The organism is Nonomuraea sp. B10E15 (assembly GCF_039871615.1).
In the GTDB taxonomy this organism is placed as follows: Bacteria; Actinomycetota; Actinomycetes; order Streptosporangiales; family Streptosporangiaceae; genus Nonomuraea.
The window spans coordinates 1-55,628 of record NZ_JBDPMB010000028.1 but is presented as its reverse complement, the minus strand read 5'-3'; the positions used below and the strand labels follow the sequence as shown (position 1 = coordinate 55,628).

Annotated in this window: 58 protein-coding genes, 1 tRNA gene, 2 pseudogenes and 2 riboswitches (1 of these 63 running past the window's edge); of the genes and pseudogenes, 31 read left to right on the top strand and 30 right to left on the bottom strand. The window is 70.6% G+C overall.

Annotated features, from left to right (window positions below):
* The 8 genes from ABGB14_RS44005 to ABGB14_RS43970 form a co-directional block, all read left to right on the top strand.
* Window positions 1-266, top strand: partial view of a glutamine synthetase family protein gene (locus tag ABGB14_RS44005; protein ID WP_347649839.1) — the final stretch only. 1,105 nt of this gene lie to the left of the window's left edge; 266 of the gene's 1,371 nt are visible here — the last part of the coding sequence; its start codon lies beyond the left edge, outside the window; it ends in the stop codon at window positions 264-266.
* Window positions 267-276: 10 nt separating this feature from the next.
* Window positions 277-1,623, top strand: a complete 1,347-nt coding sequence (locus ABGB14_RS44000) for an aldehyde dehydrogenase family protein (RefSeq protein WP_347649838.1) — start codon at window positions 277-279, stop codon at window positions 1,621-1,623.
* 8 nt (window positions 1,624-1,631) lie between these two features.
* Complete coding sequence (locus tag ABGB14_RS43995) at window positions 1,632-2,396, top strand: 3-oxoacyl-ACP reductase (RefSeq protein WP_347649837.1); 765 nt, start codon at window positions 1,632-1,634, stop codon at window positions 2,394-2,396.
* Between the two features lie 10 nt (window positions 2,397-2,406).
* Window positions 2,407-3,099, top strand: coding sequence for a gamma-glutamyl-gamma-aminobutyrate hydrolase family protein (locus tag ABGB14_RS43990; RefSeq protein ID WP_347649836.1), 693 nt, complete (start codon window positions 2,407-2,409; stop codon window positions 3,097-3,099).
* 53 nt (window positions 3,100-3,152) lie between these two features.
* Window positions 3,153-3,250: riboswitch (glycine riboswitch) on the top strand.
* Window positions 3,251-3,269: 19 nt separating this feature from the next.
* Window positions 3,270-3,369, top strand: a riboswitch (glycine riboswitch).
* A 34-nt stretch (window positions 3,370-3,403) separates the two neighbouring features.
* A complete protein-coding gene (gene gcvT, locus ABGB14_RS43985; protein WP_347649835.1) occupies window positions 3,404-4,489 on the top strand; it encodes a glycine cleavage system aminomethyltransferase GcvT in 1,086 nt (361 codons plus the stop codon).
* Window positions 4,486-4,875, top strand: coding sequence for a glycine cleavage system protein GcvH (gcvH, locus tag ABGB14_RS43980; protein WP_347649834.1), 390 nt, complete (start codon window positions 4,486-4,488; stop codon window positions 4,873-4,875). The genes gcvT and gcvH overlap by 4 nt, the downstream gene beginning before the upstream one ends.
* A 72-nt stretch (window positions 4,876-4,947) precedes the next feature.
* Window positions 4,948-6,324 carry an L-serine ammonia-lyase gene (locus ABGB14_RS43975; RefSeq protein WP_347649833.1) on the top strand — a complete coding sequence of 459 codons (1,377 nt, stop codon included), beginning with the start codon at window positions 4,948-4,950 and terminating at the stop codon, window positions 6,322-6,324.
* Window positions 6,318-6,527: a Txe/YoeB family addiction module toxin gene (locus tag ABGB14_RS43970; protein WP_347649832.1), complete on the top strand. Its 210-nt coding sequence runs from the start codon at window positions 6,318-6,320 to the stop codon at window positions 6,525-6,527. The genes ABGB14_RS43975 and ABGB14_RS43970 overlap by 7 nt, the downstream gene beginning before the upstream one ends.
* Before the next feature lie 98 nt (window positions 6,528-6,625).
* On the opposite strand, the gene ABGB14_RS43965 is transcribed toward ABGB14_RS43970, so the two are convergent.
* Window positions 6,626-6,708 (bottom strand) — tRNA-Leu (locus ABGB14_RS43965).
* Between the two features lie 365 nt (window positions 6,709-7,073).
* Here ABGB14_RS43965 and ABGB14_RS43960 point away from each other — a divergent pair.
* Window positions 7,074-7,697, top strand: a complete 624-nt coding sequence (locus ABGB14_RS43960) for a hypothetical protein (RefSeq protein WP_347649831.1) — start codon at window positions 7,074-7,076, stop codon at window positions 7,695-7,697.
* A gap of 13 nt (window positions 7,698-7,710) precedes the next feature.
* Here ABGB14_RS43960 and ABGB14_RS43955 read toward each other — a convergent pair.
* Both ABGB14_RS43955 and bcp read right to left on the bottom strand, forming a co-directional pair.
* Window positions 7,711-7,857, bottom strand: a pseudogene (locus ABGB14_RS43955) (IS30 family transposase); the annotation flags it as partial.
* 43 nt (window positions 7,858-7,900) lie between these two features.
* On the bottom strand, window positions 7,901-8,374 hold the full coding sequence (gene bcp, locus ABGB14_RS43950) for a thioredoxin-dependent thiol peroxidase (protein WP_347649830.1): 474 nt from the start codon (window positions 8,372-8,374) through the stop codon (window positions 7,901-7,903).
* 150 nt (window positions 8,375-8,524) lie between these two features.
* Between bcp and ABGB14_RS43945 the strand changes: the two genes are divergently transcribed.
* On the top strand, window positions 8,525-8,857 hold the full coding sequence (locus ABGB14_RS43945; RefSeq protein ID WP_347649829.1) for a DUF3618 domain-containing protein: 333 nt from the start codon (window positions 8,525-8,527) through the stop codon (window positions 8,855-8,857).
* Window positions 8,858-8,943: 86 nt separating this feature from the next.
* Here ABGB14_RS43945 and ABGB14_RS43940 read toward each other — a convergent pair whose 3' ends face one another.
* The gene (locus tag ABGB14_RS43940; RefSeq protein WP_347649828.1) at window positions 8,944-10,137 is read right to left on the bottom strand and encodes an amino acid deaminase/aldolase; all 1,194 of its coding nucleotides are present in this window, start codon (window positions 10,135-10,137) and stop codon (window positions 8,944-8,946) included.
* 137 nt (window positions 10,138-10,274) lie between these two features.
* Between ABGB14_RS43940 and ABGB14_RS43935 the strand changes: the two genes are divergently transcribed.
* The 8 genes from ABGB14_RS43935 to ABGB14_RS43900 all read left to right on the top strand — a co-directional run bounded on the left by ABGB14_RS43935 (window position 10,275) and on the right by ABGB14_RS43900 (window position 20,179).
* Window positions 10,275-10,874 (top strand): DUF6286 domain-containing protein, encoded by a 600-nt coding sequence (locus ABGB14_RS43935; RefSeq protein WP_347649827.1) that lies wholly within the window; start codon window positions 10,275-10,277, stop codon window positions 10,872-10,874.
* Window positions 10,874-11,368: a hypothetical protein gene (locus ABGB14_RS43930; protein WP_347649826.1), complete on the top strand. Its 495-nt coding sequence runs from the start codon at window positions 10,874-10,876 to the stop codon at window positions 11,366-11,368. The genes ABGB14_RS43935 and ABGB14_RS43930 overlap by 1 nt, the downstream gene beginning before the upstream one ends.
* Before the next feature lie 247 nt (window positions 11,369-11,615).
* Window positions 11,616-12,785: a histidine kinase gene (locus ABGB14_RS43925; protein WP_347649825.1), complete on the top strand. Its 1,170-nt coding sequence runs from the start codon at window positions 11,616-11,618 to the stop codon at window positions 12,783-12,785.
* 14 nt (window positions 12,786-12,799) lie between these two features.
* Window positions 12,800-13,450 (top strand): response regulator transcription factor, encoded by a 651-nt coding sequence (locus ABGB14_RS43920; RefSeq protein WP_347649824.1) that lies wholly within the window; start codon window positions 12,800-12,802, stop codon window positions 13,448-13,450.
* 115 nt (window positions 13,451-13,565) lie between these two features.
* Window positions 13,566-14,312 carry an ABC transporter ATP-binding protein gene (locus tag ABGB14_RS43915; protein WP_347649823.1) on the top strand — a complete coding sequence of 249 codons (747 nt, stop codon included), beginning with the start codon at window positions 13,566-13,568 and terminating at the stop codon, window positions 14,310-14,312.
* Between the two features lies 1 nt (window position 14,313).
* Window positions 14,314-16,803 carry an FtsX-like permease family protein gene (locus ABGB14_RS43910; RefSeq protein WP_347649822.1) on the top strand — a complete coding sequence of 830 codons (2,490 nt, stop codon included), beginning with the start codon at window positions 14,314-14,316 and terminating at the stop codon, window positions 16,801-16,803.
* Window positions 16,804-17,000: 197 nt separating this feature from the next.
* Window positions 17,001-17,942, top strand: a complete 942-nt coding sequence (locus ABGB14_RS43905; RefSeq protein WP_347649821.1) for an ATP-binding cassette domain-containing protein — start codon at window positions 17,001-17,003, stop codon at window positions 17,940-17,942.
* Complete coding sequence (locus tag ABGB14_RS43900) at window positions 17,939-20,179, top strand: alpha/beta fold hydrolase (protein ID WP_347649820.1); 2,241 nt, start codon at window positions 17,939-17,941, stop codon at window positions 20,177-20,179. The genes ABGB14_RS43905 and ABGB14_RS43900 overlap by 4 nt, the downstream gene beginning before the upstream one ends.
* A 14-nt stretch (window positions 20,180-20,193) precedes the next feature.
* Here the strand turns inward: ABGB14_RS43900 and ABGB14_RS43895 are convergent, their stop codons facing one another.
* The 5 genes from ABGB14_RS43895 to rph form a co-directional block, all read right to left on the bottom strand.
* Complete coding sequence (locus ABGB14_RS43895; protein WP_347649819.1) at window positions 20,194-20,463, bottom strand: hypothetical protein; 270 nt, start codon at window positions 20,461-20,463, stop codon at window positions 20,194-20,196.
* A complete protein-coding gene (locus tag ABGB14_RS43890; protein ID WP_347649818.1) occupies window positions 20,460-21,500 on the bottom strand; it encodes a toxin glutamine deamidase domain-containing protein in 1,041 nt (346 codons plus the stop codon). Before ABGB14_RS43890 ends, ABGB14_RS43895 begins: the two co-directional genes overlap by 4 nt.
* Window positions 21,501-21,584: 84 nt before the next feature.
* The gene (locus ABGB14_RS43885; protein ID WP_347649817.1) at window positions 21,585-23,330 is read right to left on the bottom strand and encodes a molybdopterin-dependent oxidoreductase; all 1,746 of its coding nucleotides are present in this window, start codon (window positions 23,328-23,330) and stop codon (window positions 21,585-21,587) included.
* Between the two features lie 46 nt (window positions 23,331-23,376).
* On the bottom strand, window positions 23,377-23,967 hold the full coding sequence (gene rdgB, locus ABGB14_RS43880; RefSeq protein ID WP_347649816.1) for an RdgB/HAM1 family non-canonical purine NTP pyrophosphatase: 591 nt from the start codon (window positions 23,965-23,967) through the stop codon (window positions 23,377-23,379).
* A complete protein-coding gene (gene rph / locus ABGB14_RS43875; protein WP_132511116.1) occupies window positions 23,964-24,683 on the bottom strand; it encodes a ribonuclease PH in 720 nt (239 codons plus the stop codon). Before rph ends, rdgB begins: the two co-directional genes overlap by 4 nt.
* Window positions 24,684-24,736: 53 nt before the next feature.
* Between rph and ABGB14_RS43870 the strand changes: the two genes are divergently transcribed.
* Window positions 24,737-25,990 carry an MFS transporter gene (locus ABGB14_RS43870; RefSeq protein ID WP_347649815.1) on the top strand — a complete coding sequence of 418 codons (1,254 nt, stop codon included), beginning with the start codon at window positions 24,737-24,739 and terminating at the stop codon, window positions 25,988-25,990.
* Here the strand turns inward: ABGB14_RS43870 and ABGB14_RS43865 are convergent.
* From ABGB14_RS43865 to ABGB14_RS43855, 3 genes are all read right to left on the bottom strand, one after another.
* On the bottom strand, window positions 25,975-26,727 hold the full coding sequence (locus ABGB14_RS43865) for an MBL fold metallo-hydrolase (protein WP_347649814.1): 753 nt from the start codon (window positions 26,725-26,727) through the stop codon (window positions 25,975-25,977). The genes ABGB14_RS43870 and ABGB14_RS43865 overlap by 16 nt on opposite strands.
* Complete coding sequence (murI, locus tag ABGB14_RS43860) at window positions 26,724-27,665, bottom strand: glutamate racemase (protein WP_347649813.1); 942 nt, start codon at window positions 27,663-27,665, stop codon at window positions 26,724-26,726. The genes ABGB14_RS43865 and murI overlap by 4 nt, the downstream gene beginning before the upstream one ends.
* 123 nt (window positions 27,666-27,788) lie before the next feature.
* Window positions 27,789-28,580 carry a thioesterase family protein gene (locus ABGB14_RS43855; RefSeq protein WP_347649812.1) on the bottom strand — a complete coding sequence of 264 codons (792 nt, stop codon included), beginning with the start codon at window positions 28,578-28,580 and terminating at the stop codon, window positions 27,789-27,791.
* Window positions 28,581-28,863: 283 nt separating this feature from the next.
* Between ABGB14_RS43855 and ABGB14_RS43850 the strand changes: the two genes are divergently transcribed.
* Window positions 28,864-30,555, top strand: coding sequence for a DUF3352 domain-containing protein (locus ABGB14_RS43850; protein ID WP_347649811.1), 1,692 nt, complete (start codon window positions 28,864-28,866; stop codon window positions 30,553-30,555).
* 121 nt (window positions 30,556-30,676) lie between these two features.
* On the opposite strand, the gene ABGB14_RS43845 is transcribed toward ABGB14_RS43850, so the two are convergent.
* The 5 genes from ABGB14_RS43845 to clpS all read right to left on the bottom strand — a co-directional run bounded on the left by ABGB14_RS43845 (window position 30,677) and on the right by clpS (window position 33,355).
* Entirely contained in the window at window positions 30,677-31,624 is a 948-nt protein-coding gene (locus tag ABGB14_RS43845) for a cysteine synthase (protein ID WP_347649810.1), read from the bottom strand.
* A gap of 1 nt (window position 31,625) precedes the next feature.
* Window positions 31,626-31,898, bottom strand: a complete 273-nt coding sequence (locus tag ABGB14_RS43840; protein WP_347621821.1) for a MoaD/ThiS family protein — start codon at window positions 31,896-31,898, stop codon at window positions 31,626-31,628.
* Window positions 31,899-32,114: 216 nt separating this feature from the next.
* A complete protein-coding gene (locus ABGB14_RS43835) occupies window positions 32,115-32,516 on the bottom strand; it encodes a M67 family metallopeptidase (protein WP_132594099.1) in 402 nt (133 codons plus the stop codon).
* A gap of 10 nt (window positions 32,517-32,526) precedes the next feature.
* Entirely contained in the window at window positions 32,527-33,051 is a 525-nt protein-coding gene (locus ABGB14_RS43830; protein WP_347649809.1) for a DUF2017 domain-containing protein, read from the bottom strand.
* A 10-nt stretch (window positions 33,052-33,061) separates the two neighbouring features.
* Entirely contained in the window at window positions 33,062-33,355 is a 294-nt protein-coding gene (gene clpS / locus ABGB14_RS43825; protein WP_132330654.1) for an ATP-dependent Clp protease adapter ClpS, read from the bottom strand.
* A 46-nt stretch (window positions 33,356-33,401) separates the two neighbouring features.
* Between clpS and ABGB14_RS43820 the strand changes: the two genes are divergently transcribed.
* Window positions 33,402-34,685, top strand: coding sequence for a nicotinate phosphoribosyltransferase (locus ABGB14_RS43820; RefSeq protein WP_347649808.1), 1,284 nt, complete (start codon window positions 33,402-33,404; stop codon window positions 34,683-34,685).
* A 15-nt stretch (window positions 34,686-34,700) separates the two neighbouring features.
* Entirely contained in the window at window positions 34,701-35,270 is a 570-nt protein-coding gene (locus tag ABGB14_RS43815; protein WP_347649807.1) for an isochorismatase family protein, read from the top strand.
* Between the two features lie 10 nt (window positions 35,271-35,280).
* Here the strand turns inward: ABGB14_RS43815 and ABGB14_RS43810 are convergent, their stop codons facing one another.
* The 4 genes from ABGB14_RS43810 to ABGB14_RS43795 all read right to left on the bottom strand — a co-directional run bounded on the left by ABGB14_RS43810 (window position 35,281) and on the right by ABGB14_RS43795 (window position 36,874).
* Entirely contained in the window at window positions 35,281-35,703 is a 423-nt protein-coding gene (locus ABGB14_RS43810) for a PIN domain-containing protein (RefSeq protein ID WP_347649806.1), read from the bottom strand.
* Complete coding sequence (locus ABGB14_RS43805) at window positions 35,703-35,948, bottom strand: CopG family transcriptional regulator (protein ID WP_347649805.1); 246 nt, start codon at window positions 35,946-35,948, stop codon at window positions 35,703-35,705. Before ABGB14_RS43805 ends, ABGB14_RS43810 begins: the two co-directional genes overlap by 1 nt.
* Window positions 35,949-36,092: 144 nt before the next feature.
* The gene (locus tag ABGB14_RS43800; RefSeq protein WP_347649804.1) at window positions 36,093-36,464 is read right to left on the bottom strand and encodes an STAS domain-containing protein; all 372 of its coding nucleotides are present in this window, start codon (window positions 36,462-36,464) and stop codon (window positions 36,093-36,095) included.
* A gap of 185 nt (window positions 36,465-36,649) precedes the next feature.
* Complete coding sequence (locus tag ABGB14_RS43795; protein WP_347649803.1) at window positions 36,650-36,874, bottom strand: hypothetical protein; 225 nt, start codon at window positions 36,872-36,874, stop codon at window positions 36,650-36,652.
* 388 nt (window positions 36,875-37,262) lie between these two features.
* Here ABGB14_RS43795 and ABGB14_RS43790 point away from each other — a divergent pair, with 388 nt between their 5' ends.
* The 3 genes from ABGB14_RS43790 (at window position 37,263) to ABGB14_RS43780 (ending at window position 40,091) form a co-directional block, all read left to right on the top strand.
* Complete coding sequence (locus ABGB14_RS43790) at window positions 37,263-38,360, top strand: helix-turn-helix domain-containing protein (RefSeq protein WP_347649802.1); 1,098 nt, start codon at window positions 37,263-37,265, stop codon at window positions 38,358-38,360.
* Window positions 38,350-39,495 carry a hypothetical protein gene (locus ABGB14_RS43785; protein ID WP_347649801.1) on the top strand — a complete coding sequence of 382 codons (1,146 nt, stop codon included), beginning with the start codon at window positions 38,350-38,352 and terminating at the stop codon, window positions 39,493-39,495. Before ABGB14_RS43790 ends, ABGB14_RS43785 begins: the two co-directional genes overlap by 11 nt.
* Window positions 39,496-39,587: 92 nt before the next feature.
* Complete coding sequence (locus ABGB14_RS43780) at window positions 39,588-40,091, top strand: GNAT family N-acetyltransferase (protein WP_347649800.1); 504 nt, start codon at window positions 39,588-39,590, stop codon at window positions 40,089-40,091.
* A 70-nt stretch (window positions 40,092-40,161) separates the two neighbouring features.
* Here ABGB14_RS43780 and ABGB14_RS43775 read toward each other — a convergent pair whose 3' ends face one another.
* The 6 genes from ABGB14_RS43775 to ABGB14_RS43750 form a co-directional block, all read right to left on the bottom strand.
* Complete coding sequence (locus tag ABGB14_RS43775; protein ID WP_347649799.1) at window positions 40,162-41,913, bottom strand: DEAD/DEAH box helicase; 1,752 nt, start codon at window positions 41,911-41,913, stop codon at window positions 40,162-40,164.
* A 134-nt stretch (window positions 41,914-42,047) separates the two neighbouring features.
* Window positions 42,048-43,217, bottom strand: a complete 1,170-nt coding sequence (locus tag ABGB14_RS43770) for a hypothetical protein (protein WP_347649798.1) — start codon at window positions 43,215-43,217, stop codon at window positions 42,048-42,050.
* An 83-nt stretch (window positions 43,218-43,300) separates the two neighbouring features.
* Window positions 43,301-44,686, bottom strand: a complete 1,386-nt coding sequence (locus tag ABGB14_RS43765; RefSeq protein WP_347649797.1) for an MFS transporter — start codon at window positions 44,684-44,686, stop codon at window positions 43,301-43,303.
* 28 nt (window positions 44,687-44,714) lie between these two features.
* The gene (locus ABGB14_RS43760; protein WP_347649796.1) at window positions 44,715-45,587 is read right to left on the bottom strand and encodes a zinc metalloprotease; all 873 of its coding nucleotides are present in this window, start codon (window positions 45,585-45,587) and stop codon (window positions 44,715-44,717) included.
* A 76-nt stretch (window positions 45,588-45,663) separates the two neighbouring features.
* Entirely contained in the window at window positions 45,664-45,924 is a 261-nt protein-coding gene (locus ABGB14_RS43755; RefSeq protein ID WP_132509798.1) for a DUF3039 domain-containing protein, read from the bottom strand.
* 119 nt (window positions 45,925-46,043) lie between these two features.
* Window positions 46,044-47,651 (bottom strand): DHA2 family efflux MFS transporter permease subunit, encoded by a 1,608-nt coding sequence (locus ABGB14_RS43750; RefSeq protein ID WP_347649795.1) that lies wholly within the window; start codon window positions 47,649-47,651, stop codon window positions 46,044-46,046.
* Window positions 47,652-47,808: 157 nt separating this feature from the next.
* Here ABGB14_RS43750 and ABGB14_RS43745 point away from each other — a divergent pair, with 157 nt between their 5' ends.
* Window positions 47,809-48,417 (top strand): TetR family transcriptional regulator, encoded by a 609-nt coding sequence (locus ABGB14_RS43745; protein ID WP_347649794.1) that lies wholly within the window; start codon window positions 47,809-47,811, stop codon window positions 48,415-48,417.
* Window positions 48,418-48,439: 22 nt separating this feature from the next.
* On the opposite strand, the gene ABGB14_RS43740 is transcribed toward ABGB14_RS43745, so the two are convergent.
* Entirely contained in the window at window positions 48,440-49,018 is a 579-nt protein-coding gene (locus ABGB14_RS43740; RefSeq protein ID WP_132331907.1) for a YqgE/AlgH family protein, read from the bottom strand.
* 112 nt (window positions 49,019-49,130) lie between these two features.
* Between ABGB14_RS43740 and ABGB14_RS43735 the strand changes: the two genes are divergently transcribed.
* Window positions 49,131-49,637: a hypothetical protein gene (locus ABGB14_RS43735; protein ID WP_347649793.1), complete on the top strand. Its 507-nt coding sequence runs from the start codon at window positions 49,131-49,133 to the stop codon at window positions 49,635-49,637.
* A gap of 16 nt (window positions 49,638-49,653) precedes the next feature.
* On the opposite strand, the gene ABGB14_RS43730 is transcribed toward ABGB14_RS43735, so the two are convergent.
* Entirely contained in the window at window positions 49,654-50,271 is a 618-nt protein-coding gene (locus ABGB14_RS43730; protein ID WP_347649792.1) for a TetR/AcrR family transcriptional regulator, read from the bottom strand.
* A 500-nt stretch (window positions 50,272-50,771) separates the two neighbouring features.
* Between ABGB14_RS43730 and ABGB14_RS43725 the strand changes: the two genes are divergently transcribed.
* The 4 genes from ABGB14_RS43725 (at window position 50,772) to ABGB14_RS43710 (ending at window position 55,333) form a co-directional block, all read left to right on the top strand.
* Window positions 50,772-51,521 (top strand): IclR family transcriptional regulator, encoded by a 750-nt coding sequence (locus ABGB14_RS43725; RefSeq protein ID WP_347649791.1) that lies wholly within the window; start codon window positions 50,772-50,774, stop codon window positions 51,519-51,521.
* Window positions 51,522-51,601: 80 nt separating this feature from the next.
* Entirely contained in the window at window positions 51,602-53,095 is a 1,494-nt protein-coding gene (gene glpK / locus ABGB14_RS43720; RefSeq protein ID WP_347649790.1) for a glycerol kinase GlpK, read from the top strand.
* Window positions 53,092-54,642, top strand: coding sequence for a glycerol-3-phosphate dehydrogenase/oxidase (locus tag ABGB14_RS43715; protein ID WP_347649789.1), 1,551 nt, complete (start codon window positions 53,092-53,094; stop codon window positions 54,640-54,642). The genes glpK and ABGB14_RS43715 overlap by 4 nt, the downstream gene beginning before the upstream one ends.
* A 154-nt stretch (window positions 54,643-54,796) precedes the next feature.
* A complete protein-coding gene (locus ABGB14_RS43710; RefSeq protein ID WP_347649788.1) occupies window positions 54,797-55,333 on the top strand; it encodes a hypothetical protein in 537 nt (178 codons plus the stop codon).
* A 122-nt stretch (window positions 55,334-55,455) separates the two neighbouring features.
* On the opposite strand, the pseudogene ABGB14_RS43705 reads toward ABGB14_RS43710, so the two are convergent.
* A pseudogene (locus tag ABGB14_RS43705) lies at window positions 55,456-55,628 on the bottom strand (NAD-dependent malic enzyme); the annotation flags it as partial.

Sequence of the window (55,628 nt, the reverse complement as noted above, 5' to 3'; positions counted from 1 at the left end):
GAATGGTGGCGGCCGGGCTGCACGGCATCGACAACGAGCTGCCGCTGGAGGACGCGTTCGAGGGCAACGCCTACGACTCGGGCGCGGAGACCGTTCCGCACACGCTGCGGGACGCGCTCCCCCTGTTCGAGGGGTCGAAGCTGGCCCGCGAGGCGTTCGGCGAGGAGGTCGTCGAGCATTACGCGAACAACGCGCGCGTGGAGCTGGCGGCGTTCGACGCGGCGGTGACGGACTGGGAGATGTTCCGTGGTTTCGAGCGAATGTGACGGGTGACCGATGAAGATCGTCAATCCGGCGACGGAGGCCGTCGTCGCCGACGTCGAACTGGCCGACGCGGCCGAGGTCGACCGGGCGGTGGAGCGCGCCGGGAAGGCGTACGCCGCCTGGCGGCAGGTGGCGCCCGGCGATCGGGCACGGCTGCTGAGGAGGTTCGCCGACCTGGTGGGCGAGCACGGCGAGGAGCTGGCGCGGCTGGAGATGGCCAACGCCGGGCACCCGATCGGCAACTCCCGCTGGGAGGCCGGCGCCGTACGCGACGTGCTGCACTTCTACGCCGGGGCGCCCGAGCGCGACCACGGCAGGCAGATCCCGGTGCCCGGCGGCGTGGACGTCACCTTCCAGGAGCCGCTGGGCGTGGTGGGCGTCATCGTGCCGTGGAACTTCCCGATGCTGATCATGTCGTGGGGGGTGGCCCCGGCGCTGGCGGCCGGCAACACGGTGATCGTCAAGCCGGCCGAGTGGACTCCCCTGACCGCGCTGAGGCTGGCGGAGCTGGCCCTGGCCGCGGGCCTGCCCGAGGGGGTGCTCCAGGTGCTGCCCGGGGCGGGGGAGGTCGCGGGCGCCCGGCTGGTGGAGCACCCCGGCGTGGCCAAGATCGTGTTCACCGGCTCGACCGAGGTGGGCAAGGAGATCGCGGCCAAGGCGGCGGCCCAGGTCAAGCGGGTCACGCTGGAGCTAGGCGGCAAGTCCGCAAATATCATCTTCGCGGATGCCGAACTCGACAGAGCGGCACAAGCCGCCCCCTACGCGGTCTTCGACAACGCGGGACAGGACTGCTGCGCCAGGTCCCGGCTGCTCGTCCAGTCAAGCGTGTACGACGCCTTCATGGAGCGCCTCTCCGAGGCCGTGCGCGGCGTCGTCGTCGGCGACCCCCGCGACGAGAGCACCGAGATGGGCCCGCTGATCAGCGCCGAGCACCTCGACCGCGTGCGCGGCTTCGTCCAGGACGGCGCCCCCTACCTCCAGGGGTCGTGCCCCGAGGGCAAGGGCTACTGGTTCCCGCCGACCGTGCTCACCCCGGACGTCACCGACCGTGCGTTCACCGAGGAGATCTTCGGGCCGGTCGTGTCGGTGGCGCCCTTCGAGGACGAGGCGGACGCCGTACGCATCGCCAACGACACCCCGTACGGGCTGAGCGGCTCCATCTGGACCCGCGACGTCGGGCGCGCGCTCCGCGTGTCCAGAGCGGTCGAGGCGGGCGCCCTGTCGGTGAACTCCAACGCGTCGGTCCGCTACTGGACCCCGTTCGGCGGCTTCAAGCAGTCAGGGCTGGGCCGGGAACTCGGCCCCGACGCCCTGGCGGCGTTCACGGAGACCAAGAACGTCTTCATCTCCTGGGAGTGAGGCAGCACGTGAAGAGATTGCAGGATCGGGTGGCTGTGATCACCGGCGCGGGCGGCGGCATCGGGCTGGCCACCGCGCGCAGGTTCGCCGACGAGGGCGCCAAGGTGGTCTGCGCCGACCTCGACGAGGAGGCGGGCGTCAAGGCCGCGAACGAGGTCGGCGGCCTCTTCGTACGCGTCGACGTGGCCGACGAGGACGACGTCGCCCGGATGTTCCGTACGGCGTTCGACACCTACGGCAGCGTGGACATCGCCTTCAACAACGCCGGCATCTCGCCGCCCGACGACGACTCGATCCTGGAGACCGGCATCGACGCGTGGCGCCGCGTCCAGGACGTGAACCTGACCAGCGTCTACCTGTGCTGCAAGCACGCCATCCCGTACATGCGGCGGCAGGGCAGGGGCTCGATCATCAACACCGCGTCGTTCGTGGCCGTCATGGGCTCGGCGACCTCGCAGATCTCCTACACGGCGTCCAAGGGCGGGGTGCTGGCGATGTCGCGCGAGCTGGGCGTGCAGTTCGCGCGCGAGGGCATCCGGGTGAACGCGCTGTGCCCGGGCCCGGTGAACACGCCGCTGCTGCAGGAGTTGTTCGCGAAGGACCCCGAGCGGGCGCAGCGGCGCCTGGTGCACGTCCCGGTCGGGCGCTTCGCCGAGGCGTCGGAGATCGCGGCGGCGGTCGCGTTCCTGGCCAGCGACGACGCGTCGTTCATCACGGGCAGCGAGTTCCTGGTGGACGGCGGCATCTCCGGCGCCTACGTCACGCCGCTCTAGGGGGGTCATCGTGCGACGTCCCGTCATCGGGGTCACGTGTTACGTGGAGCCGGCGACGTTCACGGTCTGGCAGGACATGCCGGTCGCGCTCCTGCCGTACATGTACGTCGAGCAGGTCGTCCGGGCCGGCGGCCAGCCGGTCGTGCTCCCGCCCGCGGGGGACGCCGCGCAGGTGGTGAGCCGCCTGGACGGGCTCGTCCTGGCCGGTGGCGGCGACATCGATCCGGCGAGGTACGGCGAGACGCCGGCGGAGCGTACCGGCTACATCCGCGAATTCCGCGACCAGGCCGAGTTCGCCGTGCTGGCCGCCGCCCTCGACGCCGGGCTGCCCTTCCTCGGCATCTGCCGGGGCCTCCAGGTGCTCAACGTCGCTCTCGGCGGCAGCCTCCACCAGCACCTGCCCGACGTGGTCGGCCACACGGGTCACTCCCCCGCGCCCGGACGGTTCGGTCACCTGCCCATCACCCCCGTCCCCGGCACCCGCCTGGCCAAGGCGCTGGGCACGGCGCCCGTGACGGTGCCGCACTATCACCACCAGGCCGTCGACCGGCTCGCCCCCGGCCTCACCGTGACCGCGACCGCCGCCGACGGCACCGTCGAAGGGGTGGAGCTGGACTCGGGGCCGTTCACCGTGGCGGCGCAGTGGCACCCGGAGGCGGCCGAGGACCACGCCCTCTTCGAGGCCCTGGTGGCCGCCTGCTGACCGGCGAACGCGACAAGACCCCCAAATCACTACTAGGCTGGCGGGACACACCAGCAAACCGTGCGGGAGAGCACCCTGACAGCCGGTCAGGGTCCCTGAAGGAGCAAGCCCTCCCCGCGAACCTCTCAAGGCAAAGGACCGCACGGCTGACCGGGAGCATGTCTCCTCGGAAGGTGACCTCTGGAAAGCAGGCCCGCAGGGTCTCGCCGAAGGTGAAAGTCCGGCAAAACTCGGGCGAAGCTCTCAGGCATCGATGACAGAGGGGGAGGATGCTGGCATCCAATCCTGTCCTGAGGTGCGATAAATGTCCCGACCTACTCCGCTACGAGACGTGCACGAAAGCCTCGGCGCGACGCTGACCGACTTCGCGGGCTGGCTCATGCCACTCCGGTACGGGAGCGAGTCCGCGGAGCACAGGGCCGTCCGCGAGGCCGCCGGGCTGTTCGACCTCTCGCACATGGGCGAGATCTTCGTGACCGGGCCGCAGGCCGCCGCCGCCCTGGACTACGCGCTGGTCGGCAACATGTCGGCCGTGACGCCCGGACGAGCCAGGTACACCATGATCGTCAACGAGCGGGGCGGGGTGCTGGACGACCTCATCGTCTACCGGCTCGGGGACGAGGAGTTCATGGTCGTCGCGAACGCCTCGAACTACGAGAAGGTCGCCGACGAGCTGGAGAACCGCTCCAAGGCGTACGACGCCGTGGTCGACGACCGTTCGCAGCAGTACGCCCTGATCGCCGTCCAGGGACCCCGCTCCCAGGAGATCCTCGCCACGCTCACCGACGCCGACCTGGCCGGGCTCAAGTACTACGCGGGCCTGCCCGGGCTCGTCGACGGGCGGCAGGCGCTCATCGCGCGCACCGGCTACACCGGCGAGGACGGGTTCGAGCTGTTCGTGGCCGGCCAGGACGCGGTGCCGCTCTGGAACGCGCTCGTGACCGCGGGCGAGCCGTACGGGCTCAAGCCCGCCGGACTGTCCAGCCGCGACACGCTCAGGCTCGAGGCCGGCATGCCCCTGTACGGCAACGAGCTGAGCGCCGAGCTGACCCCGTTCGACGCGGGGCTGGGCAGGGTGGTGAAATTCGACAAGCCGGGCGACTTCGTCGGCAGGTCGGCGCTCGAGGCGGTCAAGGACGACCCGCCGCGGCGCCGTCTCGTCGGTCTGGTCGCCCGGGGCCGCCGGGTGCCGCGCCACGGCTACCCGGTCACCAAGGACGGCGCCGTCGTCGGCGAGGTCACCAGCGGTGCGCCCTCCCAGACCCTGGGCAAGCCCATCGCGCTGGCCTACGTGGACACCGGCGCCGACTCAGGCCTGGCTGTGGACATCCGGGGCAGCCATGAACCCATGGACCTGGCCGAGCTGCCCTTTTACAGGAGGAACAAGTGAGCAACATCCCTGACGACCTGAGCTACACCAAGGAACACGAGTGGGTTTCCGGGGTCGAGGACGGCCTCACCGTGACCGTCGGCATCACGGCCTACGCCGCCGACGCCCTTGGTGACGTCGTCTTCGTGCAGCTCCCCGAGGTCGGTTCGGTCACCGAGCCGGGCGACTCCGTCGGCGAGGTCGAGTCGACCAAGTCGGTCAGCGAGATCTACACGCCCGTCGGCGGCGAGATCGTCGAGGTCAACCAGGCCATCGTGGACGATCCGAGCCTGGCCAACAGCGACCCGTACGGCGAGGGCTGGATGTTCCGGGTGCGCATGGAGGGCGACCCGGAGGACCTGCTCTCCGCCGAGGAGTACGCCGCGCTCACCTCGGGCGAGTCCTGACCCTGCCAGGCCTCATCGGCTGACGCCGGGGCCCGCGTCCGGGCCCCGGCACTCATGAAGGGCGCATCATCAATGGCGATCAGCGTCTTCGACCTGTTCAAGATCGGCATCGGGCCGTCGAGCTCCCACACGGGAGGCCCGATGGCCGCGGCCCACAAGTTCGCCCGCGGCCTGCATGAGGACGGCCTGCTGCCGCGCGTGGCCCGGGTGGAGGCCATCCTGTACGGCTCGCTCGGCCTGACCGGGAAGGGCCACGGCAGCGACAAGGCGGTCCTGCTGGGCCTGTCCGGCGAGAAGCCGGAACTGGTCGACGTCGACACCGTCGAAGGGCGTCTGGCCGAGATGCGCGAGTCGGGCAGCGTCCGGCTGTACGGCACGCGCGAGATCCCCTTCGTCGTCGGCCGGGACCTCGTCTTCGAGCGCAAGATCTCGCTGCCCGAGCACCCCAACGGCATGCGCTTCACCGCCTACGACGCGGCGGGCGAGCAGCTCAGGGAGAAGATCTACTTCTCGGTCGGCGGCGGCTTCGTCGTGGACGAGAAGGCCACCGGCGCCGACCGCATCAAGCCGGACGACACCGTCCTGCCCTACCCCTTCACCACCGGGGAAGAGCTGCTCAAACACTGCACGAACACCGGCCTGTCGATGTCCGCGCTCATGCTGGAGAACGAGAAGGCGTTCGGGCGCACCGAGGAGGAGGTCCGCGCGGGCCTGCTGCGCCTCTGGCAGGTCATGTCGGAGTGCGTGCGCCGGGGCATCTCGAAGGAGGGCGTCCTGCCCGGCGGGCTCAAGGTCAAGCGCCGCGCCAACCAGTTGCACCGCCGCCTGCAGTCCGAGCCGGCCGAGAAGGACCCGCTGCAGGCCATGGACTGGGTGACGTTGTTCGCGCTGGCGGTCAACGAGGAGAACGCGGCCGGCGGCCGCATCGTCACCGCCCCCACCAACGGGGCCGCCGGCATCATCCCGGCGGTCCTGACGTACTACACCCGTTTCGTCCCCCACGCGGACGAGGACGGCGTGATCCGCTTCCTGCTCACGGCCGGCGCGATCGGCGTGCTGTTCAAGGAGAACGCCTCGATCTCGGGCGCCGAGGTGGGCTGCCAGGGCGAGGTCGGCTCCGCCTGCTCCATGGCCTCCGCGGGCCTCACGGAGGTGCTCGGAGGCACCCCGGAGCAGGTCGAGAACGCCGCCGAGATCGGCATCGAGCACAACCTGGGGCTGACCTGCGACCCGATCGGCGGGCTGGTGCAGATCCCGTGCATCGAGCGGAACGCGGTCGCCTCCAACAAGGCCATCACGGCGGCCAGGATCGCCCTGCGCGGCGACGGCCGCCACTTCGTGGCCCTGGACAAGGCGATCAAGACGATGCGCGACACCGGCCGCGACATGCTGGACAAGTACAAGGAGACCTCACGCGGCGGCCTGGCCGTCAACGTGATCGAGTGCTGACCACCATCGAGTGGTACCGTAATCGACTCGAGCTCATCGAGGACATTCTGCGCGACCCGTACGAGGGCATCGGCAAACCTGAGCCGCTCAAGCACGCGCTGGCAGGCGCATGGTCGCGACGTATCACGGATGAGCATCGCCTGGTGTATCTCGCCGACAGCGACGAGATCGTCATCTTGCAGGCCCGCTACCACTACGACTAGAGGGCACGTGGATGCCGATTGCCGCGTTGGTCGAGAAATGCCTGGCCAATTCGGATAAATAGCATAGTGGCAGGAAGAGCCCGATGGGCGCTCGGTTGTGCGGGCGGGGGGATTCGAACCCCCACGGTGTCTCCACCAACAAGACCTAAACCTGCCGCGTATGCCATTTCGCCACGCCCGCGTAGTCCCCGCCGAAAGCGGGCTTGAGACAGTTTAGCGCTCTGGGTGAGGACGAGGCGCATCTGTGATGAGGCCGGCCTGAGAAGAAGAGGAGGGCCCAGGAGAAAGGGACGCAGAGGAGCGCCCAGGGAAGGGCCCCGGGGGCGGATTCGAGGGGTCGTCGCAACACAGTGGTCGCTTACTGGTGTGCAGGAGGATAGCGGACGCCTGCCTGGGGATCCCGCCAGGCGTCCGCACGGGCAGGAACAGGTCCATCTGATCACCGCCGGGGTCGTTTCGGCTTGCCTCGACCTCGCTGCGCCTCCGGGCACTCTGAAGTCATGAGATCCCGTAATCGCGGATGATGGTGACATGCCGCATATTTCCATGATCAAGCAGGCCGAGAGGCGTCATATCGCCATCTATGGGGTCTTGATGGCGGTGACCGCCGTTGCGGCGGCTGCGCTGGTCGTCCCTAACATCCTTGTGGGGGGAGACACGGTGACCGACCCGCAATGGGCAGGACAGTATGTAGCGGAGTGGCGTCGCCGGGCCGTCTTGGCCTATACCTCCGGCAGCGCGGTCGGACATGTGTGCGCGCTGCTTGCCGGGCTGCTGGTCGCACGGTGGAGCATGCACAGGGAGCGTCGGGCCGGCCTGGTCACGGCACTGCTTGCCGGTTCAGGGCTGGGAGCGGCTGAATTGGCGGTGGCGTCATGGACGGCAACGCCTTTCCTACGCGACCTGTCGGGATTCCCCGGGACGGGGGATCCGCTGGAGGACTGGGTCATCGACCCGAGCCTCCAAAACCACGTCCCCGTCTTGGTCGCTATGGCGTCGGTCTTTGTCGTGTTCCTGGTAGCTGCTGGTGCCGGGTTCTGGATGGCTCACCGGGGAATGCTGCTCAGATCGGCCTTGGTGACGGCATTCGTGCTCGTCGTGCCTGTGGCCCTTTTCTTCGTGACTGTTTTTTCGCTGGTCCCGCTCCCCCAGATCGGACATGTCCTGTGATCAAACATGGGGACAGCAGTGCGGCCAAACGTTCGGCCGGGGTGTCCCAGGCGAGCGTCTTCCGTGGGCTGGCATTCAATTCCGCGGCCACGGCCTCTAGTTGACCGCGGGTGTGGACCGACAGGTCTGTGCTCTTGGGGAAGTACTGGCGCAGCAGGCCGAGAGAAGGGCGCGGGCCCTTTCCGCAGGGCCCGCGAGCGGGCTCAGGCCAGGCCCAGCTTCTTCTTCAACGAGGCCACGTGCCCCGTCGCCTTCACGTTGTAAAGCGCCTGCTCTACCTTCCCGTCGCCGTCGATGACGAACGTCGAGCGGATGACCCCCACGATCTCCTTGCCATACAACTTCTTGGGGCCATAGGCGGCGTACGCCTTGTGCACGACGAGGTCGGGATCGGAGAGCAGCGGGAAGGTCAGCGCGTCACGCTCGACGAACTTGGCGAGCTTTTCCGGTTTGTCCTTCGACACGCCGAGGACCACGAAACCTTCGGCGGTCAACTGGCTGAGGTTGTCACGGAAATCGCAGGCCTGCTTGGTGCAGCCGGGCGTCATCGCGGCGGGGTAGAAATAGAGGATCACCCGCTTGCCGCGGTGGTCGCCGAGGGAAACGGTGGTTCCGTCGGCGGCGGGTAGCACGAACTCGGGCGCGGCGTCGCCGGGCGCGAGCTTGGTCTCTGTCATGGGGCCCTCCTCGGTTCTTCCCGCAAACCTACCGGCCTGGCCACCGTGCCGTACGGCCCGCCGACCTGACAGACTGATCACGACCACTACGGCCGCAGCCCGCACGGCACACGAAGCGGGGGCGGCCACGCACGGTCGAAAGGAGAAGCCATGGCTGACACCGATCCCGACGAGCTGGAGCGGCGGATCGCGCGGACGCGCGCCGAGTTGGCGCAGACGGTCGACGCCATTGCCGACCGGGTGAGCCCCAAGCGGGTCGCCGAACGCACGGTGACCGACGTCAAGAGCAGGGCGGGGCACTTCGTGGCGTCCGTGGGCGACGCGCTCGGGGTGGCGCCGCGGCCGGCCGGCTACACCGACGATGGCGAGCGGGCGTGGGACGATGAGCGGCCCGACCTGGGTCCCGTCCTCATCGGGGTCGGGGCGGTGCTGGTCGTGGGGGCGGCCCTCGTGTTCTGGCGCCGCCGCCGGCGGCGCGCCTGACGCTCCCGTGCACCGGCCGGGCACGCCGGGCGTGCCCGGCACTCCGCAGGCCGCCCGGGCTCGCCCGGCGCGCGTGGCGCCGGAGGTCAGAGGAAGGTCTTGCCCTCGCCTCTGTACGTCGGCACCGATCCGTCCAGGGTGTCGCCGTCGACGAGGTGGAGCGTGTCGAACCGCTCGCACAGCTCGCCCGCCTTGGCGTGCCTGAACCACACCCGGTCGCCGATCCGCAGGTCCTCGGCGGCCTGGCCGAGCAGCGGCGTCTGCACCTCCCCCGCGCCTTCGTCCGGGGAGAAGCGCAGCCCCGCCGGCAGGTAGGGCTGCGGCAGGCGGCTCCCGCCCGCCGCCCCCGAGGCCGGATAGCCGCCCCCGAGCACGGTGGCGATGTCCGGAGCCGGGCGGCGTACGACCGGCAGGGCGAACAGGGCCGCCGGATGGCCGGTGAAGCCGCGGTAGAAGTCGAACAACCTCGGGTGGAAGAGCCCGGATCCCGCCGTCACCTCCGTGACGGCCTTCTCGCGTACGGTGCGCTCGATGGAGCCGGTGCCGCCGCCGTTGACGAATTCGAGGTCGGCGACCCGGCGGACGGCGTTCACGACGCGGCCGCGCCTGACGATGAGCTCCCGGGCGGAGCACGCCTGCATGACTCTGATGGCGCGGGTGAGCAGGGCGTTGCCCGGAGCGTCGTCGCCGACTCCGGCGATCTGGGCCTCGTAGGCCAGCAGCCCGGCCAGGCGGAGCCCGGGGCGTTCGGCGATGGCGGCGGCCAGGTCGGCGGCATGCTCGGGCTCGCGGATCGGGGAGCGCAGGGCTCCCGCCCGGAATCTCCCGCCCAGGGCGACGTAGCCGGCGTCGATGTCGAGGCAGATCCGGAGCTCGGCCCGGGGACGCACCCCTTCCACGGCGGCCTCGATGAAGTCGAGGTGCGCGAGCGAGTCGACGGTCACGGTGATGCGCCCGGCCGCGACCGCGTCCCCGGCCAGTTCGGCGAGCGCGTGCCGGTCGGCCGTCGGGTAGGCGACGAGGACGTCCGCGCACCCGTGCCGGGCCAGCCACAGCGCCTCGGGCAGGGTGAAGGCCATGACGCCCTGGAAGCCGTCCATGGCCAGGACGCGTTCGAGCAGCGGCCGGCTGCGTACCGATTTGCTCGCCACCCGGATCGGCTTGCCCGCCGCCCGGCGGACGAGATCGGCCGCGTTGGCCCGCATGGCCGCCAGGTCGAGGATCGCGAACGGGGGCTCGAGCGCCGCGGTGGCACGATCATAGCGCTGGCGGGCATCCATACCAGCAGCGTAACGACATATCAGGCAAATGAATATGAGCGGCTTTCATATTAGTCCTCGTCCCCGTAATGATCGGGCAAATCGGCGGCGAGGGCGCGGTTCAGGCCATGCGGCTCCCCTGTACCTCTGTCCTTGTGATGACCACGCTTCAGCAGATACTGCCCGGCGCCGCCGCCACCCCGCGGCTCACCGGACTGCGCAGGGCGAACAGGGCACTCAGGCCGGCCAGGACCCTCCCAGGGGCCGTCGTGGCGATCGCACTGACCGCGGGGCTGGGCCTGACCACGGCGGAGCTGGTGTCGGGACTGCTCGGCGCGCCGCTCGGCTGGGTGCCGGTGAACGAGGTGGTGGAGCTGGCGGGCAGGACCGCGTGGCCGAAGGTGTCCACCGCCGCCCTGGTCGTGGGCGGCGCCGGCGTGCTGATGGTGCTGCTGGCCGTCGTGCCGGGCACCTCCAGGCTGGTCGCGGTGGAGACGTCCGACCCGCTGATCGTCATCGGCATCACCCGCCCGGGCCTGCGCCGTACGCTCGCCGCCGCGGCCCAGCAGGTGGCGGGCGTGGACAAGGCCCGGGTGCGCCTGCGCAGGCGCACCATCGAGGTCACCGTCGTGACCGACGCCGAGAGCACCGGGGCGATGCTCAGGCAGGTCGGCACCGCGGTGGGCGACCGGCTCGCGGGTGTGGGCACGCTCGGCACCGGCGAGGTCGTGGTCCGGCTGCGCAGGAAGGCACTGTGATGCGGCAGTACGCCGGCAACCGGGTCGGGCTGGCCGTCGTCGGCACCGCGCTGGCCGGGCTGGGCGCGTACGCGTGGTTGCGCGGCGAGGGCCGCCTGTCCGAGCTGCCGCCCAAGGGGAAGGTCCTGCCGGCGCAGCTCCACCGGACGCTGGCCGAGGAGCCGTGGAGCATGTGGCTGCTGGCCTTCGCCCTGCTGCTCCTGTCGCTGGTCTCGCTGCGCTGGCTGCTGCTCTGCCTGGGCTGGGGCCGTCGCGGCACGCCCAACGGCACGGGCACCGCCATGTTGTTCGTCGGGCTGAAGAACGTGGAGAACCTGGGCAAGACCAAGGTGCGGGTCGGCGATGACGGCCTGCGGATCAGCGTGACCTGCCCGTCGGAGGCGGACATGGGCGCGGTGGTGGGCAAGCTCGACCAGGACATCGTGGGGCGCATCCGACGCGAGATCCGCGACGACGAGATGTGCACGGTGGTCCGCCTGCACGTGCGCCGTTAGGCTCCGGAGCGCCGGGGGCTACTGGGTCGCGCGGCGTTTCTTCGTCACCGCGCGACCCGGGCGTCTTGATCATGATCCGCCATCACGATCTCCCTTTACTCACCCACAAGGGGCGCTCCCGATGAGCAAGAATGCCCGATCGCCTGTAAGCCCGGCGTAAGGGAACGGTCACGTCAGACCTGGGTCGTACGCACACTTCACCCTCCAGGCTGACCAAGACCCCACTATAGATACATATCTTGAGGATGTGTTCGGAAGCGTACAGGCGTGGTCGAGGCGCCACGAGAAGCTGGCCGCCGTCCTGCGGGTGGCGCCGCTCGGCGCGCTGTGCCTGATCACGGCGGTGCTGTACGCGGGACGTGAGGCGCCGGGCGGTGGCGTCAACCCCGGCGTGATCTCGTACGTGGGCTTCTCCGCGGCGCTGGTCGTGCCGCTGGTGTGGCGCGACCGGCCACGCCTGTCCTTCGCGGTCATCGCGCTGGCCAGCTTCTTCCAGTGGGTGGCCGACGTCGACCCGATGCCCGCCAACATGGCGGTGCTGATCGCCCTCTGGGGCGTGGCCTACCGGTGCTCGTTCCGCTGGGCGCTGGCGGCGCTCCTCGTGTCGGAGGTCGGGGTGCTGCTGGTCCTGGTCAACTGGCTGGTGCCCACCTTCGGCATGTTCTTCAGCGGCTCGATCCTCGTGGTGACGATCTGGCTGACCGGCCTGTACGCCAGGACGCGCAGGCACTATCTCGAAGGGCTGGAGGAGCGCGCCGAGCGGGCCGAGCGCGAGCGGGACCAGCAGGCCAGGATGGCGGCCGCCGCCGAGCGCGCCAGGATCGCCAGGGAACTGCACGACGTCGTGGCGCACAACGTCAGCGTGATGGTGGTGCAGGCCGACGGGGCGGGCTACGCCCTCGACCACGATCCCGAGCAGGCCCGCCTGGCCGTCACGACCATTTCCAGGACCGGCAGGGCCGCCCTCGCCGAGATGCGCAAGCTGGTCGGGGTCCTGCGCGAGAACGAGAGCGCGGCGACCGACTACACCCCGCAGCCCGGCCTGGACGGGTTGGAGAAGATGGTGCGCGAATCGGCCGTGCCCGCCCGGCTGCGCATCGGCGGGAGCCCCGCCGACCTGCCCGAGGGCCGGCAACTCGCGGTCTACCGCATCGTGCAGGAGGCGCTGACCAACGCGCTCAAACACGGCGGACCCGGCGTGCGGGCGGACGTGGAGATCGACTTCACCGGCCCTGACCTGATCATACGCGTGACCGACGACGGCCGGGGCGCGGCGGCGCCCACGAGCCATGACGGGCACGGCCTGATCGGCATGCGCGAGCGCGTCGGCATGTACGGCGGCGCGGTCTCGGCCGGCCCGCTGCAGGGCGGCGGCTTCGAGGTGCTGGCCCGGTTGCCCATGGCGGAAGCGGCGTAGGAGGAGGCGGCCGGGTGATACGCGTGATGCTCGTCGACGACCAGGAGTTGCTGCGGGCCGGGTTCAGGATGGTGCTGGGGGCGCAGCCCGACATCGAGGTCGTGGCGGAGGCCGGCGACGGCGTCACCGCGCTGGAGGTCCTCGAGTCCACCGAGGTCGACGTCGTGCTCATGGACGTGCGCATGCCCCGCATGGACGGCGTCGAGGCCACCCGGCTGATCGAAGGGGCGAAGGTGCTGATCCTCACCACGTTCGACCTCGACGAGTACGCGTTCGCGGCGATCAAGGCGGGCGCGGCCGGGTTCCTGCTGAAGGATGTGCCGCCGGCCGACCTGGTCAACGCCATCAGGCTCGTGCACGCGGGCGACGCCGCGGTGTCGCCGCGCACCTTGCGCCGGATGCTGGACACGTTCGCCGCCCAGCTCCCCGGCCAGGCGCCGGCGGCGGCGGACGACCTGACGCCGCGCGAGCGCGAGGTGCTGCTCATGGTGGCGCGCGGCCTGTCCAACGGGGAGATCGCGGCCGGGCTGGAGGTCGCGGAGGCGACGGTGAAGACGCACCTGGGCCGGGTGCTGGCCAAGCTGGGCCTGCGGGATCGGGCGCAGGTGGTGGTGTACGCGTACGAGGCCGGGCTGGTGGTGCCCTCCCATCGGCCGAAAGGCTGACCGGGGTCATCCGGGGGCGCACCTGAAGTCCCTCCTCAGGGCCCATGGATCCCGGAATCTCCGCCCCTAGCGTTGGTCGCGTTGAAGCCCGCGCCCCCAGGGAGAAGGAGTGAAGGTGACGCTCACCGAACGCCGAGCCGCGACCGCTGTCGTGGCCACGGAGCTGACCAAGGTGTACGGCCAGGGCGACGCCCGGGTGCACGCCCTGCGCGAGGTGAGCGTGGCCTTCGCCACCGGGGCGTTCACCGCCATCATGGGCCCGTCGGGCTCGGGCAAGTCCACGCTGATGCACTGCCTGGCCGGTCTCGACACGGCCACGTCGGGCACCGTGCACCTCGGCGACGTGGAGCTGACCGGGCTGTCGGACCGGCAGCTCACCCTGCTGCGCCGCGAGCGGATCGGGTTCGTCTTCCAGGCGTTCAACCTGCTGCCGACGCTGACCGCGGAGCAGAACATCCGCCTGCCCCTGGAGATCGCCGCCCGCCAGGCCGATGAGGCGCTGTTCGACCGGGTCATCGAGACCGTCGGGCTGACGGACCGGCTCTCGCACCGGCCGACCGAGCTGTCCGGCGGCCAGCAGCAGCGCGTGGCCGTGGCCAGGGCGCTCATCAGCAAGCCGCAGGTGATCTTCGCCGACGAGCCGACGGGGAACCTGGACTCCCGCGGCGGCGCCGAGATCCTGTCGTTCCTGCGCACGTCGGTGCGCGAGCTGGGCCAGACCATCGTCATGGTCACGCACGACCCGGTCGCGGCGTCGTACGCCGACCGCGTGGTGTTCCTGCGCGACGGCGAGCTGGTCACCGAGATCGCCGCGCCGACGCCGCAGACCGTGCTGGACACGCTCGTGAAACTGGAGGCGTGAGGTGCTGAGGACGGCTCTGGCCGGGCTGCGCGCCCACACGCTCCGGCTGCTGCTCACGTCGCTGGCGATCATGCTGGGCGTGGGGTTCATCGCGGGCACGTTCGTGCTGAACGACACCGTCGAGGCGGGATTCGCCCAGCGGGTCACCGCCAACGCGGGCAAGGTGGACGTCGCCGTCCTGCCCGAGGGCCCCGGCTCCGTGCTGCCCGAGCGCGTGCTGGAGCGGATCCGCGCCCTCGACGGCGTGACGGAGGCGCAGGGCCTGGTCCGCGGTGCCGCGCCGCTGCTCGGCAAGGACGGCAAGACCGTCGGCGACCTCCCCACCACGGCGATCTCGATCGTCACCGGCCCGCTGGACCGCGCCGACATCGTCGCCGGCACCGGGCCCGGCACCGACGACCGGGCCGCCGTGCTCGACGAGAACACCGCCAGGGCCCAGGGCTTCCGGCTCGGCGAGACCATCACCGTGCTCGACGCCGGGAAGGCAGAGCACCGGTTCAGGCTCGTGGGCCTCCTCGACACCGGCCTCGACCAGGACCTCTCCTTCACCGGCGCGGTCGGCTTCACCACGGCCACCGCGCAGCGCATGACGGGTGCCAGGGGCTACCGCGAGATCGACGTCGCGGGCTCGGCCCCCGGGCTGAAGCAGGCCGTCACGGCGGCCGCCGGCGGCGCGTACACCGTCAAGACCGGCGACGAGCTGGCCGCCGACCTGGCCAGGGCGGCCGGGGTCGAGACACGGATGTTCGCGCTGGGCCTGCTGCTGTTCGGGGCCGTGGCCATGATGGTGGCGGCCCTGGTCATCTACAACACGTTCACCATCCTCGTCGCCCAGCGCACCAGGGAGATGGCGCTGCTGCGGTGCATCGGCGCCACGCGGGGGCAGGTGTTCGGCTCGATCCTGCTGGAGTCGGCCGTCGTGGGCGCGCTCGCCTCCGCGCTGGGGCTGCTGCTCGGATACGGTCTGGCCGCGCTCACGCTGACGGTGCTGGCCGCGGTCGACGCCCCGCTGCCCACCGACGCAGCCGTCACGCTCTCACCGGTCACCACGGCGGCAGGGCTGGCCGTCGGCCTCGCGGTCACGGTGTGCGCGGCCCTGCTGCCCGCCAGGTCCGCGACCCGTGTCCCGCCGGTCGCGGCGCTGCGCAGCCAGGCCGAGGAGCAGACGTTCCGTGCGGGCCTGCTGCGCGGGCTCTTCGCCGCCTTCTTCCTGGTGGCCGGGCTCGGCACCACCGCCGTCGGCGTGTTCGTGCTCGAACCCGGCCGGGAGATCTCGCTGCTCGTCGTGATGGCCGGGGGCACGCTGACGTTCCTGGCGGTGCTGATCTTCGGCCCGGTGCTGGTCAGGCCGCTGAGCGCGCTGGTCGGCTGGATCCCCGGCAGGCTGTTCGGGGTGCCGGGCCGCCTGGCCGTCGGCAACTCGGGACGCAACCCGAAGCGGGCCGCGACCACCACGGTCGCCCTGACGATCGGGGTGACGCTCATGACGCTGATCTCGGTGGTCACCGCGTCCACCAGGCTGACAATGACGGCCAAGCTCGACGAGCAGTTCCCCATCGACTACGTGCTGATGGACCAATCCCGCGACTCCGTCGTCCCGAGGACCGTCGCCGAGAGCCTGCGGGACGCGCCGGAGCTGGCCTCCGTGGTGCAGATCCGCCAGGCCGAAGCCACGATCGGCGGCCGGCACGTGATCACCGGCACGTTCCGCGGACCCGTCGAGCCCTACGTCACCGCCGGTTCCATGGCGGGTTTCGGCGCGGGCCGGGTGGCGCTGCGGGACAGCGAGGCCGAGGGCCTGGGCGTGCGGGTCGGCGACTCGGTGCGGCTCAGGACCGCGCGGGCCGGGACGGTGCCGCTGGAGGTGGTCGCGCTGCTCGACGGGAACCAGTCGGCGCTGCCGCCGGTCACCGTGGCGGAGACCGCCTTCGACACCTACTTCGGGGCGGTGCCCGACGCGCGGGTGATGATCCGCATCGGTGACGGCGTGCCTCCCGACCGCGCGCGCGAGGTCGTCGACGCGGCCGCGGCTCCCTATCCGAGCGTGAAGGTGTCGAGCTCGACGGAGGTACGCGGCCAGTTCGACGAGACGCTGGACATGCTTCTCATGATCATCACCGGGCTGCTGGGACTGGCGATCCTGATCTCGCTGCTGGGCATCGCCAACACGCTCTCGCTGTCGGTGCACGAGCGCACCAGGGAGTCGGCGCTGCTGCGGGCGCTGGGCCTGACCCGGCGGCAACTGCGCGGGATGTTGTCGGTCGAGGCGCTGGTGCTCGGGCTGATCGGGGCGCTGGTGGGCGTCGTGCTCGGAGGCGCCTTCGGGTGGGCCGCGATCATGGCCATGCTGGACGGCGCCGTCTTCTCGGTGCCGGTCGCGCAGATCGTGCTGTTCGTGGTGCTCTCCGGCGTGGCCGCGGTGCTGGCGGCGGTCCTGCCGGCCCGCCGGGCCGCCCGGGCGTCGATCACCGGTTCCCTCGCCACCGGCTGACCCGGAGCCTTCGAGGCTCGGGCGGAACGCTGGTCACGTGCTCAGGGCAGTGGGGCTGGGTCCACCTCCCGGGGTGGCGATTTTCCACCCCGGGAGGTGGACCGGCACCCATGGAGGCAGGCCCTCGTGACCGCGAGGCTGGACAGGCCCGATCAGAGCGAGCTGATCGTGCCCGGCCAGGCGAAGGAGAGCGGGACGTGATCGAAGTGAGGGGACTGAGCATGCGGTACGGCCGCACGCTCGCCGTGGACGACCTGACCTGCACGGTGAAACCGGGGCTGGTGACCGGGTTCCTGGGACCGAACGGAGCCGGCAAGTCCACGACCATGCGGGCCGTACTCGGGCTGGAGGTCCCCTCCTCGGGTGAGGCGCTGGTGGACGGGCGACCGTACGCGTCGCTGCGCCGGCCCATGCGCACGATGGGGGCGCTGCTGAACGCCGGGGCGGTGCACGGCGGCCGCTCGGCCCGCGACCATATCGGCTGCCTCGCGCGCAGCAACGGCATCGGCCGCGCCCGTGTGACCGCCGTCCTCGACCAGGCCGGCCTGACCGACGTCGCAGGCAAGAGGATCGGCGGCTTCTCCCTCGGCATGAAGCAGCGACTGGGCATCGCGGCGGCGCTGCTCGGGGACCCGGCGGTGCTGATGTTCGACGAGCCGCTGAACGGACTGGACCCCGAGGGCATCCGCTGGCTGCGCGGCCTGCTGCGTTCGCTGGCGGACGAGGGCCGTACCGTGCTGCTGTCCAGCCATCTGATGAACGAGATGGCATTCACCGCCGACCACGTCATCGTCATCGGACGGGGCCGGCTGATCGCTGACACCGGCATGAACGCCCTGGCCGGGCATTTCGAGGGCGACGTGCTGGTCCGCACGCGTCACCCGGAGCAGCTCACCGCCATCATGCGCGGGCACGGGGCGACGGTGGTGGCCGAGGACGACGGCGCCCGGGCCGTTGCTCTGTCCGTCCATGGGCTGGACGCGGCCGAGATCGGCGCGCTGGCGCTGTCCGCGGGGATCGCGCTGGTGGAGCTGTCTCCGCGCGCCGCGTCCCTGGAGGAGGCGTTCATGCGGCTCACGGAGGACAGCACCGCGTTCAGAAGCGAGAGCGGGAGCACTCAGAAGGAGGCCGTGCGGTGATCGACGTGATCGCTTCCGAGTGGATGAAGCTCCGCACGCTCCGCTCGAACGTCTACGTGCTGGCCTGCTCGGTGGCGGCCGTCCTGGCCTGCGCCGGGATCGCGTTCATGATCGGCCGCGGGTTCGACGGCCAGACGCTGGACGAGAAGATGGCCTTCCCCGGCAACGGGGACGGCATCGGCAACGGGATCGCGGTCGCCTACTTCGTGTTCGCCGTGCTGGGCGCGCTGGCGATCACCTCGGAACACAGCACCGGAATGATCCAGACGAGCCTGGTGGCCGTGCCACGCAGGCGGGTGCTCCTGCTGGCCAAGATTCCCGGCCTGGCCGCGGTCGCGCTGGTGGCCGGCCAGGTTCTGGCGTTCGTCATGCACGCGGCCTCCATGGCGGCGCTCGGCGACCGGGCCGGGCAGCTGCTCCGCGAAGGGGTGACGCTGGGCACGCCGCTGTCAGATCCGGGCGTGCTCGCCTCGGTGATCGTCGCCGGGCTGTCGATGGCCGCGGTCGCCCTGATCGGGCTCGGCGTCGGGGCCGCCGTCCGCTCCACCCCCGGCGCTCTGGTCGTGCTGGCCGTGATCATCGTGGTGCTGCCGGTGGTGGCCAAGACGCTGCCCATGCCGCTGCGCGCGCAGGCCGGCTCCTTCATGATCGAGAACCTGCCGCTCCAGATCGCGGGGGTCGGCGGCGGCATCCTGCCCCCCGCCGCGGCGGCGGGGCTGCTGGTGGCGTACGTGCTCGCCGCGCTGACGGCGGGCGCCACGATGATCACGATGGCCCGGCGCCGGATCAAGGTGCTGGCGATCGGCGCTGCCGCAGCCGTCCTGGTCTCGGCTGTGCCTGCCGCCGCGGCGAGCTCGCCGGACCCCGCATCGACGATGGCCTGGGCGGACTGCGCGGACAGGACCCTCGTCAAGGAGATGCGCTGCGCCTCGATCAAGGTGCCCGTGAACTGGGCCGAGCCGTCCGGGCGGAAGATCGACCTGACCGTCGGGCTGCTGCCGGCCACCGGCGCCCAACGCAGGATGGGCACGGTGTTCGCGATCCCCGGCGGGCCGGGCGGCTCGGGCGTTGAGGATCTGAGCAGGAACGCGGGCAGCTTCGCCGAACTGCGCGATCGTTTCGACGTGGTCAGCGTCGAGCCCCGCAACACCGTCGACAAGGGCGTGCTGTCGTTCGACTGCCTGTTCTCCGGCCCGTGGATCACCTGGCCCGACACCCGCGCCGAGTACGCCGAGCTGGGCAGGCGCAACCGGGCGGCGGCGCAGCGATGCCGCGGCGCCGACCCCGAGTTCTTCGACCACATGGATTCCGCCTCCGTTGCGCGGGACATGGAGGCGATCCGCGTCGCTCTGGGAGAGGAGAAGCTGAGCTTCATCGCCAACTCCTACGGCGGCAGACCCGGAATCGAATACTCCCGGCTGTTCCCCGGCCGGGTGCGCGCGATGGTGTTCGACGGCGCGGTCAACCCGTACGAGCACCGTGCGCAGAGCAGGCTCTCCCATGAGGAGTCCTTCGCCCGCTTCGCCGCCTGGTGCGCGGCGAACACCACCTGCGCGCTGCACGGCCAGGACGTCGGCGAGGTCTGGAGGGCGCTGGTGGCGCGGGCCGACCGTGTCCCGGTGCCGGTCAAAGGCGAATCGCCGGCGGCCGCCTACAGCGGGTTCGACATCAAGGAGGCCGCCGCCCCCAGCATCATCTCGCCAGGTCAGGAGCCCGACCTCCCCCGATGGACGGAGCTTGCGGAGGCGATCGAGCGGGCCGTCGACGGTGACGCCTCAGGGTTCGCCGACTACGTCCGGCAGGCCAGGAAAAGCCCGAAGGTGCCCTCGTCCACCGGGATGAACATGACCCACTGCCTCGACGGCATCGTCTTCCGCGACTACGAGGAGTACCGGCAGAGGCGCCGCGAAGGTGAGCGCCTGCTGCCCAACATCGCCGGGACCGAGCTCTGGCACCCGCTCGGCTGTGTCGGCTGGCCGACCCCCGTGACCAATCCGCCCGGGCCGCTGCCCGCCGAGGAACTGCCGCCCTACCTGGGTGTCGGCTCCTGGACGGACTACGGCAGGAGCGCGGACATCGTACGGCGGGTACCGGGCTCGGCGGCGGTCCAGTACCAGGGACACGGCCACGGCCTCTACAACGCCGGGAACTCCTGCATCATCGGCCACGTCAACCGCTACCTGATCAGCCTGCGCCTTCCCGCGCGGGGCACCGTGTGCCCCAAGACCGTCACCTGACGGCCGCCCGGGTCTCAGCGGGGTCTGCGGCCGGGCCACAACTCGGCCACCGTCTCCGGGTCGAGGAGCGGCCGGGCCACCACCTCGCCCGTGGCCCGGTCGATCACGATGCACCCGCCTCCCACGGCGTCCGGCAGCCTGGCCGGGTCGTCGGGGTCGAGATCCCGCACCCAGGCGACGTAACCCGCGTCGAACGCGTACACCCCCACCGGCACCGCCTCATCGAGCGGGAGCACCCCGTTGAAATACTCCTCCGCCAGCGACCTGGCCTGGTCCAGGTTCATCGCGGCCGCCCCTGCCGGTCGAGCATCAGGCAGAACACCCCGGTCACCGTCGTGTACGGCGGCTCGACGGACATGTGCCCCCGCTGCGCGTCGATCCAGATCACCTCGCCGTCGGCGTTGACCGCGTTCCAGGCGTGGGAGCCGCCGCCGGGCCAGCGCACCACGATGACGGCGCTCGCGCCGTGCCCGGCGTCGAGCAGCCGCCGCGCGATCAGCGGGTAGGCGTGCCGCCCCTGCCCCGCGTACTGCAGGCGATGGCCCGCCCACCGCTCGATCCTGGCCGTGCTTCCCCGCTCGCCGGTCAGCACCGGCCGGCCGATCCTGTCGTACTCGGGCAGCCGGGGCGCGGCGGTCGCGGGCTCGCCGTGCCAGGTGGACAGCACGGCGAGCGCGCAGTCGGCGGCGTTGGAGGCCCGGAACGGGTCGTCGGCGGGCCCGCCGCCGTTGATCAGCCGCACCCAGGTGCCGCGCGGGTCGGGAAAGCGGGCGCCGGGCTGCAGCGACTCGGCGAGGTCCCGCTCGACCTGCGGGTCCGGCCTGGCCAGCCCGCCCGGCACGCCGTACGGCCGGCAGTCGGCGAGCCTGGGCGGCCGCCGCGGCAGATCGAACCAGTCGAGCTCCACCGGCTCCAGGGGCTCAGCGGATGCGTCGAGGTCCCCGGGCTCCCCGAACTCTCCGAGCTCCCCGAGGACCTCGGGCTTCCCCGACTCTCCGAGCTCTCCGAGCTCCCCGGACTCCCTGGACTGCGCGGGCTGCACGGGCTGCACGGGCTCGTCGAGTTGCGCGGGCTCCCCCGGATCCGTGGTGGTGGGGCCTGGTGGTTCGTGCTCCGAGGTGGCCGGGTACGCGGGGGCGGAGCCGCCGTCAGGGGGCGCTGCACCGGCCTCGGCGGCCCGCTCGTAGTCGAGCCACCGCACCCCTTCGGCCACCACAGGGTCGTAACGCCCCTCTGGAAGGACCCACCGGACACTCGGCTTGCGCTCGCGGAACACGGCCTGCCTCCTGTCATGCTCGACGACCGATCGTAGAGGCGTCACCACGGCAGGGAGGTGCAGTCAGGCAGATTGACCGCCAGAGTTCCCCCTCTCCACCTGGGCAAACAGCGCAAACCCCGACAAGGATCAGACGACGTTCACCGTGATCGTGTGCCAGCCCGTCGCGCCGTCCGGCGCCACCGGGGCGAAGTCGTCGGTCTGGATGTAGCCGGACGCGTCCGTCGCGCGCACCTCGATGCGGTGCTCGCCCGGCCTGGCGTCCCAGTCGATCGACCACTGCCGCCAGGTGTCCGGCCCGGGCACCTCGGCCAGCTTCGCCTGCCTCCACTGCCCGCCGTCGAACCGCACCTCCACGGCGTCCACCCCCGTGTGCTGCGCCCACGCCACCCCGGCGACCGTGTTCCGCCCCGGCTTCAGCGTGTCCGCGGCCTTGGGCACGTCGATGCGCGACTGCGTCTTGATCGGGCCCTTGGCCGCCCATCCGCGGGGCGTCCAGTACGCCTCGTCCCTGTCGAACCGGGTCACCTTGATGTCCACGACCCACTTGGTGGCCGAGACGTACCCGTACAGGCCCGGCACCACCTGGCGCACCGGGAAACCGTGGTCGACGGGGAGCACCTCGCCGTTCATCGCGACCGCGAAGAGCGCGTCGCGCCCGTCCATCACCACGTCCACCGGGGTGCCGCAGGTGAAGCCGTCCGCGGAGGTGGACAGGAGCATGTCGGCGCCGGACCGGAGCCCGGCCTGGCGCAGCACCTCGGCCATGCGCACGCCCAGCCACCGGGCGTTGCCGGCCAGCGGGCCGCCGACCTCGTTGGAGACGCAGGTGAGCGTGACGTCCGCCTCGGTGAGCGGCATCCTCAGCAGGTCCGCGTAGGTGATCTCGACGGGCCGGTCGACCATGCCGTGGATGCGCAGCGTCCAGTCGCCAGGATCGACCTGGGGGACGACGAGCGCGGTGTCGACCCGGTAGAAGTCCTTGTTGGGCGTGATGAACGGCGACAGCCCGCCGATGCGCAGGTCCGCGCCGGCCGGGATCGGCCTGGCCGGGGTCGCGGGCCCGGGCAGCGCCACCCCCGCCCGCGCGGTGTCGACCATCTGCCGCCCTCCGAGGGTCTGCCCGAGCAGGTAGGCGGCCCCGGCGGCCACCGCGCCGCCCGCCGCGCCGGCCAGCAACCGGCGGCGGTCGAACGCCGGCGGCTCCCCTGCGACCCACATGACGGCGGGCCGCTCCACGGCACCCCCGCCACCGCTCGCGGAGCCGCTCGCGGATCCGCTCGACGGACCGCTTCCGGCGCCACCCGACGGGCCGGTCGACGTGCCGCTCGACGTGCCACTCGACGGGCCGGCTTCGCCTCCGGCCGGGGCGCCGACCTTCGCGGGTTGCAGGGGCGGTCGCGCGTCGATCCCGTGGAAGGGGTCGCCGTCGCCGGTCGCCCGGCGTACGAGCCAGGCCAGAGCACAGCCGCCCGCGCCCACGCCGGCCAGGGTCGGAAGCACGTCCAGCACCCCCGCCTCCGGCCGGGTCAGCACCGCCAGCAGCCCCACCGCACCGAACACGGCCAGCCCCGCGAAGCCGTAGGAGAGCCGGCGCAGGGCCAGCATCCCGATGAGCGGCGCGACCCCGAAGAGCACCACCACCAGCACGCCGCCGACGAGAACGGCCTTGTCGCTCTCGCCGAACGTCCTGATCGCGAATTCCTTGACCGGCGCCGGCGTCAGATCGACCGTCGCATCGCCCACGGCGAGCACGGGAGACGTCTCAGGACCGACGAACGCGGCCACGAGCTGCGCGATCCCGAGAGCCACGCCCCCGGCGACCAGCCCCAGCAAGGCCCTGGCCCAGGCGGGCACCACCGATTTCCTCTGCACGTCTCGACGGTACGCCGCCCCGTGCCCGGCGGTTCTTACACGGTGGTTACGAGCCGAGCAGCTCGCGCACGATCGGGGTCAGCGCGCGGAAGGCCCGGCCCCGGTGGCTGATCGCGTCCTTCTCGCCGGGCGACATCTCAGCGGTCGTGCGGTCCTCACCGTCGGGCACCAGGATCGGGTCGTAGCCGAACCCGTTGCTGCCGCGCGGCGTGGTGACGAGCCGCCCCGGCAGGACGCCCTCGACCACCCGCGACTCCCCCGACGGCAGAGCCAGCGCGGCGGCGCAGGCGAAGTGGGCGGTCAGCCGGTCGGCGGGCACGTCGGACAGCTGGGCCAGCAGCAGGTCGAGGTTGGCCCGGTCGTCGCCGTGCCGGCCCGACCAACGAGCGGAGAACACGCCCGGCATGCCGTTGAGCACGTCGACGCAGAGCCCCGAGTCGTCGGCGACCGCGGGCAACCCGGAGCCCTGGGCGACGGCATGCGCCTTGAGCAGGGCGTTCTCCTCGAAGGTGACGCCGGTCTCGGCGACCTCGCCGATCTGGGGGAACGCCTCCAGCCCGACGATCTCGAAACCGGCCAGGATGCGGCGCAGCTCCGCGATCTTGCCGGCGTTGCGGGTGGCCAGCACGATCTTCATGACTCCAGCGCCTCCTGCTGGATGAGCGTGAGCTCCTCGCAGCCCGCCACGGCCAGGTCGAGCAGCTGGTCGAGCGCCGCGCGGTCGAACGGCGCGCCCTCGGCCGTTCCCTGCACCTCGACGAAGCTGCCCTCGCCGGTCATCACGACGTTCATGTCGGTCTCGGCGGCGACGTCTTCGGTGTAGCAGAGGTCGAGCATCGGCACCGAGCCGACCACGCCGACGGAGACGGCCGCGACGGAGCCGATCAGCGGGTCGCCCGGGCACATCTTGCGCCCGCGCATCCACGCCACCGCGTCGGCCAGCGCGACGTAGGCACCGGTGATGGCGGCGGTGCGGGTGCCGCCGTCGGCCTGCAGCACGTCACAGTCGAGCAGAATGGAGTTTTCCCCCAACGCTTTGTAATCGACGCACGCGCGTAGCGAACGGCCGATCAACCGCGATATCTCGTGGGTCCTGCCACCGATTTTTCCCCGAACTGATTCACGATCGTTACGAGTATTGGTCGCACGGGGCAACATGGCATATTCGGCCGTAACCCACCCCTGCCCGCTGCCGCGGCGCCAGCGGGGCACGCTGTCCTGGACGGAGGCCGCGCACAACACCCTGGTGCCGCCGAATTCGACGAGCACAGATCCTTCGGCATGGGTGAGCCATTGCCTCGTGATGGTTATGGGACGTAGCTGGTCAGGGTTGCGGCCATCCTGTCGCGACATGCAGATCACCCTATCTCCGCGACACGACGCTCTTGACCAAGAGTGTCCGACACATGGATCCTTACGCAATGACAACGGGGGTGTTGCGAAACCCTGACTTCCTACGGTTCCTCGGTTCTCACGTCGCCAACGAACTCGGCGCGAATATCTCGCGGGTGGCGCTACCGCTGGTTGCCGTGCTGGCATTACACGCCGGCCCCACCGAGGTCGGTGTGCTGTCGGCGTTGCAGACAACGGCGTTCCTTCTGATCGGCCTGCCCGCGGGGGTGTGGGTCGACCGGATGCGCAGGCGCCGCGTGCTCATGGCCTCCGATCTGGCCAGGTTCCTGCTGCTGGGCAGCATTCCGGTCGCGGCCGAGCTGGGGTTCCTGACGATCGAGATGATGTTCCTGGTGGCGCTGCTGGTCGGCGCGGCCCAGGTCTTCAACGACGTGGCCGACCGCACGTACCTGCCCGATCTGATCAGCACCGCGCAGCTCGGCGACGCCAACTCCAAGCTGGAGGTCGTGCGCTCCAGCGGGTCGCTGTCGGGCCCGGCCCTCGGCGGCGCGCTCGTGCAGTTGCTGGGGGCGTCCCGCACGCTGGTCGCCACCGCGCTCGGCGCGCTCGCCTCGGTGCTCCTCCTGAGCCGGATCAAGGCGCCGGACAGGCCGCCCGCCGTCACCGAGCCCACGCCGCTGATGCGCGGCATCCGCGAGGGCCTCGCGTACGTCTGGGACGACCGGCTGATGCGCACGTTCGTGATCACGTCGGCGGCCATGAACCTCTTCGTGAGCGCGGTCCTCGGACAGTCGGTGTTGTTCCTGGCCGACGAGGTCATGCTCGCGCCCGGCCTCATCGGCGTGCTGCTCATGTCGGGCGGCATCGGCGGCCTGATGGGCGGCCTCAGCGGCGGCTGGCTGTCCAGGAGGTACGGCACCGCGCGGATGACCTGGCTGGCCGTCACCATCGGCTCGCCCTTCGGCCTGCTGTTGCCGATGACGCAGCCCGACTGGCGGGCGGTGTTCTTCGCGATCACGTCCATCGGCCTGTCGTGGAGCTCGGTCCTGCTGAACGTCGGCCAGGTCACCTACCGGCAGACCGTGACCCCCGAGCACGTCCTCGGCCGGGTCAACGCGTCGGTGCGGTTCATGACCTGGGGCATGATGCCGCTGGGCGCGCTGCTCGGCGGCCTCGTGGCCCAGCAGATCGGCGTGCGGCAGGCCCTGTGGGTGTTCATGGGGGGCAGGCTGCTGGCGTTCCTGCCGTTGCTGTTCTCGCCGCTGCCGCGCATGCGCGACTTCGGCGAGGTTCAGGCCAGGTCGTAGACGGCGCCGCTGCGGGCCAGCTCGAGCGGGCCGCCGTAGCCGCCTTCGGAGGCCTCCCTCAGCACGGTCGCCTGGTCGTTCCACGGGACGAGGTGGGTGAGCACGAGCCGGCCGACATCGGCCTTGGCGGCGTGCTCGGCCGCCTGCCGGCCGGTCAGGTGCAGGCCGGGCGGCAGCCCCGGCCGCTCGACGAACGACGCCTCGCACAGCAGCAGGTCGGCGCCAGCGGCCAGCTTCACCAGCTCGCCCGACTCGCCGGTGTCGCCGGAGTAGGCCACGGATCTGCCCCCACCGCTCACCCGGAAGCCGTACGCCTCGACCGGGTGGTTGACCAGGCCCGCGGTCAGGGTGAACGGCCCGATCTCGAACGTTCCAGGCTCCAGCGGCACGAAGTCGAAGGCTGTCTCGAGGCCGGGCTCGTCCGGCATGCCGTACGCGGCCGCCAGCCGGCGCGGCGCGTCCGCGGGCGCGTAGATCGGCACGATGGGGTACGGCGCGGCCGGCCCGTACGTGCGGACCACGTGGTAGCCGCAGACGTCGAGACAGTGGTCGGCGTGCAGATGGGTCAGGCAGATGGCGTCCACGTCGTACAGGCCGATGTGGCGCTGGAGCGCGCCGAGCGAGCCGCTGCCGAAGTCGAGCAACATCCTGAACCCGTCCGCCTCGATCAGGTAGCAGGACGCGGGACTGTCGGGGCCGGGATAGCTTCCCGAGCAGCCGACGATGGTCACCTTCATGTGGGCTCCTTCCCAGTACGACGCTCCGCGTCGCGGCTCGGCCCCTCGATCCCGGCGTCTTCCCTGGGCACGCCGGCGGCTGCGCTCCGGCCGCTGCGAATGCCGGCCACGGATGCGGCCGAGTGGCCGTTCGAGGTGGTACCCCCCAGCGGTGCGACTTCGACCGCGTCGATCTCCGGCCCCAGGAAGCGCTGCCCGAGCCGGGCGAAGAGCAGGGAGTCGCCGGTGGCGCGGAAGCGGTGCCGGGGGGTGGCCTCGCCTCCCGCCGCCAGGCCGCGGTCGTGTAGGATCCGGTAGACGTCCTTGGCCGTCTCCTCGGCGCTGGAGACCAGCGTGACCCCGTCGCCGGCGACGTAGGAGATCGCACCGGTGAGCAGCGGGTAGTGGGTGCAGCCGAGAATGAGGGTGTCGCACCCCGCGGCCCTGATGGGCTCCAGGTAGTCGCGCACGACCTCGATGAGCTCGTCGCTCATCGTCTCCCCTCGCTCGACGTACTCCACCAGGCGCGGGGCGGCCACGCCGGTGAGCTGCACGTCGGGGGCCGCGGTGAAGGCGTCGTGATAGGCCATCGAGTCGATGGTGGCCCTCGTGGCGATCACGCCGACCCTGCCGGTGCGGGTGGCGCGCACGGCCCTCCTGGTGGCCGGCTGGATCACCTCGACGACCGGGACGTCGTAGCGCTCGCGTGCGTCGCGCAGCACGGCGGCGCTGGCGCTGTTGCACGCGATGACGAGCATCTTGACGTCGTGCTCGACGAGGTGGTCCATGACCTCCAGGGCGTAGGCGCGGACCTCCGCGATGCTCTTCGGCCCGTACGGCTGGCGGGCCGTGTCGGCCACGTACGTGATCGACTCGTAGGGCAGCTGGTCGATGATCGCGCGGGCGACCGTCAGGCCGCCGACCCCGCTGTCGAAGATCCCAATACTCGCGTCCGGCACGCCTTCGAGGGTAGGCGACCTGCCCGATCAACTCTGCGTAAGAATGCTCACAGTCGCGCGCCGCGCTCGCTCATGTGGGAAACATGGTCGTGATGTGGTGGCGCCTTGGTCGCGGCCACACGCTCATCCCCTGCCGACGCGGGCCAGCTGGCGCGACTGGGCCACGAGCCGGCCGGTCGAGTCGCGCACCTCCGCCTCCTCGTCGAACCAGCCGTCGGAGACGAGCCGGCCGCCGCAGAGCACGGTGAGCCAGCCTGGCGCGGGCAGGGCGCGCAGGTGCAGGGTGAGGTCCACGGTGGGCGCCCAGCCGCGCGCGCCCGCGGAGAACACCACGGGCGGCAGCGCGTCCACGGCCAGGGCCAGCACGTACGGGTCGGGGTCCTGCGGCTCGGCCATCCTGAAGTAGGCCCGCGACTCGGGCCTGCCGCTGGGCTCGCCCTTCAGCCAGGCGACCGTGGGCGGGTCGAAGAGCACCTCCATCTGGGCGTTCAGCATCATGCCCGACTCAGGCTTGGGGTCGGGGAGCGCGACGCAGTCGTCGATGCTCGGCATGGCGCAGGCCGGTTCGCCGGCGTAGACGGGCTCGGCGCCGTGCAGGGTGGCCGTCGTGATCGAACTCGCGATCTGCGCGACGCCGTCCTGCACGAGCGTGGCCCTGGCGAATGCAGCCGTCCTGCCCGCTTTGAGCGGCTCTATCTTGACCTGGGCAGGACCGGGGACCGGCGCCTTGAGGAACTGCGCGCTCGTGGTCACGGGGTGGTCGAACGGCGAGGCCTCCACGGCCGCACGCATGATCACGGCCAGCAGGTAGCCGCCGTTGAGCGGGCCGCCGATCCCGTATCCGGGGTCGAGGCACACGTCGTAGGTGTTGTCGTCGACCCTGATCGCCTGCGTCGCCTCGTCGAACTTCGTCATCCGCACCCACCTCGTATGGAACTTAGTTCTAGTGCTTCCACACTCTAGCGGCGTGACGGGGAGACTTACCGCTACGGAAGGGGTTCAACCGGGCACGAAGTCGTACTTCAGCGCATTGCAAGCGGCGGTCTACCAACATCAGCTACCTTCGCTGTGGTCATTAGTCCACTTTGTGAGTTGAGTGATGTCTGTGAATAATCCCCCCTCTGGCCAGGACCCTGACCGGACCACGGCATACAACTGGAACCAGGGGCAGCAGCCGGTGAACCCCCCGACGATGCCGATGTCATCGGGTGAGCCGTACCCACCGCAGCAGCCTTACGGCCAGCAGGCCCAGGGGGGCTATGGCCAGCAGCAGCCCCAGCAGGGATGGCAGCAGCAGGGGTACGGGCAGCAGCCGCAGCAACCCCAGCAGCAGTGGCAGCAGGGCGGCTGGCAACAGCAGCAACCCCAGCAGGAGCAGGGCTGGCAGCAGCAGAACCAGCACGCGCAGGGCGGCTGGCAGCAGCAGGGCCCCGAAGGCTTCGGTCCCGCCGAGCCGGCCAAGAAGGGCCCCAAGGCCTGGATCATCGCCGTCGCCGCCGCGCTCGCGGTGGTGCTGCTCGGCGGCGGCGCCGTGTGGGCCGTGGGCGCCATCGGCGGTGGCGGCACCCAGCCGCACGAGGTGCTGCCCGCCAACAGCATCGCCTACGCCAGGCTCGACCTCGACCCGGCGGCCAACCAGAAGGTGGCGCTGTTCGAGCTGGCCAGGAAGTTCACCGTCACCAAGGACACCTTCTCCGGCGAGGACCCGCGCAAGGCGCTGTTCGACACGATCACCAAGGACGGCGACTCCAAGGTCGACTTCGCCAAGGACGTCGACCCGTGGCTGGGCAGCAGGATCGGCTTCGCCGCCGTCCCGTCCGGCAATGACGAGCCCGACCTCGCCGTGGCCGTCCAGATCACGGACGAGGAGCTGGCGAAGGCCGGCATCGCCAAGCTGATGGAGGGCGACGAGTACGGCATCGCCTTCCGCGAGGACTACGCGATCATCACCGAAAAGCCGGAACTCGCCGCCAAGTACGCGCAGGCCGAAGGCAGCCTGGGCGACAACGCCGACTTCAACGACGACCTGGCCGCGCTCGGCGAGCAGGGCGTGTTGTCGTTCTGGACCCACATCGGCGGCCTCGCCGAGGCGACCGAGAAGAACATGACCCCCGAGCAGAAGGCGAGCCTCGAGCAGGTCAAGAACGCCAGGTTCGCCGGCGCGCTCCGCTTCGACAGCGCCTACGTCGAGCTGGCGGGCGTCGTCAACGGCGCCAAGGGCATGGCCCCCGAGGGCGAGCTGGCCCCGGCCAACCTGGGCGTCCTGCCCGCGAGCACGGCCGGCGCCCTGTCGATCTCCGGCCTCGACCAGGTCTTCACCAAGAACTGGGCCAACATCGAAAAGCAGGCCCTAGCCCTCGGCGCCACCCAGGCCCAGCAGATGCTCGCCCAGGCCAAGACCCGCCTGGGGCTGGACCTGCCGGGCGACCTCGCGACGCTCGTCGGCAAGAACTTCACGTTCGCGGTCGACAGCGAGGGCCTGAGCAACAACCAGTTCAAGGCCGGCGCGCGCATCGCCACCGACCCGGCCAAGGCACAGGCCATCCTGGACAAGGTCCAGCGGGCGATGGCCACCGGCGCGCAGGGCGCTCCGCAGCTCGCCAAGGTCGCCGGCGACGGCGTCTTCACCGTGGCGACGACGGACGACTACGCCAAGAAGCTGGCCGAGACGGGCACGCTGGCCGACTCGGAGACGTTCCAGACGGCGGTCGCCAACCCGGAAGAGGCCAACATGGCGCTCTTCGTCGACCTCGACAAGATCGAGAGCCTGTACCTGAACTCCATGCAGGGCGACGACAAGGCCAACGCGCAGGTGCTCAAGGCCGTCGGCATGAGCACGTCGATGACCGACAGCTCGGCGACGTTCTCGCTGCGGGTGCTGTTCAACTAGACACCGGGACAAGGAAGCCAGACACGCGACGAGGGCGGCCGGTCAGCGAACCGGCCGCCCTCGTGCTTTCCGCAAACACTGGCGCAGCCTCCTGGGCTGTGCCGTCACAGCCCACCGGCGCTCAGGCCCAGAGCTGGCCCTCGAGGCGGTCCTCCGCCTCCTCGAGCGTGCCTTCGTACGCGCCCGTGGACAGGTATTTCCAGCCGCCGTCGGCCACCACGAAGACGATGTCGGCGCGCTCGCCCGCCTTGACCGCCTTCCTGGCCACGCCCAGCGCCGCGTGCAGCGCCGCACCGGTCGAGACCCCGGCGAAGATGCCTTCGGAGGCCAGCAGCTCGCGGGTGCGCCGCAGCGCGTCGGCCGAGCCGACCGAGAAGCGCGTGGTCAGCACGGACTCGTCGTAGAGCTCGGGGATGAAGCCCTCGTCCACGTTGCGCAGCCCGTAGACCAGCTCGCCGTAACGCGGCTCGGCGGCGACGATCTGCACGTCGGGCACCTGCTCGCGCAGGAACCGCCCGACCCCCATCAGCGTGCCCGTCGTGCCGAGCCCGGCCACGAAGTGCGTGACGGTGGGCAGGTCCGCCAGGATCTCCGGGCCCGTGGACTCGTAGTGGGAGCGCCAGTTGGCGGGGTTGCCGTACTGGTAGAGCATCACCCACGACGGGTTCTTCGCGGCGAGTTCCTTGGCCACGCGCACGGCCTCGTTGGAGCCGCCCGCGGCGGGTGAGGAGATGATCTCGGCGCCCCACATGCGCAGCAGCTGGCGGCGCTCCTCCGAGGTGTTCTCCGGCATCACGCAGATCAGGTTGTAGCCCTTGAGCTTGGCCGACATGGCCAGCGAGATGCCGGTGTTGCCGCTGGTGGGCTCGAGAATCGTGCAGCCGGGCGTGAGCCGCCCGTCCTTCTCGGCCTCCTGGATCATCCAGAGCGCCGGACGGTCCTTGATCGACCCGGTCGGATTGCGGTCTTCGAGCTTGGCCCAGATCCGCACGTCGGAGGCGGGTGACAACCTGGGCAGCCCCACCAGAGGCGTGCGGCCGACCGAGTCGATCAACGAGTCGAAACGCATGTCACCCACCGGCGACGGCGGGAAGCACGGTCACCGTGTCGCCGTCGGACAGCGGCGTGCCCAGGCCGCCCAGGAAACGTACGTCCTCGTCGTTGAGGTAGACGTTGACGAAACGGCGCAGCGCGCCCTGGTCGACCAGGCGGTCCTTGATGCCGGGGTGGCGCGACTCGAGATTGCTGATCAGCTCGTCGAGCGTGGCGCCCTCGGCGTCGACGGCCTTGGCGCCGTCGGTGTAGTTGCGCAGGATGGTCGGAATGCGAACCTCGATGGCCATCGCGGTCAGTCTCCTCAGGTCAGTCGTCGTCCCATCGGCAGCAACGCCGACGGCAGGATGCGGATTCCGGGGAAGTTCCACCAGGAGATCGGCTCGCCGGACCGCCGTGCCCGTCAGGGCCGTGACGGCAGCCCGCGCAGCGGATCGCTCACGGACAGTCGTAGACGACGACAGCCGCGGTGTGCGCGAAGAGGAAGCTCTGCACCTGCCGGACCATCATGGGATGAACCTTACCTCTTCCTCGGTGATGACGCCTTCGAGGATGCGGTAGGAGCGGAACTCCACCTCGGTGTCGTCCTTGGTGGAGACCAGGACGTAGTGGGCGTTCGGCTCGGAGGCGTAGGACACGTCGGTGCGCGACGGGTAGGCCTCGGTGGCGGTGTGGGAGTGGTAGATCACGACGGGCTCCTCGTCGCGCTCGTCCATCTCCTTCCAGACCCTGAACTGCTCCATCGAGTCGAAGCGGTAGAAGGTCGGCGAACGCTCGGCGTTCTCCATCGGGATGAACCGCTCGGGCACGCCGCCCCGGCCCGCGATGACACCACACGCCTCGTCGGGATGATCGGCGCGAGCATGCGCGACGATCTTGTCCGCGAGTTCCTGCGAGATCGACAGCATGCCCCGGAAGTTACCAGAGGGCCCGGACCAGGCTGTCCTGCAGGTAGGTCAGCCAGTCGTAGGTGACGTAGGCCGGGTAGCGGGGGTCGTCTTCCGACATCATCGCGATCTCGTCGTGCACCTCCTCGGTCACGTCGAGCTTGACGCCGAGCGTCAGGCGCACGTCGTTGAGCGAGCGCAACCACGCCTGGGCCTGCTCGGCCGTGAGCTCGGCGTGGCCGGGCTCGGCGGTGTCGAAGACGGTCTGCGCGTCCGCCCGCTTGCCGTCGCGCAGCGTCGCCTCGGTGTAGCGGCGGAACTCGGCGGAGTCCTTCTCGTCCTCGTACGCCGACGGGAACAACCTGGCCAGCACCGGATCGGACGGCACCGCCGTGTCACCGATGCCGAGCGCCCGCTCCAGCGGGTCGTCGCTCGTCCGCCCCGGAGAGACGATGCCGAGCATCATCGACACGAGCGAGCGCAGCAGCGAGACCTCCGCGGCCTCGAAGACCGCGATCACGCCGCCGTTCCTGCCCGGCTTGAACCCCGAACTCACCCGTGCCGCCTCACTTGACCGAATCCGGCTGGACCGTCGCCCACAGGCCGTAGGAGTGGAGAATCTGCACATCGCGTTCCATCTCTTCACGCGTGCCACTGGACACGACGGCCTTGCCCTTGTGGTGGACGTCCAGCATGAGTTTCTCGGCCTTCTCCCTGGTATAGCCGAAGACCGTTTGGAAGACATAGGTCACGTAGGACATGAGGTTGACCGGGTCGTTCCAGACGATGGTCACCCAAGGCAGATCGGGTCGGACGTCCGATGACGGACGCTCAACGGCGATTGGAGCGGTGCTACCCACATCCCCGAGTCTGCCCTATCTGAGCCGTAGTCTTCGACTCGTGACAATGACCATGAGCACTGCGTTGCTCACAGATCACTATGAGCTGACGATGCTGCAGGCGGCCCTGCGAAGCGGCGCGGCGCACCGGCGCGCCGTCTTCGAGGTGTTCGCGCGACACCTGCCGGGCGGGCGGCGTTACGGGGTTGTCGCCGGGACGGGACGTGTCCTGGACGAGCTTGAACGCTTCCGCTTCGGTGACGAAGAACTCACCTACCTGCGCGAGCACCGGGTCGTCGATGAATCCACCCTGGCGTTTCTCGCCGATTACCGGTTTTCGGGGAACATCTACGGCTATCGCGAGGGCGAACTCTACTTCCCCGCCTCCCCCATCATGATCGTGGAGGGCACCTTCGCCGAGGCCGTGCTCCTCGAGACGATCGCGCTGTCCATCCTCAACCACGACTGCGCCATCGCCTCCGCCGCCTCCCGCATGGTCAACGCCGCGGGCAAGCGCCCCCTCATCGAGATGGGCTCGCGCCGCACGCACGAAAGCGCCGCCGTGGCCTCCGCGCGAGCCGCGTACATCGCCGGGTTCGCCTCGACCTCCAACCTGATGGCCGGCCGCGTTCACGGGGTCCCCACGGCCGGCACGGCGGCGCACGCGTTCACCCTGCTGCACGACTCGGAGCGTGACGCGTTCGAGGCCCAGATCGCCTCACTCGGGCAGGAGACGACGCTGCTGGTGGACACGTACGACGTGGCCGAGGCCGTCCGCACGGCCGTCGAGCTGGCCGGGCCCAAGCTCGGAGCGGTCCGCATCGACTCCGGCGACCTGGCGGCGGCCGCGCAGGAGGTGCGCGAGCAGCTGGACGCGCTCGGGGCGTTCAACACCCGCATCCTTGTCACCTCCGACCTCGACGAGTACGCCATCGCCGCCCTGGCCGCCGCCCCGGTGGACGGCTACGGCGTCGGCACCTCCCTCGTGACCGGGTCGGGCGTGCCCACGGCGGCTCTGGTGTACAAGCTGGTGGCGCGGGAGACGGCAACGGGCAGGCTGGAGGCCGTGGCCAAGCGCTCGGTGGGCAAGCCGTCGCGCGGGGGCCGCAAGGAGGCGTACCGGCTCTTCGACGGGACGGGCCACTGCGACACCGAGCTGATCACGACCGGCGGGCTCGCCCCCGAAGGCGGCATCCCCCTGCTGCACGAGCTGGTACGCGACGGCGAGGTCGTCGGCGGGGAGCCCCTGTCCGCCGCCCGCGATCGTCACGCCAGGGCCATCACCACCCTCCCCCTGGACGCCCTCCACCTCGGCAGGGGCTATGCGGCGATCCCCACCGAATTCGCCTGACGTATCGTGGCCCGTATGGGCAGCGCGCTGATCATCGTCGACGTGCAGAACGACTTCTGCGAGGGCGGCAGCCTGGCCGTCACCGGCGGCTCGCAGGTGGCGGGGGCGATCACCCGTCACGTGGCCGACCACCCCTACGACCATGTGGTGGCCACCCGCGACCACCACATCTCGCCCGGCGACCACTTCTCCGACACCCCCGACTACGCCTCCACCTGGCCCGCCCACTGCGTCGCCGGCACGCCCGGCGCCGACTTCCACCAGGCCCTCGACCTGTCGGAAGTGGACGAGGTGTTCAGCAAGGGCGCCTACGACGCGGCGTACAGCGGGTTCGAGGGCACCTCACGCGACGGGGTGCCGCTGAAGGAGTGGCTCCAGGAACGCGGGGTGCGCGAGGTCGACGTGGCGGGCATCGCCACCGACCACTGCGTGCGCGCCACCGCCCTCGACGCGCTCCGCCACGGGCTGGAGGTGCGGGTGCTGCTCGACCTCACGGCGGGCGTGGCACCGGCGACCACGGAGGCGGCGCTGGCGGAGCTGAAGGCCGCCGGCGCCACCCTGCGCGGGACGCCCGTACTGGGCTGACCTGGGCCGGTCAGTTGGCGTCGGCGGGGAGCACCGTGAAGGCGTCGCCCCAGAGCGGCTTCATCGCCCGGAAGTGCCGCTGATCTAGCGTCAGCACCCTGGTTGTGGCATGCCGTCCGGCCACGAGCGCGACCGAGGCGTCCGTCAGTCCGATGGACATGCCTCGATAGCGTTCGACGATGTGCACCGCCCGCCTGACGTCAGCGGCCGTCATGGAGACCATCTCGTAGCTCCCGTCACTGACGTCGTGCAGGAACTGGAGCTCCCTGCGCTCTCCGGCGAGCTTGAGGAGCATGTAGTCCACTTCGGCGAGCACGTAGGGCGAAAGCAGCAGCGGCCCCGGATCGGACAGCAGCACCTGGCGTGCCTCCTCGTGGTGCGGTTGCTCGGGACCGATCGCGGCGAGCAGGCCGCTCGTGTCGAGGACCAGCATCAGTCGAGCCCGTCCTTCCCGAACCCCTCGGCCAGGATCTCGTCGACGCGTTCCGCCGTGAGGTTCTCCCCGCTCAGCGGGAACAGCGGGAGTTTGGGACGGGGTCGTTCGCCGACGATCTCCTCGGCGAGAGCGCGTGTGACCGCCTCGCGAATGTAGTCCCCTTCGGACATCTCGTGCGCGCGGGCCGCCTCGGCGACCCGGCTCAGGACGTCCTCGGGCAGGTACAGGCTCACTTCAGGCACCTCTCCACGGTAACCCGGCACCCCTGCGGCACCGGCGATCACGAAGAGTACTCACATGGCGACGCTACGGTCATGTGTAGGTCAACGCCCGCCGGAGGCAACCTCATACGGCGAGGGAGAGATCTTCACCCGCGCGACAGATTTTCAGACCCGGGTCAGCCGCAGGGCGTCGTCGGTGTGGTCGAAGACCTCGAAGGCGTGCCGGAGACCGGTGATCGACAACACCCGCTCCATCACCCCCTGCACCCCTCCGAGCAGCAGCCTGGTCTCCCTGGCCTCGCAGCGCTGCAGGACCTCGACGAGCTCGTTCATGCCCATCGAGTCGCAGAACCAGACCGCGCTCAGATCCATGACCAGGAACGGCTTCGGGGGCAGCTCCCACACGCGCTGCAGGTGCTCTCTCAGCACCGGCAGCCCGTTGACGTCGAGCTCGCCTTCGAGTCTGATGATGACGGCGTTGCGAGAGAGGCCGGAAGTGACGATCAGCGTCGACCTGCCGGTGGCCTCAGACGACATGGGCGGAGCCCTTCTGCATATCCCAAGACAGCCAATCGTGGTTGTTGCCGCTTGAGTCGAGCTTCTAACAGGAGGTCACTGCTCTGTGTCCAAACACACAGAGTCACTCAGCGTGACCGCGCCCGCGGCGGCGCGGTCGGCACGCGCGCAGCGCAGGGGGCGGTGCGCCGCGCGCGGTGACCGCCTCAGGTCGCTCCGAAGGTGATCAGGTAGGCGAGGGCGAGGACGGAGAGGACCACGAGCAGGGCGCTCGTGCCGCTGACCACCATGATCAGGCGCGTACGCTTGAGCAGCCCGCGGATCGCGGCCAGCGTCAGCGTGATCATGGTTGCCAGCATGAAGAGGGACATGGTCCGGGAGTCGGATGACATGGGCGTGGCCACCGAGAGGTGGAGGACTAGTGTGGTCATGAAGGTTTCCCTGGTGCGGAGACGCGCTCTGACAAGAAATCCGGGATCGCGGGCCACCCTTCGCTGTCGTCTCAGGGGTGCCTGCGCTCGTTTTCCGCGCGGGATGCCGCTCTGGCCTGGTACGGCTCATGGGACTCGGGTCGCGATACCACCTCCACCTCTATTCAGTAAACTTCAGCTTTCATTAACTGAATCTCTATGTGCAGAGATTTACCCACTCTCAACCCACACATTCCCCCTTGGCAGCCACGGAGCTGTGGCTAGACTGGTGCTTCCTGTGCGATCCGTTCGCGCACGTAGCCCGGTTGTGCTGCCCTAGCTGCGACTTCTTCACCGACTTCGCCACTGGGGCTTATATTCACTGAAGTTCACTTGAATGAGGCTTGGCATGAGCGGTGACGAACCCGCGCGGACCGCGCTGGCGCGCCGGCTGCGTGAGCTCCGCGACAGCCGATGGCCCGGGCTGCGGGTCACCCAGGCACAGTTGCGCGACGCGTTCGGGGTCAGCGTTCCACTGATCTCGTCGTGGGAGTCGACCCACCTGATCAAGATCCCGCCCGTGCACCGCCTCGAGAAGTACGCCGCGTTCTTCGCCACCCGGCGATCGCTGGCCAACGGGCACGCCCGCGTGCTCCCCCTGTCGGACATGACGGCCGAGGAGCTGGCGGAGCACCGCGCCCTGCTCGACGAGCTCACCCGGCTGCGCAAGAACGCGCTGCGCTTCCAGGGGGCCGAGAGCTCCGACCCGGAGCCGGACGCCCTCCATGACGGACCGTGGCACTTCGCCGACGGCGAACCGATCACGATCATCTGCTCGCAGATCCCCCACGACGAGCGGGAGAAGATCACCTACGCGGACCCGTCGAGCCCCGACTACATCGAGCTCTACAAATACTCCGATCTTGACTCCCTGTTCGAGCTGTGGGGCCATGTCAGAGCCGCCAACCCGCACAGCCTCGTGACGCTGCGCGCGACGGAGGACCTTCGCGCCGACGACCTCACCACCCACGTGGTGCTCCTCGGCGGCGTCGACTACAACGAGGTCACCGCGTACATGCTCTCGCGGATCGAGCTCCCGGTGCGGCAGGTGCCCGACTGGGAGGGCGAGAGGGGGCCGTACTTCGAGGTCGACGAGGGCGGCGAAACGCACAGGCACTACACCGTCACCAGCGGCTCAGGCGATGGCGTGCGGCTCACAGAGGATGTCGGCTTCTTCTACCGCGGCGTCAACCCGGACAACACCAGCCACACCTTGACCATCTGCAACGGCATGCACTCGCGAGGCGTCTACGGCGTGGTGCGCGCGCTCACGGACGCGCGCTTTCGCGACCGGAACACCGCCTACCTGCGTGACCGGTTCCGCGACGCGGAGGCGTACAGCCTCCTCACGAGGGTCAGGGTGCAGGGCCGCGTCGCCGTCACACCCGACTGGACGGTCGCCTCGTACCGGCTACACGAATGGCCGGGTCCCCTCCATGGAGCATGAGAGAGCACAAGCCGGCACGGAGCATCATCACGGCTCCCACAGGCACCTGGTCGACCTGTACCACGAGCACGCGGGGTCCGGGACCGTCGACGCGATCGTCGTACCGACGATCCGGCATCCCAGCTGGCTCGGCCACGCGATCCGCCTGGCCGTCGCACTGGACTGCCCGCTGGTGACCCTGCACAGCCGCAGGTGGAGCCGCCCGGACGAGGCGGCGGCGCTCCTGCTGCCGACCGGCGTGGACCACATCGTGATCGACGTCGACGACACGGCCCGGCTCAACCTGCCGGACTTCGCGACCTCCGCGCTGGTGAAGGGCACGCCGTTTCACCGCGCGACCGATCTCAGCGCCAAACGCAACACCGGGCTGCTCCTCTCCCGCCTGATGGGCTGGCAGCGCGTCGTCTTCCTGGACGACGACATCGTGGTCGGAGGGCACAAGGAGGTCGCGGCGGCGGCGGCCCTGCTCGACGACTATGACGCCGTGGGCATGCACATCGGCGGTTACCCGGACAACTCCGTGGTGTGCCACGCGCATCGGCTCACCGGCGGCGACCAGGACTCGTTCGTGGGCGGCGGCGCCCTCGCCGTCGAGACCACCCGCAGGCCGTCGTTCTTCCCGAACATCTACAACGAGGACTGGTTCTACCTGCTGGGCGAGACGTCGCTGCGCCGGCTCGCGGTGACGGGCATGGTGACCCAGCGCCCGTACAACCCGTTCGACCGGCCCGTCCGCGCCCGTGACCAGGAGCTCGGCGACGTGCTGGCGGAGGGCGTCTACTGGCTCCTCGACGGCGACGGGGCCAGCTGGGAGGCCGCGACCCGGCCGGCGCACTGGACGAGTTTCCTGGCCAGGCGCAGGGCGTTCGTCGAGGACGTGCTGCGCCGCGTCAGGCTGCGGCCCGGCTCCACCGACCGCACCGCCATGGAGGAGTCGCTGCTGGCCGCGCTCGGCCGGCTCAAGCTGATCACCCCGGACTTCTGCGTCTCCTACCTGCGGGCATGGAAGGCGGACCGCCATCGCTGGGCCGGCCACCTGGCCGGGATCCCGCAGCTCGAATCAGACGTGGCGGACGCCATGAAGTGGGTGGTCCGGCCGGGGGCCAAGCCGCTGCGCTGGTGGGCGTCCCGGTAAACGCCTGTTGATTCAGGGGAGCGGCATCCGGGAATCTGTGGTCCGTGGGGGCCTCCGAAATTCGCAAAGCCATCCATACTGACCTTCCTGCCATGGTCCGGTCCCTCGGCCAGGAGGCCTATTTCGCCGACCGGCTGGGCAGGCAGGACACCGGCCACGGACTCCTGCTCGTCGCCTGGGACGGCCAGGAGGCGGTGGGCGACGTGTACGTCTGGCTGGCCCCGGCGGAGGAGCCCGAGTTACGCACCCATCTACCGGGCGTGGCCCTGCTCACCCACCTGGAGGTCGTGCCCTGGCGGCGCAAGCAGGGCATCGGGACGGAGCTGCTGTGGGCGGCCGAGGACCGGCTCTCCGCCCTGGGCCACGACCGGATCGCCCTGGGCGTGGGGCTGGACAACGGGGACGCGCAGCGGCTCTACCTGCGTCTCGGATACGCCGAATGGCCGTACGGGCAGGTCGCCACGACAGAGGTCGTCTACCACCCGGACGGCCGGCGCGAGCTCCGGCCTGAGCGGTGCCGCATCATGGTCAGGCGCCTCGCCGCGTCGGACGAGCCGCCCGCCAGAGGTGGCGGGCGAAGCCCTCCCGTCAGGTGAAGACACCATCTCCACCACGACGGGAGCCGTCCCATCGGGCCGGCACGTCACCGGTCTCTGGCAGGTGCGCCTAGCGCCGCTGGGTGGCCCAGCGGCGGATGGTGGCGATGCGCTCCTGGATCTGCTCGGCGGTCGCCTGGGCGATCGGCGGGCCGCCGCAGGCGCGGCGCAGCTCGGAGTGGATGACCCCGTGCGGCTGGCCCGTGCGGTGGTTCCATGCGCCGACCAGGCCGTTGAGCTCGCGCCGCAGCTCGGCGATCTGCTCGTGCGGCGCCAGCGTCTGCCGCGGCTCGTCGGCCGGCTGCTTGCGCTTGGCGGCCTGCTGGTCGGACTGGCGCTTGCGCAGGAGCGTGGCCACCTGGTCGGGCTCGAGCAGGCCGGGCAGGCCGATGAAGTCTTCTTCCTCGGCCGAGCCGAGCTCGGCCCCCGTGCCGAACTCGCCCCCGTCGAACAACACCCGGTCGAACGTGGCCGACGTCTGCATCGTCTCGAACGGCAGCTCGTCGCCCAGGACGTCGGGGTTGTCCTTCTCGCGGTTGGCCTGTTCGAGGAGGGTGTCGTCGAGGCCGTCCTCCGGCGGCCGCTTGTTGAGGACGTGGTCGCGCTCGACCTCCATCTCGTTGGCCAGGCCCATGAGCGTGGGCACCGAGGGGAGGAAGACGGACGCGGTCTCGCCGCGCTTGCGGGCGCGGACGAACCGGCCCACGGCCTGCGCGAAGAAGAGCGGGGTCGAGGTCGAGGTGGCGTAGACGCCCACGCACAGGCGAGGGATGTCGACGCCCTCGGACACCATGCGCACGGCCACCAGCCAGCGGTCCTGGGACGCGGCGAACTGCTTGATCTTCTTCGACGCGCCGGGGTCGTCGGAGAGGACCACGGTGGCGCCCTCGCCGCTGATGTTGCGCAGGTGGCGGGCGTAGGCGCGGGCGGTCTCGTGATCGGTGGCGATGACCAGGCCGCCGGCGTCGGGGACGCCCCTGCGCACCTCGGTGAGACGGCGGTCGGCGGCCTGCATGACCTGGCGGATCCAGTCGCCCTTCGGATCGAGCGCGGCCCGCCACGCCTGGGAGAGCTGGTCCTTGGTGAGCGGGGTGCCCAGGGTCGCGGCGATCTCGTCGCCGGCCCGCGTGCGCCACTTCATCTCGCCGGAGTAGGCCAGGAAGATGACCGGGCGCACGACCCCGTCGTCGAGGGCGGGGCCGTAGCCGTAGGAGTAGTCGGCGACGCTGCGCTTGAGGCCCTCAGCGTCCTCCTCGTAGGCGACGAACGGGATGGGGTTGTCGTCGGACCTGAACGGGGTGCCGGTGAGCTGGAGCCGCCGTGCGGCGGGCTCGAACGCCTCGCGCACGCCGTCGCCCCATGACTTGGCGTCGCCCGCGTGGTGGATCTCGTCGAAGATCACCAGGGTCTTGCGCGCCTCGGTGCGCGCCCTGTGCAGCGCCGGGTGCATGGCGACCTGCGCGTAGGTCACCGCCACCCCGGTGTAGTCGCGCGACGTGGCGCCCTGGCTGTTCTTGAACTCGGGGTCGATGTTGATGCCCACCCGCCCGGCCGCGTCGGCCCACTGGCGCTTGAGGTGCTCGGTGGGCGTCACGACGGTGACCGCTCTGATCACCCCGTTGGCGAGCAGTTCGCTGGCGATGCGCAGGGCGTAGGTCGTCTTGCCCGCGCCCGGGGTCGCCACGGTGAGGAAGTCGCGCGGGTCTCGCCTGAAGTAGAGGTCGAACGCCTCCTGCTGCCACGCGCGCAGCTTGGGGGCGGTGCCCCATGCGGCTCGGTCGGGATAGGAAGGCGAAAGGTGGGACGCGGCGAAGGTGCTCACCGCATCACCTCTGGGGTTGGTGTGCTTCGCTTTCTCACAGTGACCCTAGAGTAATCGGGCCCACCGACAAGACGTGCCGTGAGCCGAGGATTCTGGCCAAGGTGATCCTCACGTGTTAGGGGGCGGGCGGGCTCTCATCCCGGCCGCAGGCTCGTCATGACCGTGTCGAGTTCCTGCCTGCGCTCGGTGCCGGCGGGCTGGAGCAGCCCGACGAGCAGGACGGCCCTGGCGCCGCGAGTGAGGAGCATCACTCGCAGGAAGGCCGGCCGGTTGACCACGTCCCGATATTCCGCCCGCAGTGCCCGGGTGTGGCCACCCGGAACCTGCCTGTCCTCGACGACGGTCACGCGGTCCCCTTTGAGCAGGAGCCTGGAGTAGAGCGCCGCCGCCTCCTTGGCGGCCTTCCCCGCGTCCTTCACCGACGGCATCGGTCTGGCCATGACGAGTGCTCCGGCGTCGTCCCTGATGACCGAGGTGAACCCGGTCACGGGCGGCACCGGCCCCTCGCGCCACCCCTGCGGCAGCGCCGCCGACACCCCCGCCCGCGAGTCGCTCAGCCGGCCCGTCTCCGCCGGCGGGGCGGTGAACCGCAGCACCACGACGGCCACCACCACGATCAGCCCCGCCCCGGCAGGCAACGCCACCAGCGCTCCCGCCCACCGGCGCCACCTCCTGCCGCCCACCCGCCCGCGCGCGCCGGGATCGGCCGGAGAGCCGTAGAGGCGGGCCGACGGCGGCAGGGGCTCGCCGGCCGGCGACGTGCCGCTCCCACGGCCGCGTCCGCCGCCGAACCCGTTGTCCTGCCCGTTGTCCGCGCCGTTCCGAAGGCCGGGGTACGTGGCCCGGCGGATCCGCGGGTTCCACGGCTCCTCGTCCTCCGGGTCAGGGCCGAGGTCCAGCGGATGGGACCGTTCCCGCCGTCTCCGCGACGGCCCGTCATCACGCTCTGGGAGGTCCCCCCAGCCCGTCTCGTACGGGACCTCGGGAGAAGCCCCCCAGCCGGTGTCGCCAGGCTCGGACGCAGACCCCCAGCCCGCCTCCTGAGCAGGATCGGGCACGGACCTCTCGTTCCGCTCCGGCGCGGGATCCGCGGGCGCGGGAGAGCGCCTGGCATCGGCGGCGGTGTCCCTGACGCTCGCGAAGGGGTTCTTGCCCCGCCGCGGCCTCCCGTCGCGGTGCGCGCCCCACACGGGCTTGCCGTCCTCAGGAGAGGTGCGGCCCTCGGGAGGGGTGCCGTCCTCGGGAGGGGTACGGCGGTGCCGGGCGCCCGTCTGCGGGGGCCAGACACGGCGATCACCCTCCATGACACCTCCTTGTCCCGCTGTCCTATCACTCCTCGCGACGAGGATCAGGCGATCCGTTGTCGTTGTGACAGGAGAGGCGGAATTCAGCGGGTGCGGCCGGCGAGCACGGTGCCGCTCAGCGCGATGGTGGCCATGAGGATCGAGATGACGACGAACCCGGTGGCGATCTCGGAGGAGGAGTGCCCGATCAGGTTGACCAGCGCGCCGCCGACGCCGATGGACAGCGCCGAGCCCAGCATGTCCGTCACCGACAGCGACGCCGAGTTGGCTCCCTGCTCGTTGACCGGCGACTGCTTCAGCGCCGTGATGCTGACCGTGGTCATGCCGAACCCCATCCCGAAGCCGGCGATGATCCACGCGGGCACGGCGATCCATCCGCTCACCCCGGGCAGGACGGCCAGCAGGCAGAGCAGGACCGCGACGGCGATGCATCCCATGCCCAGCCGGATCCGCAGGTGCGCCTGCCCTTCTTTCCTGCTCTGCAGGTAGGAGCCGGCGGACCAGCCGAGCGCCCCGGTGGTCAGCGCGACGCCCGCGCTCGACAGGTCGAAGCCCTTCACCTCCTGCAACACCAGCGGGATGAAGGAGTTGACGCCGAAGAAGGCGGCCGAGAAGAAGCCGCGCATCATCACCGTGGTGGGCAGCCCGCGCCCGAACCGCAGCGCCCGTGGAGGCAGCAGCCGGAACAGCCCGTACGACAGGGACGCCAGCCCCGCCACCGTCTCCAGGGCCCCCGTGACGGGATGCAGGTGCAGCCGGTCGACGCCGTGCAGCAGCACCCCCGCGCCGGCGGCCGCGGCGGTGGCGGCCAGCGTCATGGCCACCGGCCTCGACCTCGGCCCGCCCGACGGAGCCTCGCCCGGCGATGAGGGCTGCCGCAGCGCCGGGACGAGCATCACCAGCGCGGGCACCACCAGCGGGATGATCCCGAAGAAGACGAAGCGCCAGCCCCAGTTCTCCGCCACGAATCCGGCCACGGCCGGGCCCACCATGGCGGGCACCACCCAGGCCGCGGAGAGGGCCGCGAACGCCTTGGGCCGCGACTCCACCGGATAGACCCGGGCGATCATCACGTACAGCGCCACGATGGTGGTTCCCGCCCCCAGCCCCTGCACGGCCCGCGCCACGAGGAACATCACCGCCGACGTCGCGACCCCGGCCAGTGCCATCCCGATGACGAACAGCACCACTCCCGTCACGAACGGGACGGGGTAGCCGCGTCGGTCGGACCAGAGGCCGGCCACCACGTTGGCGAACAGGCTGGCGATCAGGAAGGCCGAGAAGCTGATCCCGTAGAGGTTGAGCGCGTCGAGCTCCTCGGCGATGGCGGGCATGGCGACGCCGACCGACATGCCTTCGAAAGCGACCAGCGTGACCACGAGGAGGATGCCGAGGGTCGCGGTACGGTAGCGCGAACCGAAGATTCGCGGCGGCTGGTATGGAGTGTCGAGTGCCTTCGGTGCTGTCACCAGCACATCGTAGTCAGCGCCGCATCGCTCACGGCGTCGCCTGCCGGTACGCCGCCCACATCTCGTGCATCCGCTTGGCCTGTCCTTGGGTGAACTCCGACATGCACCGGTCGTGGGCGTAGTCCATGAAGTTGTGCACGGGGTCAAGGCCCGCCTTCGCGCAGGAGTCGGCGCGCTCGGGGCAGCCCTTCGTCGGTTTGGCCTGGGCGGGGGTGTCGTCGATGCCGTCGCCGGGCTCCTTGCAGCCGTTCTCGAAGGTGTGGAACAGCCCGAGCCAGTGGCCGATCTCGTGGACGCCGGTGAAGCCGCGGTTGTAGTTGGTCATCGCGCCCCCGGGCAGTCCGCGCCAGTCGATGACCACGCCGTCGAGCACCGGCGCGTCGGTGTACCAGTAGGGGTAGCTGGCGAAGCCCAGCATGTGCTCGCTGAGCTGGGCGATGTAGAGGTTGAGCGTGCCGGGGCCGCCCTGGTGCAGCGCGCTCTTCATGGCCCGCTCGTGACCGACGGGGTCGCCGAACCAGGCGGCGTTCTGCCGGACCGTGATGGCGTCGAGCCGGAACTGCACGCCGGTGTCCACGCCGCCGAAGCGGCCGGCGTACGCGGAGTTGAGCACGTTGATCTGCGCTTCGACCGCCTCGTCGGAGACCTGGCGGTCAGGCCGCGCGATGACGTGCACCACGGTGGGCACGGTGATCTGAGTCGGCGGCGTGACGCCAGCCAGGCGCCGGGCGAGCTCGGACCGGACCTTGGCCACGTCTCCCGGCTGGGGCGAGCGCGGCCAGGGCTCCTCCGGCGCATGACGGCTGCAACGGGCCGCGTAGGCGGCGCCGGCCTGCACCGCCGGGGCGAACCATACCGCCAGCAGGCATGCCAACGAGGCGGCCGTCGCACGCCGAGCCATAGATCCTCCACCACGGAATGAGCCGATATGGCTACAGACCGTAGCTGTTTGGCGGAGGATTACCGCTCAGCAACACTCACTGCTTGTCGTCGCCCTCGCCGTCACCAGAGGGAAGGCCCTCGTAGATCTCTTTGCACTCCGGGCAAACGGGGTATTTCTTGGGGTCACGGCTGGGCACCCAGATTTTGCCGCACAGGGCGCGGATGGGCGTGCCCGTCACCATGCTCTCGGTGATCTTGTGCTTGTCCGCGTAGTGGGCGAAGCGCTCGTGATCGCCGTCGCCGTGCGAGGTCCGCGGCGTGGTCTCCTGCTCTGGGAGGATCTTCGTGCTGCTCACCCCACCGAGTTTATGCCCGCTCGCGACCGCGTCCTCCACCCGGCGGTACGGCCCCCGCCGCGAAGGCGAGGGCCGCCCGGTCAGCCCGCCCGGTCAGCCCGCCCGGTCAGCCCACATGGTCAGCCCACATGGACCTGCACGCCCTCGGCCTTGCGCCCGGCCTTGACGAACAGCGTCAGCAGGGCGGTCAGCACGGCGATGCCGGTGCTCACCAGGAAGGCGAGGTGCATGCCGTCCATGAAGGAGTGGTGCACGGCGTCGACGATCGGCTGCGGCACCCCGGGAGGCGCCGCGCCGAAGGCGGCCGCCTTCTCCAGCCCGATCATCTGCGCGGGCGGGATCGTCTGCGCGGCGGGGCCGAGGTAGCCGGGCAGCGTGCCGGAGATCTCGGCGGCCATGACGGCGCCCAGGATCGCGGTGCCCAGCGCGCCGCCGACCTGCATGGCCGACTGCTGGACGCCACCCGCGACACCGCTCAGCTCAAGCGGCGCGTTGCCCACGATGATCTCCGTGGCGCCCACGAAGACCGGCGACATGCCGAAGGCCAGCAGCACGAACGGGATGGCGCTCGCGAGGAACGACGCGTCGATGCTGAGCTGGGACATGAGGAACATGGCGAACGCGGTGATCAGCAGACCGGCCGCCATCGTGATCTTCGGCCCCAGCCTGCCGATCGCCATGCCCGCCAGCGGCGAGGCGACGATCATGCCGGCGCTCATCGGCAACATGCGCAGGCCGGCCTCCAGCGGGGTCAGGCCGTGCACGCCCTGGAAGAAGAAGCCCAGGAAGAACATCGCGCCGAACATCGCGAACGCCACCATCATCATCAGCACGGTGCCGATGGAGATCGAGACGTTCCTGAACAGCGACAGCGGGACCAGCGGCTGCCTGCCGATCTTCTGCGCCCTGTTCTGCCAGAGGATGAACGCGGCGATCAGCACCGCGAACGCGCCCAGGAAGGTCAGCGTCGTGCTGTCGCCCCAGCCCCAGTCGGGGGCCTTGATGATCGTCCACACCAGCGAGAACATCGCGCCCGACAGCAGCAGCACGCCTAGCCAGTCGATCCGCGCCATCGTCTGCGCGCGGTTGTCCTTGATCAGGAAGACGCCCATGACGAGGGCGATGATCCCGACCGGCGCGTTGATGAAGAAGACCGACTCCCAGCTCACGTTCTCGACCAGCACACCGCCCACGATCGGCCCTGCGGCGCTGGACAGGCCGATGATGCCGCCCCAGGCTCCCATCGCCTGGTTGAGCTTCTCCCCCGGGAACGCTCCACGCAGCAGCGCCAGGGCGGCGGGCTGGAGCAGCGCGCCGAAAAGACCCTGCAGCACACGCAGGCCGATGAGCGCGCCGACGGGCGAGAGGCCGGGAATGACGCCGGCCAGTTCGGCGCTGAGACCGATGCCCACGGACGTGATCGCAAAGCCGGCAACACCGATGAGAAAGACGCGCTTGTGCCCGAACAGGTCGCCGAGCTTGCCCGCGGTGATCAGGAACACCGCCAGCGCCAGCAGATAGCCGCTGGTCACCCACTGCAGGTCCGACAGCGTCGCCTTCAGGTCGGCCTGGATGACCGGGTTGGCGATGCCCACCACCGTGCCGTCGAGCATCACCATGATGACGCCCAGGCTGACCGCCAGCAGCACCAGCCACGGATTGCCGCCGGCCCCCGTCCGGTCCGGGCCGGGCGACGACGGCGCGTTGACCGCCTTCGCTTGAGCCATGACTCCCCCTCAAATGACATATAGCCCCAGATCAGGGCATAGATATCGCAAGCCTCACTAATTTATGGCAGCCGACGACTTCAGACAACCGACTCTCACATGACGGCGTATGACTTATGGCACACTATGACAGAAAGGTTTCGAGGGAGTGACCGCTGTGGGTCTGCGTGAACGCAAGAAGGAGAAGACGCGCCTGGCGATCCTCGACGCGGCGCTCGACCTGTTCCTCGAACAAGGATACGAGTCGACCACCGTCGAGCAGATCGCGGGGGCCGTCGAGATCTCCCCCCGCACCTTCTTCCGCTACTTCACCAGCAAGGACCACCTGGTGCTGTGGTTCCACGACCACGGCGAGCAGCTCATGGTGGAGACCCTGCGCTCCCGCCCGCAGGACGAGCCGCCGTTCACGGCGCTCATGCACGCGGTGCGAGCGGTGATGAGCGACATGGAAGGCTCAACGGAGGACGAGCACCAGAGGTTCCTCAAACTCCGCCGGATCCTCGACGAGAATCCGCAGCTGATCGGCCAGTCGGTGGCCAGGAGCGCCGGCACGGAGCGCCGCCTCGCGGAGCTGGTCGCCGGGCGCAGGGGTGTGGACGCCGACACCGACCAGCTCTCCCACCTGATCGTCGCGTTCGCCATGTCGGCGATGCGCGTCGGCTTCGAGTGCCCGCGCCGCGACGGCTCGGTGCCGGAGATCACCGGCCGCATGGCAGAGACGATCGAGCTGGCCGAGCGCTCGCTGCGGCCGGGGTGGGACCTCTGAGGCGCGGGGCTCGCCGAAGGGCTCAGTTCATCGTCGGATCGTCCGGGCAGGTCGCCACGAAAGCCAGCTCGCCGTGCTGGCGCCGCAGCACGTGCCGCCAGAGCGAGCCCGGATCGGCGTGGAAGGTGTCGCCGACCTCGGAGTCGACGACATACCAGGCGCCCTCGGCGATCTCGCTCTCCAGCTGGCCCGACGTCCACCCCGCGTACCCCGCGAAGATGCGCATCTGCGCGATCTCCCCCTGCAGGATCTCGGGCGGCGCGTCAAGGTCGACCGTCCCCAGCCTTGACACGGCCGGGGTGCCGGCGTGCAGCCTGCGCCAGCCGAGCGGCTCCTCACCGCTCGGGACCGCCGCCAGCGCGAGCGCGCTGTCGGTCTGCACCGGCCCGCCCTCGAAGAGCACCGGAGGCCCCGTGACCAGCGGATCCCACACGGGCAGCACCTGCGTCACCGAGATGTCGCTCGGCCTGTTGAGCACCACGCCCAGAGTGCCCCCGTCGTGGTCGTGTTCGAGGATCAGCACGACGCTACGCCGGAAGTTGGGGTCATCGAGGAGCGGCGTCGCCACCAACAACCCGCCGACGTAGATCGCTTCCGCCATACATCCATCATGGCGTGTATCCGGGGGCGTCCGCTCCCCTCGTGAGTCGATGTTACTTTTCGTGTCCCCTTGGGCACCTTACGTAGCAAAGATCACACTCCGGGGGGAGCACATGCGTATCGGTACTCGTGTCGTCCTGGCCACGCTGCCCATGACCGTGGCACTGCTCCTCCCTGCCACCGCCTGGGCCTGGCCGCGGCTGGATCCGGGAGACCCGTTCACCATGACGGTCGACGACGTGGCCTGCCGCTCCGGCCGGGCGACCGTCACGCTCCGCAACGTGACCCGCCAGCTGGCAAGGTACGACCTGCGGGCCGACGGCAGGACGGTGGCGAGCGGCTCGATCCCGGCGCGCAAGACGGTCGTCAAGCAGGTCCGGGTGGGGAAGGGCAGCCGCGCCGAGATCGAGGCGTACTCGGTCGCCGAGCACAACCCCGACACGCTGATCGACTCGACCGACGTGGAGAACGACTGCCCCTGGGGCCACCACCTCGACCGCCTCCCCTTCACAGGTCCGCCCGTGGACCTCATGGCCAAGCTGGCCACGGCGGGCGGACTGGTGGTCATGGGAGGCATTCTGTGGTGGTACGGCTGGATCTGGCCGCGCTCGGCCCCGTGAGCCCGGACGGCGCCCGCTAAGAGTCGGCAACGAACGCGCCGGCCCGCGCGGCGGCCAGCCCGCGCGACACCGAGCGCTCGGCGTCCCGCCGCGTCACCGGCTCCCTCGTGACCACCAGGCGGTAGTAGAGCGGGGCCGAGATCGCCCTGACCAGCTCACCGCCGTCGGTCCCCTCGGGCAGCTCTCCCCGCTTGACGGCCAGGTCAACGACGGTGGCCCACTCGTCGATGCGGCGGGTGAAGAAGGCCCGCAGCGCGTCGGCGGCCTCCTCGTCGCAGGTCCCGGCCGCGATCACCGCCTGCAGCGTGGCGCCGAGCCGCCCGTCGGTGACCGCCTCCCAGACGGACACGGCGTTGGCCAGCAGGTCACGCTCGACGTCGCCCGTGTCGGCGTGCGGCGACGACTGGTTGGCCAGCTCTTTCATGAGATCGGTCACCAGGCCGGGGGTGCTCCCCCAGCGCCGGTAGACCGTGGTCTTGCCGACGCCGGCCCTGGCCGCCACCTGATCCATGGTCAGGCCGTGGAAGCCGTGCTCGACCAGGATGTCCTGGGTGGCCTCGAGTACGGCTGCGCGTACCCTCGCGGTGCGGCCCCCCGGCCGCACGGTTCCCGCCAGACGGGAAGGTTGTTCCATCTAAACTCCTCACCGCATACCGGCATGCCCGGCTAACGGGACTCTCATCCCGTTAATGGCGCATGTTCTTACGACCCCGGCCTTTTACGGCCCGCGGCGGACCAGGTGGCCCTGCTCATCGACAGGGCCGCCGGTCTGGTCAGGCGGCGCGGGCATCTCCTTGTGGGCATGGCGTGCTCGGGCTCTCCTCATTCACGGGAGGGCTGGCGACCTCGCCGGGGTTGTGCTCGTGGCAGGTGACCCGGGGACTCGCCTCCGCCATCGCACGCCCGCCGGGCTCTCCCTGCTGACCATGTCGTTGCTGAGGGGGCATTCCGGGGTCGGGCGCGGGGCTGAACGGGGCGTTGTGGTCTGCCGGGTTCACCGCTGGCGCCATTCTAGGCCGACTCCGGCTGCCGCGCTGCTGGTGGGCGGGCACCTTTTCACGAACCGCGCGCCCGTCGACCGCCGCACGACCACCGTTCGGCAATATCGAACTCCTCTGCACTAAGGTGCGAGGTGTGGGAGAGACGATTCAATCGGTCGAGCGGGCGGCCGCGATCCTGCGGTTGCTCGCCTCGGGCCCGCGCCAGCTCGGCGTGGCCGAGCTGGCCAAGGCGCTGGGCCTGCCCAAGGGGACGCTGCACGGCATCCTGCGCACGCTGGTCCGCGTGGGGTTCGTCGAGCAGGACCGGACGACGGGGAAGTACCGGCTCGGCGCCACGCTGCTCCACCTCGGCAGCAGCTACCTCGACGTCAACGAGCTGCGCACCCGCTCGATCAACTGGGCCGACGCCCTGGCGGGGCGCAGCAGGGAGAGCGCCTGGATCGGCACCCTGCACGAGGGGCACGTCCTGGTGATCCACCACGTGTTCAGGCCGGACGACAGCATGCAGACCCTCCAGGTCGGCACCTACCTGCCGACGCACGCCAGCGCCCTCGGCAAGGTCCTGCTCGCCCACGACCCCTACGGCGAGGCGCCGGCCGCGCCGCTGCGGGCGTACACGAGGGCCACGCTCACCGATCCCAAGGCGCTGGAGGCCGAGCTCGACCAGGTCAGGACCCGCGGCTGGGCGGCCGAGACGGAGGAGCTGACGGAGGGCGAGGTGGCCATCGCCGCGCCCATCAAGGACGCGCGCGGCATCGTGGTCGGCGCCATCGGCATCCGGGGCGCCGTCGAACGGCTGGCCCCGGACGGAGCCCTGCACATGGAGTACGTCTCGTACGTACGCGACGCCGCCCGCGCGATCACGCGCGCCCTCGCCCGCTGACTTGTCCACCCCCATGACGACCGCCTAACATTTCTCACGTCGTTCGACATTGTCGAACCCTGATCCAAGCGAGGAAGCTCGTGCCTCGACCGCACTACGTCGCAGCCATCGACCAGGGCACCACGTCCAGCCGGTGCATCGTCTTCGACGAGGCCGGCAACATCATCTCCGTCGCCCAGCGCGAACACCGCCAGATCTTCCCCAGGCCCGGCTGGGTGGAGCACGACGCGGACGAGATCTGGCAGGCCGTGCGCGGCCTGCTCGGAGAGGCCGTGAGCGGCGCCGGCATCGAGGACGCCCAGATCGCCGCGCTCGGCATCACCAACCAGCGCGAGACCACCGTGTTGTGGGACCGCGAGACCGGCCGGCCCGTCCGCAACGCGATCGTCTGGCAGGACACCCGCACCGACGCGCTGACCCGATCCCTGGCCGAGCACGAGAGCCTGTTCAAGGAGCGGGCCGGGCTGCCGCTGGCCACCTACTTCTCCGGGCCGAAGATCCGCTGGCTGCTCGACGAGACCCCCGGCCTGCGGGAGCGGGCAGAGCGCGGCGAGGTGCTGTTCGGCACGATGGACAGCTGGTTGTTGTGGAACCTCACGGGCCGCCACATCACCGACGTGACCAACGCCAGCCGTACGATGCTGATGAACATCCACACGCTGGGCTGGGACGACGAGCTGCTGGCCGCGATGGGCGTGCCGCGTGCGATGTTGCCGGAGATCCGCCCGTCCGCCGAGGTCTACGGCCGCACGGCGGGCGGCGTCCCGGTCGCCTCCGCGCTCGGCGACCAGCAGGCCGCGCTGTTCGGGCAGACGTGCTTCGCCCCCGGCGAGACCAAGAGCACCTACGGCTCCGGCAGCTTCCTGCTGATGAACACCGGTCACGAGCCGGTCGTCTCCAAGCACGGCCTGCTGACCACCGTCGGCTACCAGATCGGCTCGGGCCCGGCCACGTACGCGCTCGAAGGCGCCATCGCCGTCACCGGCTCCCTGGTGCAGTGGCTGCGCGACAACCTGGGCCTGATCTCCAGCGCGGCCGAGATCGAGACACTGGCGAGGACGGTCGACGACAACGGCGGCTGCTACTTCGTGCCGGCGTTCTCCGGGCTGTTCGCGCCCCACTGGCGCTCCGACGCGCGCGGGGTGATCGCGGGACTGACCGGGTTCGTCAACAAGGGCCACCTCGCGCGGGCCGTGCTGGAGGCCACGGCGTGGCAGACCCGCGAGGTGGTCGACGCGATGAACGCCGACTCGGGGCTCGACCTGACCACGCTGCGCGCCGACGGCGGCATGACCGCCGACAACCTGCTCATGCAGACGCTCGCCGACGTGCTGGCGGTGCCGGTCATCCGGCCGATGGTGGCCGAGACCACCGCGCTGGGCGCCGCCTACGCGGCGGGACTGGCCACCGGCTACTGGCCCGACGTCGACAGCCTGCGGGCCAACTGGCACAAGGCCGCCGAGTGGCGTCCCGCGATCGACGAAACCGTACGCGAGCGCGAATACCGCAACTGGAAGAAGGCCGTGGCGCGCACCCTCGGCTGGGTGGAGCAGGAGGAGGGGAGCAGAGCATGACACTCACGATCGGCACCGACCGCGCGGAGACCAGGCACGAGCTGGCCGGCACCGCATACGACCTGCTCGTGATCGGCGGCGGCATCCTCGGCACGTCGGTGACCTGGATGGCCGCGCAGGCGGGACTGCGGGTGGCGATGGTCGACGCGGGCGACTTCGCCGGCGCCACCTCCAGTGCCTCCTCCAAGCTCGTCCACGGCGGCCTGCGCTACCTGCAGACCGGCAACGTGCGGCTGGTCGCGGAGAACCACCGCGAGCGGCGCGCCCTGGCCGCCGACATCGCACCCCACCTGGTCAAGCCGCTGACGTTCGTGGTGCCGATCTACAAGGGCGGCCCGCACGGCGCCGCCAAGCTCGGCGCGGGAGTGTTCCTCTACTCCGCGCTGTCGGTGTTCGGCGACGGCATGGGCCGGGTGATCACGCCGCAGCAGGCCATGGCCAGGGTGCCCGCCCTGCGCTCCGACGGCCTGCGGGCCGCCGCCGTCTACGGCGACCACCAGATGAACGACAGCCGGGTCGCGGTCATGACCGTGCGGGCCGCGGTGGACGCGGGCGCGGTCGTGCTCAACCACGCCGAGGTCGTCGGGCTGCGCCAGACGGGCGGCACCGTGACGGGCGCCGACCTGCGCGACCGGCTCGACGGGACCGAGTTCGGCGTGTCGGCCAGGCTCGTGCTGAACGCCACCGGGCCGTGGGTCGACCACCTGCGCCGCATGGAAGACCCCTCAGCGGCGCCCAGCATCCGGCTGTCCAAGGGCGCTCACCTGGTGCTGCGCAGGCAGGAGCCGTGGAAGGCCGCGCTGACCACGCCCATCGACAAATACCGCGTGTCGTTCGCCATCCCGTGGGAGGACCACCTGCTCCTCGGCACCACGGACGAGGCGTACGAAGGCGACCCGGCCGCGGTGCGGGCCACCGAGGCCGACATCGCGCAGATCCTCGACGAGGCGGGCCACTCCGTACGCGACTCCCAGCTCAGGCGCGAGGACATCACCTACGCCTTCGCCGGGCTCCGGGTGCTGCCCGGCGGCCCCGGGCAGGTCGCGGCGGCCAAGCGGGAGACCGTGGTGACCAGCGGCTCGGGCGGCATGCTCTCCGTCGCCGGCGGCAAGTGGACCACCTACCGGCACATCGGCAGGCACGTGCTCGACACGCTCGCCCGCCTGCCGGGGCAGCCGCTGGGCGACGATCTCGCCGACATCCTGCCGGCCGTGCCGCTGCCGGGGCTGGCCAGCCCCGACGCGGTGGCCATGCGGCTGTGGACCGACCGCGACCCGGGCACGCGCATGGACCCGCTGGTCGCCAGGCACCTGGCCACGCACTACGGGTCGATCGCGTTCGACCTGGCGCGGCTCATCCGCGAGGACCCGGCGCTCGGCGAGCGCATCCACCCCGACGGGCCGGACATCTGGGCCCAGGCGGTCTACGCCCGCGACCGCGAGTGGGCGGCCACGGTGGACGACGTCGTACGCCGCCGCACGACGCTCACGGTGCGCGGCCTCGACACGCCCGACGTGCGCGCCAGGATCGACAAGCTGCTCGGCTGACGGACCTGGTCCGGGTACGCGGGTCGGCGCGGCGGCCCCGGGGTTCGGCACGCGGTTCGGCGTGGCGGGTCCGCGGCGCCGAGTTCGGAGCGCGGCGGGGCGGTGCCGGGGCCCCGGGAGGTGGCCTGGCGACCCGGCTGGGCAGGGGGAGGGCATGCGAACTCCCATCAACGAAGCCCTGCTCAGGCACTTCCGTGACCTGCGCGACGGCACTCATGGGCAGGCTGTCTCCCGGGACGACAAGGAGCAGGTGTTCATCACGGCGGTCGGGCTGCTGGACCCGGTGGCGCGCACCGCCCTGGACGAGCTCAACGCCGACCTGCTCCTCGGCGCCGGGGAGGTGGTCGCCAGCGGCGTCACCCGGTCACGCGAGGGCGGGCTCAACGCGATGTGGTCGCTGACGTGGCAGGAGCAGCGCGCGTGCCACGCCCAGCCGGTCGCGGTGGTCGCCCACTACGGCAGCGACTTCAACCATCCGCACCTGCGGGGCAACACCGTGGGCGACTGGCCGCTGAACGTCTTCGACGAGGCGGACGCCGCGGCGCAGCTCGGCACGTTGCGGGTGATCGCCGCCGGGGACGCCCACAACCTGGTCTTCCAGGAGAGCTATCGTCTGATGCCCGCCCTCACCCGGGAGGAGCCGGGCCAGGAGGGCCTCACGCTGCCCGACGGCACGCGGGAGACCACGTAACCGGCCCACCAGGCGCCGTGACGGCGGGATTCCATGTGCGGGTCAGCGAGCGTCCCCCTGGAGGCCCTCAGCCGCGTGCGGCGGGCGGCGTGACCTTGGCCGTGCCGTAACAGAAAATGATCTTATGCTTCGGTGAAGCCCCGCGCGCGCCCGCCGGCCGACTCGCGGACGGCGGCGGCGACGGCGGTGGACACGTCGGGGTGGAAGACGCTCGGGATGATGTAGTTGGGGCCGAGCTCCTCGGGCGTGACGACGGCGGCGAGCGCGCCGGCGGCGGCCAGCAACATCTCCTCCG

Coding starts and splice junctions, on each gene's coding strand:
- ABGB14_RS43820 (WP_347649808.1), top strand. CDS start 33,402: ATGACCATGAGCACTGCGTTGCTCACAGATCACTATGAGCTGACGATG.
- ABGB14_RS43870 (WP_347649815.1), top strand. CDS start 24,737: ATGGATCCTTACGCAATGACAACGGGGGTGTTGCGAAACCCTGACTTC.
- ABGB14_RS43800 (WP_347649804.1), bottom strand. CDS start 36,464: ATGTCGTCTGAGGCCACCGGCAGGTCGACGCTGATCGTCACTTCCGGC.
- ABGB14_RS43780 (WP_347649800.1), top strand. CDS start 39,588: ATGGTCCGGTCCCTCGGCCAGGAGGCCTATTTCGCCGACCGGCTGGGC.
- ABGB14_RS43850 (WP_347649811.1), top strand. CDS start 28,864: ATGTCATCGGGTGAGCCGTACCCACCGCAGCAGCCTTACGGCCAGCAG.
- ABGB14_RS43750 (WP_347649795.1), bottom strand. CDS start 47,651: ATGGCTCAAGCGAAGGCGGTCAACGCGCCGTCGTCGCCCGGCCCGGAC.
- ABGB14_RS43785 (WP_347649801.1), top strand. CDS start 38,350: ATGGAGCATGAGAGAGCACAAGCCGGCACGGAGCATCATCACGGCTCC.
- ABGB14_RS43715 (WP_347649789.1), top strand. CDS start 53,092: ATGACACTCACGATCGGCACCGACCGCGCGGAGACCAGGCACGAGCTG.
- ABGB14_RS43855 (WP_347649812.1), bottom strand. CDS start 28,580: ATGACGAAGTTCGACGAGGCGACGCAGGCGATCAGGGTCGACGACAAC.
- bcp (WP_347649830.1), bottom strand. CDS start 8,374: ATGACAGAGACCAAGCTCGCGCCCGGCGACGCCGCGCCCGAGTTCGTG.
- ABGB14_RS43935 (WP_347649827.1), top strand. CDS start 10,275: ATGACCACGCTTCAGCAGATACTGCCCGGCGCCGCCGCCACCCCGCGG.
- ABGB14_RS43740 (WP_132331907.1), bottom strand. CDS start 49,018: ATGGCGGAAGCGATCTACGTCGGCGGGTTGTTGGTGGCGACGCCGCTC.
- ABGB14_RS43795 (WP_347649803.1), bottom strand. CDS start 36,874: ATGACCACACTAGTCCTCCACCTCTCGGTGGCCACGCCCATGTCATCC.
- gcvT (WP_347649835.1), top strand. CDS start 3,404: ATGTCCCGACCTACTCCGCTACGAGACGTGCACGAAAGCCTCGGCGCG.
- ABGB14_RS43760 (WP_347649796.1), bottom strand. CDS start 45,587: ATGGCTCGGCGTGCGACGGCCGCCTCGTTGGCATGCCTGCTGGCGGTA.
- ABGB14_RS43895 (WP_347649819.1), bottom strand. CDS start 20,463: ATGAACCTGGACCAGGCCAGGTCGCTGGCGGAGGAGTATTTCAACGGG.
- ABGB14_RS43975 (WP_347649833.1), top strand. CDS start 4,948: ATGGCGATCAGCGTCTTCGACCTGTTCAAGATCGGCATCGGGCCGTCG.
- ABGB14_RS44000 (WP_347649838.1), top strand. CDS start 277: ATGAAGATCGTCAATCCGGCGACGGAGGCCGTCGTCGCCGACGTCGAA.
- ABGB14_RS43735 (WP_347649793.1), top strand. CDS start 49,131: ATGCGTATCGGTACTCGTGTCGTCCTGGCCACGCTGCCCATGACCGTG.
- ABGB14_RS43960 (WP_347649831.1), top strand. CDS start 7,074: ATGATCAAGCAGGCCGAGAGGCGTCATATCGCCATCTATGGGGTCTTG.
- ABGB14_RS43730 (WP_347649792.1), bottom strand. CDS start 50,271: ATGGAACAACCTTCCCGTCTGGCGGGAACCGTGCGGCCGGGGGGCCGC.
- ABGB14_RS43840 (WP_347621821.1), bottom strand. CDS start 31,898: ATGGCCATCGAGGTTCGCATTCCGACCATCCTGCGCAACTACACCGAC.
- ABGB14_RS43770 (WP_347649798.1), bottom strand. CDS start 43,217: ATGGAGGGTGATCGCCGTGTCTGGCCCCCGCAGACGGGCGCCCGGCAC.
- ABGB14_RS43940 (WP_347649828.1), bottom strand. CDS start 10,137: ATGGATGCCCGCCAGCGCTATGATCGTGCCACCGCGGCGCTCGAGCCC.
- ABGB14_RS43835 (WP_132594099.1), bottom strand. CDS start 32,516: ATGCTGTCGATCTCGCAGGAACTCGCGGACAAGATCGTCGCGCATGCT.
- ABGB14_RS43845 (WP_347649810.1), bottom strand. CDS start 31,624: ATGCGTTTCGACTCGTTGATCGACTCGGTCGGCCGCACGCCTCTGGTG.
- ABGB14_RS43930 (WP_347649826.1), top strand. CDS start 10,874: ATGCGGCAGTACGCCGGCAACCGGGTCGGGCTGGCCGTCGTCGGCACC.
- ABGB14_RS43710 (WP_347649788.1), top strand. CDS start 54,797: ATGCGAACTCCCATCAACGAAGCCCTGCTCAGGCACTTCCGTGACCTG.
- ABGB14_RS43810 (WP_347649806.1), bottom strand. CDS start 35,703: ATGCTGGTCCTCGACACGAGCGGCCTGCTCGCCGCGATCGGTCCCGAG.
- rph (WP_132511116.1), bottom strand. CDS start 24,683: ATGTCGCGACAGGATGGCCGCAACCCTGACCAGCTACGTCCCATAACC.
- ABGB14_RS43790 (WP_347649802.1), top strand. CDS start 37,263: ATGAGCGGTGACGAACCCGCGCGGACCGCGCTGGCGCGCCGGCTGCGT.
- rdgB (WP_347649816.1), bottom strand. CDS start 23,967: ATGAAGATCGTGCTGGCCACCCGCAACGCCGGCAAGATCGCGGAGCTG.
- ABGB14_RS43815 (WP_347649807.1), top strand. CDS start 34,701: ATGGGCAGCGCGCTGATCATCGTCGACGTGCAGAACGACTTCTGCGAG.
- ABGB14_RS43865 (WP_347649814.1), bottom strand. CDS start 26,727: ATGAAGGTGACCATCGTCGGCTGCTCGGGAAGCTATCCCGGCCCCGAC.
- ABGB14_RS43945 (WP_347649829.1), top strand. CDS start 8,525: ATGGCTGACACCGATCCCGACGAGCTGGAGCGGCGGATCGCGCGGACG.